The 57671-nt window shown below is 47.7% G+C and carries 46 protein-coding genes and 1 pseudogene (1 of these 47 cut by a window edge); 21 read left to right on the forward strand and 26 right to left on the reverse strand.

All coding sequences use genetic code 11. The features are described from left to right. The 4 genes from PQG83_RS09305 to PQG83_RS09320 all read left to right on the forward strand — a co-directional run. Positions 1-526 carry the 3' portion of an SH3 domain-containing protein gene (locus PQG83_RS09305; RefSeq protein WP_312748752.1) on the forward strand. The gene continues 17 nt to the left of window position 1, outside the view, so 526 of the gene's 543 nt are visible here — the last part of the coding sequence; its start codon lies off the left edge, out of view; its stop codon occupies positions 524-526. 438 nt (positions 527-964) lie between these two features. Then, the gene (hpnD, locus tag PQG83_RS09310; protein ID WP_312748754.1) at positions 965-1855 is read left to right on the forward strand and encodes a presqualene diphosphate synthase HpnD; all 891 of its coding nucleotides are present in this window, start codon (positions 965-967) and stop codon (positions 1853-1855) included. Beyond that, positions 1852-3240, forward strand: coding sequence for an FAD-dependent oxidoreductase (locus PQG83_RS09315; RefSeq protein WP_312748755.1), 1389 nt, complete (start codon positions 1852-1854; stop codon positions 3238-3240). Before hpnD ends, PQG83_RS09315 begins: the two co-directional genes overlap by 4 nt. Before the next feature lie 34 nt (positions 3241-3274). Further along, entirely contained in the window at positions 3275-3934 is a 660-nt protein-coding gene (locus PQG83_RS09320) for a uracil-DNA glycosylase (protein WP_312748756.1), read from the forward strand. A 1099-nt stretch (positions 3935-5033) separates the two neighbouring features. On the opposite strand, the gene PQG83_RS09325 is transcribed toward PQG83_RS09320, so the two are convergent. The 3 genes from PQG83_RS09325 to tldD all read right to left on the reverse strand — a co-directional run bounded on the left by PQG83_RS09325 (position 5034) and on the right by tldD (position 8467). Next, positions 5034-5531, reverse strand: coding sequence for a hypothetical protein (locus tag PQG83_RS09325; RefSeq protein ID WP_312748758.1), 498 nt, complete (start codon positions 5529-5531; stop codon positions 5034-5036). A 92-nt stretch (positions 5532-5623) separates the two neighbouring features. Beyond that, complete coding sequence (locus PQG83_RS09330) at positions 5624-6994, reverse strand: TldD/PmbA family protein (protein ID WP_312748760.1); 1371 nt, start codon at positions 6992-6994, stop codon at positions 5624-5626. A 45-nt stretch (positions 6995-7039) separates the two neighbouring features. Next, entirely contained in the window at positions 7040-8467 is a 1428-nt protein-coding gene (tldD, locus tag PQG83_RS09335) for a metalloprotease TldD (protein WP_312748762.1), read from the reverse strand. Positions 8468-8694: 227 nt separating this feature from the next. On the opposite strand from tldD, the gene uppS reads away from it, so the two are divergent. The 11 genes from uppS (at position 8695) to argJ (ending at position 19451) form a co-directional block, all read left to right on the forward strand. After that, positions 8695-9480, forward strand: a complete 786-nt coding sequence (gene uppS / locus PQG83_RS09340) for an undecaprenyl pyrophosphate synthase (RefSeq protein ID WP_312748764.1) — start codon at positions 8695-8697, stop codon at positions 9478-9480. A gap of 80 nt (positions 9481-9560) precedes the next feature. Next, positions 9561-10367 (forward strand): phosphatidate cytidylyltransferase, encoded by an 807-nt coding sequence (locus tag PQG83_RS09345; protein WP_312748766.1) that lies wholly within the window; start codon positions 9561-9563, stop codon positions 10365-10367. A 33-nt stretch (positions 10368-10400) separates the two neighbouring features. Continuing rightward, complete coding sequence (locus PQG83_RS09350; RefSeq protein WP_312748768.1) at positions 10401-11570, forward strand: 1-deoxy-D-xylulose-5-phosphate reductoisomerase; 1170 nt, start codon at positions 10401-10403, stop codon at positions 11568-11570. A gap of 17 nt (positions 11571-11587) precedes the next feature. Beyond that, entirely contained in the window at positions 11588-12979 is a 1392-nt protein-coding gene (gene rseP, locus PQG83_RS09355) for an RIP metalloprotease RseP (RefSeq protein ID WP_312748769.1), read from the forward strand. Positions 12980-13074: 95 nt separating this feature from the next. Continuing rightward, the gene (locus PQG83_RS09360) at positions 13075-14796 is read left to right on the forward strand and encodes a proline--tRNA ligase (RefSeq protein ID WP_312748770.1); all 1722 of its coding nucleotides are present in this window, start codon (positions 13075-13077) and stop codon (positions 14794-14796) included. Positions 14797-15036: 240 nt separating this feature from the next. Beyond that, positions 15037-15492 (forward strand): bifunctional nuclease family protein, encoded by a 456-nt coding sequence (locus tag PQG83_RS09365; protein WP_312642969.1) that lies wholly within the window; start codon positions 15037-15039, stop codon positions 15490-15492. A gap of 55 nt (positions 15493-15547) precedes the next feature. After that, a complete protein-coding gene (locus PQG83_RS09370) occupies positions 15548-16018 on the forward strand; it encodes a bifunctional nuclease family protein (RefSeq protein ID WP_312748772.1) in 471 nt (156 codons plus the stop codon). Between the two features lie 36 nt (positions 16019-16054). Next, positions 16055-16483 (forward strand): 50S ribosomal protein L13, encoded by a 429-nt coding sequence (rplM, locus tag PQG83_RS09375; RefSeq protein ID WP_312748774.1) that lies wholly within the window; start codon positions 16055-16057, stop codon positions 16481-16483. 46 nt (positions 16484-16529) lie between these two features. After that, the gene (rpsI, locus tag PQG83_RS09380; protein WP_312748775.1) at positions 16530-16922 is read left to right on the forward strand and encodes a 30S ribosomal protein S9; all 393 of its coding nucleotides are present in this window, start codon (positions 16530-16532) and stop codon (positions 16920-16922) included. 200 nt (positions 16923-17122) lie between these two features. Continuing rightward, entirely contained in the window at positions 17123-18199 is a 1077-nt protein-coding gene (argC, locus tag PQG83_RS09385) for an N-acetyl-gamma-glutamyl-phosphate reductase (RefSeq protein WP_312748777.1), read from the forward strand. Positions 18200-18242: 43 nt separating this feature from the next. Next, complete coding sequence (gene argJ, locus PQG83_RS09390) at positions 18243-19451, forward strand: bifunctional glutamate N-acetyltransferase/amino-acid acetyltransferase ArgJ (protein ID WP_312748779.1); 1209 nt, start codon at positions 18243-18245, stop codon at positions 19449-19451. Between the two features lie 52 nt (positions 19452-19503). On the opposite strand, the gene prsR is transcribed toward argJ, so the two are convergent. From prsR to PQG83_RS09415, 5 genes are all read right to left on the reverse strand, one after another. Continuing rightward, complete coding sequence (gene prsR / locus PQG83_RS09395) at positions 19504-20883, reverse strand: PEP-CTERM-box response regulator transcription factor (RefSeq protein WP_312748781.1); 1380 nt, start codon at positions 20881-20883, stop codon at positions 19504-19506. Between the two features lie 2 nt (positions 20884-20885). Next, on the reverse strand, positions 20886-23075 hold the full coding sequence (locus PQG83_RS09400) for an ATP-binding protein (protein WP_312748782.1): 2190 nt from the start codon (positions 23073-23075) through the stop codon (positions 20886-20888). Positions 23076-23842: 767 nt separating this feature from the next. Further along, a complete protein-coding gene (locus PQG83_RS09405) occupies positions 23843-25243 on the reverse strand; it encodes a sigma-54-dependent transcriptional regulator (RefSeq protein ID WP_312748784.1) in 1401 nt (466 codons plus the stop codon). A 10-nt stretch (positions 25244-25253) separates the two neighbouring features. After that, positions 25254-26072, reverse strand: coding sequence for a hypothetical protein (locus tag PQG83_RS09410; protein WP_312748786.1), 819 nt, complete (start codon positions 26070-26072; stop codon positions 25254-25256). Continuing rightward, positions 26069-27553 carry a sensor histidine kinase gene (locus PQG83_RS09415; RefSeq protein WP_312748787.1) on the reverse strand — a complete coding sequence of 495 codons (1485 nt, stop codon included), beginning with the start codon at positions 27551-27553 and terminating at the stop codon, positions 26069-26071. Before PQG83_RS09415 ends, PQG83_RS09410 begins: the two co-directional genes overlap by 4 nt. 1024 nt (positions 27554-28577) lie before the next feature. On the opposite strand from PQG83_RS09415, the gene PQG83_RS09420 reads away from it, so the two are divergent. The 3 genes from PQG83_RS09420 to PQG83_RS09430 all read left to right on the forward strand — a co-directional run bounded on the left by PQG83_RS09420 (position 28578) and on the right by PQG83_RS09430 (position 36171). Beyond that, the gene (locus PQG83_RS09420) at positions 28578-30752 is read left to right on the forward strand and encodes an Ig-like domain-containing protein (protein WP_312748788.1); all 2175 of its coding nucleotides are present in this window, start codon (positions 28578-28580) and stop codon (positions 30750-30752) included. A gap of 1258 nt (positions 30753-32010) precedes the next feature. After that, positions 32011-33483 carry a hypothetical protein gene (locus PQG83_RS09425; RefSeq protein ID WP_312748790.1) on the forward strand — a complete coding sequence of 491 codons (1473 nt, stop codon included), beginning with the start codon at positions 32011-32013 and terminating at the stop codon, positions 33481-33483. Positions 33484-33558: 75 nt separating this feature from the next. Next, positions 33559-36171 carry a fibronectin type III domain-containing protein gene (locus tag PQG83_RS09430; protein WP_312748792.1) on the forward strand — a complete coding sequence of 871 codons (2613 nt, stop codon included), beginning with the start codon at positions 33559-33561 and terminating at the stop codon, positions 36169-36171. A 412-nt stretch (positions 36172-36583) separates the two neighbouring features. Here PQG83_RS09430 and PQG83_RS09435 read toward each other — a convergent pair whose 3' ends face one another. After that, a complete protein-coding gene (locus PQG83_RS09435; RefSeq protein ID WP_312748794.1) occupies positions 36584-36961 on the reverse strand; it encodes an integrase core domain-containing protein in 378 nt (125 codons plus the stop codon). Between the two features lie 15 nt (positions 36962-36976). Beyond that, a complete protein-coding gene (locus PQG83_RS09440) occupies positions 36977-37258 on the reverse strand; it encodes an IS3 family transposase (protein WP_376753587.1) in 282 nt (93 codons plus the stop codon). A gap of 317 nt (positions 37259-37575) precedes the next feature. On the opposite strand from PQG83_RS09440, the gene PQG83_RS09445 reads away from it, so the two are divergent. Then, positions 37576-37926, forward strand: a complete 351-nt coding sequence (locus tag PQG83_RS09445; protein ID WP_312748798.1) for a transposase — start codon at positions 37576-37578, stop codon at positions 37924-37926. 66 nt (positions 37927-37992) lie between these two features. Continuing rightward, the gene (locus PQG83_RS09450) at positions 37993-38268 is read left to right on the forward strand and encodes an IS3 family transposase (RefSeq protein WP_312748800.1); all 276 of its coding nucleotides are present in this window, start codon (positions 37993-37995) and stop codon (positions 38266-38268) included. A 2-nt stretch (positions 38269-38270) separates the two neighbouring features. Here the strand turns inward: PQG83_RS09450 and PQG83_RS09455 are convergent, their stop codons facing one another. The 3 genes from PQG83_RS09455 to PQG83_RS09460 all read right to left on the reverse strand — a co-directional run bounded on the left by PQG83_RS09455 (position 38271) and on the right by PQG83_RS09460 (position 39416). Continuing rightward, complete coding sequence (locus PQG83_RS09455) at positions 38271-38762, reverse strand: integrase core domain-containing protein (RefSeq protein WP_312748801.1); 492 nt, start codon at positions 38760-38762, stop codon at positions 38271-38273. Next, entirely contained in the window at positions 38708-38953 is a 246-nt protein-coding gene (locus tag PQG83_RS20925; protein WP_376753559.1) for an IS3 family transposase, read from the reverse strand. Before PQG83_RS20925 ends, PQG83_RS09455 begins: the two co-directional genes overlap by 55 nt. Positions 38954-39089: 136 nt before the next feature. Beyond that, on the reverse strand, positions 39090-39416 hold the full coding sequence (locus tag PQG83_RS09460) for a DUF1153 domain-containing protein (RefSeq protein WP_312748802.1): 327 nt from the start codon (positions 39414-39416) through the stop codon (positions 39090-39092). An 85-nt stretch (positions 39417-39501) separates the two neighbouring features. On the opposite strand from PQG83_RS09460, the pseudogene PQG83_RS21165 reads away from it, so the two are divergent. Next, positions 39502-39843, forward strand: a pseudogene (locus PQG83_RS21165) (transposase); the annotation flags it as partial. An 846-nt stretch (positions 39844-40689) separates the two neighbouring features. Here the strand turns inward: PQG83_RS21165 and asnB (PQG83_RS09475) are convergent. The 13 genes from asnB (PQG83_RS09475) to PQG83_RS09535 form a co-directional block, all read right to left on the reverse strand. After that, positions 40690-42654, reverse strand: a complete 1965-nt coding sequence (gene asnB, locus PQG83_RS09475) for an asparagine synthase (glutamine-hydrolyzing) (protein WP_312748804.1) — start codon at positions 42652-42654, stop codon at positions 40690-40692. A 417-nt stretch (positions 42655-43071) separates the two neighbouring features. Continuing rightward, a complete protein-coding gene (locus tag PQG83_RS09480; protein WP_312748806.1) occupies positions 43072-43236 on the reverse strand; it encodes a hypothetical protein in 165 nt (54 codons plus the stop codon). 699 nt (positions 43237-43935) lie between these two features. Beyond that, a complete protein-coding gene (locus tag PQG83_RS09485) occupies positions 43936-44676 on the reverse strand; it encodes a class I SAM-dependent methyltransferase (protein WP_312748808.1) in 741 nt (246 codons plus the stop codon). Positions 44677-44716: 40 nt separating this feature from the next. Further along, a complete protein-coding gene (locus PQG83_RS09490; protein ID WP_312748809.1) occupies positions 44717-45427 on the reverse strand; it encodes a class I SAM-dependent methyltransferase in 711 nt (236 codons plus the stop codon). A gap of 93 nt (positions 45428-45520) precedes the next feature. Beyond that, entirely contained in the window at positions 45521-46783 is a 1263-nt protein-coding gene (locus tag PQG83_RS09495; RefSeq protein WP_312748811.1) for a putative O-glycosylation ligase, exosortase A system-associated, read from the reverse strand. Between the two features lie 382 nt (positions 46784-47165). Next, complete coding sequence (locus tag PQG83_RS09500; protein WP_312748813.1) at positions 47166-48266, reverse strand: polysaccharide deacetylase family protein; 1101 nt, start codon at positions 48264-48266, stop codon at positions 47166-47168. Next, complete coding sequence (locus tag PQG83_RS09505; RefSeq protein WP_312748815.1) at positions 48247-49374, reverse strand: GNAT family N-acetyltransferase; 1128 nt, start codon at positions 49372-49374, stop codon at positions 48247-48249. Before PQG83_RS09505 ends, PQG83_RS09500 begins: the two co-directional genes overlap by 20 nt. Positions 49375-49386: 12 nt before the next feature. After that, positions 49387-51264: an asparagine synthase (glutamine-hydrolyzing) gene (asnB, locus tag PQG83_RS09510; RefSeq protein WP_312748817.1), complete on the reverse strand. Its 1878-nt coding sequence runs from the start codon at positions 51262-51264 to the stop codon at positions 49387-49389. Next, entirely contained in the window at positions 51264-51842 is a 579-nt protein-coding gene (locus tag PQG83_RS09515) for a tetratricopeptide repeat protein (RefSeq protein WP_312748818.1), read from the reverse strand. Before PQG83_RS09515 ends, asnB (PQG83_RS09510) begins: the two co-directional genes overlap by 1 nt. 111 nt (positions 51843-51953) lie before the next feature. Next, positions 51954-53789: an asparagine synthetase B family protein gene (locus PQG83_RS09520; protein ID WP_312748819.1), complete on the reverse strand. Its 1836-nt coding sequence runs from the start codon at positions 53787-53789 to the stop codon at positions 51954-51956. A gap of 16 nt (positions 53790-53805) precedes the next feature. Continuing rightward, positions 53806-55008, reverse strand: a complete 1203-nt coding sequence (locus PQG83_RS09525) for a TIGR03087 family PEP-CTERM/XrtA system glycosyltransferase (protein ID WP_312748820.1) — start codon at positions 55006-55008, stop codon at positions 53806-53808. A gap of 31 nt (positions 55009-55039) precedes the next feature. Continuing rightward, complete coding sequence (locus PQG83_RS09530; protein WP_312748822.1) at positions 55040-56275, reverse strand: glycosyltransferase; 1236 nt, start codon at positions 56273-56275, stop codon at positions 55040-55042. 18 nt (positions 56276-56293) lie between these two features. Beyond that, positions 56294-57610, reverse strand: coding sequence for a nucleotide sugar dehydrogenase (locus PQG83_RS09535; protein WP_312748824.1), 1317 nt, complete (start codon positions 57608-57610; stop codon positions 56294-56296). Positions 57611-57671 lie beyond the last annotated feature (61 nt).

A 57671-nucleotide genomic window follows, 5' to 3' on the forward strand; every position in this document is an offset into this window, starting at 1 on the left:
CGGTGCGGTGTTCTCCCCAGAACAACCTTCTCGATGGAACGTGCTCTTTGCCCAGGAGCCTGACAAAGATTTGGAATTTGACGAAGGATTGGAAGAGGACGATCTCAATCAATCCAAGCCTCCTTCAAGGAAACCGCTTCTCTGGATTGTACTTTTATTGTTGATTGTTGGAGCAGCCTATTGGGCTCTCAACTCAAATACATTTATGCCTCAAGGGACCACCACCGATACGGCTGCCAGCACCAGGAATCAAGACCAGACTGGCATCACACCTCCAATGTTTCACGAGAATCAGGAAGTGTCGCTGAGAGATACTCTTGGAAGGTCCCTGCTGATGGGTGATCCTGCTAACACCACGCCTGGGCCCATCGTGAAACCAGGAGAAACACTCACGATTCTGGATGGAGCCTATCAGGCAACCGGATGGGTCTACCAGGTTCAAACCCCAATGGGAAAAACAGGTTGGATCTCTGCCGAAAAACTCAAGTCACAGACCCAAAATACAGGAAAGGGTTCCACCCAATAAGAAGGACTCCTCCAAATTTACAATGCGTCGGTCGCCCTTGCGTCACATTTAGGATCAGAAGTTTGTTTATCGAGAACCATCCGGTGTTCTGTTGAATCAACTGCAACACATTCCACACCATCCTGGATATTACCCGCTCAACATGCATTGAAGAGCTTCGCAATCCTTGCTACCCTGGACTCTTGCTCAGGGTGGTGTCTTCGCTAATGAAAACGTTGTCCTAATGGAACCCAGTGCCCCACATATGAGCCACCAAGCGCTATGCGAAAAAATAAAGGAGTCTTCACCATAACCGTCCAACGCGGATGAGCGGGGACCCCGTTGGGGGCTCAATCCCACACTCCTTGCTTGGGAATAGACAAATAGCCGTCATCCAGTTATACATTTGTCCCCTCTGTTCATGATCATTGCCTGGCCACCGCCTTTGGGAAGCACTCCATGAAGCCCATGACCCCTATTGAAGCCCAGACGTTCTGCACCAAATATACCAAAGAAAGTGGCAGCAACTTCTACTACTCTTTTTTGTTCCTGCCACAGCAACGGCGGGAAGCCATGTACACCATTTATGCCTTTTGCAAAATGGTGGATAGCGCCGTTGATGAACCAGCCCCGGGGAGCCATCCCATCGAAGAAGTTCGCAAATGGCGACAAGAGGTGACGGCCACCTATCAAGGCCATCCGACCCAACCGGTCACGACGAGCCTGGCCGCCCACCTACAGACCTTTGACATCCCGGAAACGCTCCTTCAAGAATTAATTTCTGGTGTAGAAATGGATCTGACTTCCAATCGGTTTTCGACGTTTGCCGATCTGTACCAATACTGCTACAGGGTCGCTTCAGTGGTTGGCCTGATTTGCCTCAAGATTTTCCAAACCCAATCCCCTGCGGCGGAGGACTATGCGATTAACTTGGGATTGGCATTTCAATTAACGAATATTCTTCGTGATCTCAAGGGGGATGCCGAGCAGAACCGCATCTATCTTCCGCTCGAAGACTTACAGCGTTTTGGTTATTCGGAAAAGGCTCTCCTGAACCAACAACGGTCGCCGGCGCTGGTTGAACTGCTGAAATTTGAATGCGAAAGAGCTCGCACCTATTACCGCCAAGCTCAAGAAATTCTCCAAACCCTTCCCCTCTCCGATCAAAAATCGCTGGTGGTTTCAGAAATCATGCGTGGAGTCTACAGCCGCATCCTCAAACAACTCGAAGACCCGCACTACCAGGTATTCGGCCCACGAGTTCGAGTCGCCCCCCTCCAACGACTCGGGATTGCCGCTCATATTTGGATTCGGTCTGTTCTTTCCCATAACATTGCTCCAACAGTGTGACACACCACATTCTGATACTGAGCGGAAATCTGCCAGGATTACTCGCGGCCTATCGGCTCATTCCCTACGGATTCCGGATCACCATTCTTGAGGACGACAACCCTGTCTCTTCGGCACCATCATCTCCTCATTTTGCAAAATCGATAGAACCGGATCATCCACCATCCCTTCAACGCCTCACGACGCAGCCCTTCCCACTTATTCTCCCACGGTATTACCATGCCACATGGGAACTTTTTCAGGAACTGGCTTTGGAACACGCAGCCCAATGCATTCAACCGGTCAACCTGGAGTTTGGGACATCCGAATGTCAAACACTCACCCTCTCCAACGCGAAGGGCATTGCGACTCTTCACCCCATGATCCGACTCGCCGGCTTTCGCGCGCTTCCCTGGTCAGATCGCTGGCACTTGATTAATTTTTTAGAAAAAAAATGGGAAGAACCCCGTTCACCAGATCACCACCCTGATATGCTCACGGTTGAATCCTGGCTGATTTCCGCTCAACAATCGGCTCTTGCACGACAACGTATCTGGAATCCCTTCTGTCGATTATTTTTAGGTTGTGATGTGACTCAGGCATCACTCGGGTATTTCCTGGAGATACTTTCTCGATTCTGGTTATCCAAACCGAATGGACCAGAAACATTCTTAGCTTCACCTGACATGCAGAGCCATCTTCAACAAAAACTCAGACATGTCCTAATAGAAAAAGGGGTCACGTTTTATCCCTCACACGCCATCACCGGCATCCATGCCGACACCGAACGGATTCAAGCCATCGGCCTGGCTAAAGGCGAACGACTCAACGCCGACATCTACGTCTCGCCCCTTTCCCCTCCAGAGCTTCTTCGACTCTTGCCGGAACGAGCCCCGGCTCGCTTTTCATGTTTTTCCCATTTGGCTCAACTGCAGGAATCCTTAGGAACAGTTGTCCAATTGACCCTTAACGACACACTTCTTCCTCCTCGGCTTATCCTTAATTCCAGTTTATTTGATTGGGTCACCAGCCAGGCCGTTCCATTCACGGATAGACCAACGACGTTGGTTACGGGCATCAACCTCTCATCTTCACCATTATCGGTACGCTCCGGCGACTGGTTGAAAGAAACCGCCTGGCCCCATCTCAAAAAGATATTGAATATTTGCCCTGAGCAATCAATGCCGGCTTGTGCGCCACCGATCACCCAATCAGCCTATCGATATATTCCTTGCATGACTGGTTTCCGCACCTTTCGTCCTCTGGCCAACACACCCATTCCCAATCTCTTTCTTACCGGGCCCTGGACGGCCAGCCCACTCCCTCCTTCTCTGGAAAGCACAATCCTGAGTGCCTTTGGCTGCGCCAGAGCTGTGACGGAATGGGTCCAGACCTCATCGCATTGACATCCTAAACCGTCAAACCTAAGATCCCCTCTCAATGGATCTTCATGAACTCAAATCATCCCTTCACGACTGCCAACGATGCGGATTGTCTTCAGGACGCACCCAGGTGGTGTTTGGGACAGGACATCCTCAGGCCGACATCATGTTTGTCGGAGAAGCCCCGGGCTTTTATGAAGACCGGCAGGGAGAGCCTTTTGTCGGGGCGGCAGGGAAATTTCTCAACGAATTACTGCAATCTATCGGGCTCAGTCGGGCGGATATTTTTATCGCTAACGTCATTAAGTGCCGGCCACCCAACAATCGAGATCCTCTTCCAGAGGAAATCGAGACATGCAAACCGTTTTTGCTTCAACAAATCGAACTCATCAAACCTAAATTGGTTTGCACTTTAGGAAACTTTGCCACACAAACGTTATTAGAAAGAAAAGTCGGTATCACCAAAGTACGTGGGCAGGTCATCCGAATGCCCAACTTCATCGTGTTCCCACTGCTTCATCCGGCAGCCGCACTCCACCAGGGCAATCTTCGGGTTCCCCTCAAGGAAGATTTTCAAAAACTCAAGACGGTTCTGGAAGATATGAGCAAAACTCCCACGCTTCCGCAAACCGCGTCACCACCAACCCTTCCCTCCTCCAAAGCCCCATCCAAAGAGGAAACTCCAGCCGACCCCCCTACCCAAATGAGCTTATTCTGAAAGGTCGTCTCTGAAATTCTCTCCGGGGTAAACCCTTCAACTTAGATCTCCATAGACAAGCTATCCCAAGTTCCCGGCCTCTTGAAATAACCATGCGGCCCTTTTGCCTTCGCAACATAGGTTCTACCCTTCGGGACGCGCTGGATAACAGCTCGGATGCCAAACCGAAACTCAGAAAAATTTCAATTGGCTATATAAATTGTGGCGGGCCTTGTCTGAGCCCTTCGAAAACTCAGGGGGCTCCGCGATTGGTCCTCTATAATTAAAGAAAGCCTAGTTTCAGCATACTCCCCTGGCCTTTTGATGTGGCCGAGCAGTGCAGCCGACCCCGGAGAAAAGGCGCGCATTGTTTGAGCCTTGCGAGTTTGCGCGACGCCGGGGTCGGCGAACCGCGCAGGGAACCCGGAGGGCCACAGCATGGCCAAGATGGTTTTGGCTACTTTTGCCGAAACAAAAGTAGCTCGGCTGCCGAGCCGAAAGCCGGCAAACTGTAATGGGGATTCCCTATCCTTTATTAGCGAGGATCTATCTTGGGAGAAAATGGGATACTCGCCCTACCAAGAGCCATGGGGGCAAGCTCTACTCCACGGGTATAACGGAAGCGAAATTGTATAACTCCCCTATTTAGGAAGTCAGACAAGCTCAGCTCAGGATACATCCGACTGTAAAGTCCCTCAATACTTTAATTGGTTTCATGATTTCCCCCATTACCCAATTGAAGGGATTCCTTACTCGGACGAACCTCTTGGGGAAATTGCAGTGGGTTCCCAAATTGAATCCTCGCCTTACTCGGAACCAATACCGTTTTGACCATCGACGTCACCGAATGAGGACCCCACACGATGGGCGACCTACTGACGGGGCGCCGGTCCCTGAGCTGGAACCGGGCATGGCCACGCCATCGTCACACCATGCATGAGTCAACAGACCCAGGAGCTTATTTGAAATAACGAAGTATGAACGAAGCCCTGCAAGGTGCTTGGAACTGGCAACGGTAAAGACGAGAAAGGCAGATGAGTTTCGTTCCCACTGTGGTCCCCGATGCCATAACGCTAAAAATTAGGCTCAAGGGATCTGGAGGAACCGTACGGAAGGGAATTTAGTTAATGGTTTTTTGGGGATGACCGGCGTCTGTAGGACCTGAGGCCTCCTCGCCCTCAGCCAACGATTCCGAATCTTCAGACGACTCGTCGTCTGTGGCGTCTTCGACCTCTTCTTCTGGTTCTTCAAACCAATTGACGAGCATGTCATCCCACCAGGCCTCATTGACTTCCGAACCGGGATCTTCTCCAAAAAATTCTGTCACCTGGTCTTTGGTAAAACCCGGATCAATGACCGTGGGTTTAAACAATGCCCGGTCAATCACTTCCTTGGTGGCAAAGCCGCCCACAATCCAAGAAGGTGGATCGGCCCGGCGGGATTTGTAGGCTTGTAGCCCGACCTTAAGATAAAGAAACGCTTTACGTTGATCTTCGTCTTTCAACCCTGATGGGGGCAAACTTAAAGTCTTTTCAATTTTTTTTCTCCATTCCCGTGCATTGTACCGGGAAGTGATCAACTGGAGAACTTTTGCCCCATCCTCTTTTTCCAGTGGCATCCTGACTCCTTATGGCCCTCGGGCCGCTCTTTGAATTCATGAAATAGATCGGCAATCGATAAACTCTGAATGAGTGCTTGTCCTGTATACCTCTAATGACCGGCCACCATCATCTTGCGAATTTTAACCGTAGGACTGGCCACCCGGCCCCGAAATGCTAAATCATTCCCGATCATTTCAATATCCTTCAGGATCTGTTGTAAATTCCCGGCAATGGTGACCTCTTCCACCGGATGGGTCAACTCTCCGTTTTCAACCCAAAACCCCACCGCTCCCCTTGAATAGTCCCCGGTGACAAGGTTGACACCAAATCCAATCAGATCCGTGACGTACAACCCCCGCTTCATTGACTTGAGAATGTCATCAGGCGAATAGGAGCCCGGCGAGAGAAATAAATTCGTAGTGCCCACTGTCGGATTTTCGCCCACCGATCTTGATGCATTGCCGGTGGATGCCATCCCCAATTTTCGCCCTGAATACGTGTCTAACAGGTAACTCGACAGCACGCCTCTATCGACCACCAGGGTTTTCCTCGTGGGCAACCCTTCACCATCAAATGGTCGAGACCCCAGCCCTCCGGCTAATCGACCATCATCAACCACTGTCACCAAATCCGAAGCAATAGATTTTCCGAGTTGCCCCAAAAGAAACGAGGCCCCCTTATACAAGGAGTACCCGGATACCGCTGAGGAAATATGCCCTAGGAGGCTTTTGGCCGTTTCCGGATCGAAGATCACGGGAACTTCTTGTGTCGTAATGGCCCGACTGCCTAGCCGCCTCACAGTTCGGCGAGCGGCCTCCTGGCCGATCGATTCCGGGCTGTCCAATTCATGGAATTTACGCTTCACGGAGTACCAGTAGTCCCGCTGCATACCGCCATTTTGGCTGTCCATCGCAATGGGCGACACAGAGAGTGAGTAGGAAGAACTGGCGTACGATCCAACAAACCCATGGGAATTCGCTAATAAAATCGATCCATACCCAGCCGAACACTCAGCCCCTTCAGAATTGGTGATGCGGGGATCTGCGGAAAACGCGGATTGTTCAGTTCGCTTGGCCAGGTCTATTTCCTCATCAACTGCCAATTGCCGATCATCTTTCATATCCATGTCGGGGATATCCACCACCATTTGATCCGGCGCGGGTAGTCCTGAAGTTTCATCTTCAACCACAGCTCTGGCCAAACTACATGTGTCAGTGACTAAACGATCCAACGAGGAGTTGGAAAAATCCGATGTAGAGGAACTGGCTGAACGCTTGCCAAAAAACACCCGAATCCCCAAGACCTTCTCACGGGCCTTGGAGAGCCGATCCACCTCCGACATCCGCACCTGCACCGAGACTGAATCGCCTTCCGCCACAAGTAGATCCGCCTCCGTCGCCCCTAAAGCCTTGGCTCGCTTGAGAACCGTGGCGGCCAACTCCGGGAAACGGTCACCATGTGTGGTGGGCAGATTTGACATTATTAAATGATTAAATGGAAAGAAACAAAACGGGAGGGTTATCCATCAGCCCATCGCCGTGCCACCGACGATCATTTCATCAATTTTAATGGTAGGAAGTCCCACGCCGACCGGAACCGATTGACCATCTTTTCCACAGGTCCCAATTCCTTCATCTAATTTCATATCATGTCCAACCATCGAAACTTTTTTGAGCACATCCGGACCGTTCCCAATCAACGTCGCGCCCTTGACCGGTTTGGTCACCTGCCCATCTTCGATGAGATAGGCTTCGCTGGCTGAAAAGACAAATTTCCCACTGGTGATATCAACCTGCCCTCCACCAAACGACACGGCATACAACCCGTTTTTCACCGACCGAATGATATCCTGTGGATCTGATTCTCCGGCTAACATAAAGGTATTGGTCATACGTGGAAGAATGATGCTCCGGAAATCTTCACGTCTTCCATTTCCTGTTAACGGGATACCCATCAAACGGGCATTGAGCCGATCCGTGATATAGCCGCGCAACACACCTTTTTCAATGAGCATGGTTCTTGACGTCGGCGTCCCCTCATCATCGATATTCATCGAACCACGCCGAAATGGGAGGGTCCCGTCATCCACAATTGTGCATAGTTCGGACGCGACGGTTTTTCCCACTAAATCACTAAAGGCTGACGTTTTACGACGATTAAAATCCGCTTCCAACCCATGTCCGATCGCTTCGTGAAGCAGAATGCCCGGCCATCCCCCACCTAAAACAACCGGCATGGTGCCGGCCGGAGCTTCGACCGCGCCTAGATTCACAATTGCCTGACGTGCAGCTTCTCGGGCAAACTCCATCGCGCGATTCTGCTCCAGGTAGAAAGCAAATCCGACTCGTCCCCCTCCTCCAAAGGACCCAACCTGGCGATTGGACCCATCTTCAGCAATACAGGAAATTTGGAGACGAGAGAGAGGTTGCACATCTCCCACCAGCTGCCCTTGGGAGTTAATGACTAAGAATATTTTCTGTTCCGTATTAAAAGAGGCCATGACCTTGGTAATTCGGGGGTCATATCGTCTGGCTTCCACATCAATTTCATTCAGTAAGGCAACCCGAGCTTCTGTCGTAATATCGGTGAGCGGCTGGGACAACGGGTAGAGATTCTGGGAGGGCTGAGAACGATGAGTGACGGCTATGGGATTGTCCCCTTGAGGAGAATCGGCGATATACCGTGCCGTATCAGCGGCAATTTCCAGGTCTCGTACAGATAGATCATCTGAATATGCAAACCCGGTTCGTTCTCCAGCCACCGCTCGAACACCCGCCCCCTGGAAAATACTTTTGACTGCGCGCTTGACGAGGCTTTCCTCCATAGAAACGGAATCGGTCACGCAGGACTCGACATACATGTCCACGTAATCCACTCCCCGAGCGGTGGCCTTATTTAAGGCCTGGAGGACATCCTTTTCTTGAAGGGCAAAGTCTGAAAGGCTGGGTACCATAGGATATCACTGACAACGAAGTACGTAATGAGAACGAAACAAAAAAGGAGTATAGCCCATCTCCCAGGTGGGCGCAATTTTCAGTGAAGATCGTCTCGTCGCGAATTTGACAAGAATCGCTTTCATTATTAGACTGAAATTGTTGTGAAATTTTGCCTAGCTCCTATAATCTTTCGATAGAATTCCAACGCGGTTCTTACCCTTACGATCGGGTTCAGCACAATTCCATGGATGAATTTCAGGCGGTGGAAGCAAGACAAGTTGCTGAAGGCGAATTGCTGGATCAACTTGACCTCACATCCCTTCCACGACATATCGCAATCATCATGGATGGCAATGGCCGATGGGCCGCTCAACGCGGGTTGCCTAGAATTGCCGGTCACAAAGAAGGGCTCCGGGCACTTCAAGATGTTCTGGAAATCGGGCATGAGCTCACCATTCCTTATATCACCATCTATGCATTTTCTCAGGAAAATTGGAAACGGCCTCATTCAGAAATTCGACTGCTTATGGGGTTACTTGAGCAGTACCTGCATCAAGAACGCCAACGGTTTCAGGAGCGCCAGGTACGGTTTCTGCCAATTGGACGACTGGAACAACTGCCCCCCTCCGTCCGTTCGCTGGCCTTAGAGGTGGCAGAGGAAACCCGCCATTTGACTCAGCGCACGCTGGCAGTCGCCCTCAGCTATGGGGGAAGAGCCGAAATTGTCGATGCCGTACGGAAAGTCGCGATCGAGGTTCAGATGGGATCGCTCACACCAGACCAAATTGATGAGAACTTGTTCGAACAATATCTCAGCACATGGGGTTTACCGGATCCAGATTTGCTCATCCGTACCTCTGGAGAGGCGCGAATCAGCAATTTCCTTCCCTGGCAAATTGCCTACACCGAACTCTATTTCACCAAAACCCTGTGGCCTGATTTCCGTCGCGTTGAGACTCTTCTCGCCTTACTCGATTATCAAAAACGGGAGCGTCGTTTTGGCCGAATCACTCAAACTGTTTCGCCATAAAACCGTCTGTGGCGCTCCTGCATACCAGGCACCCTTCTTCCAGTTTATCTGACGCACTGCCCCTTTTACTCCTATAATCCATGGATCCCCGTCGACTGTACTCAGCCATCGTATTTATTCCTTTGCTCTATGCGGGAATACGCTATTCTCCACCTTGGCTCCTTTCTCTTCTGATTGGCACAGCTTCTCTCTTCGCATTATGGGAATTTCTCACCCTCTACTTCGGACCAACCGCCAGTCTTGGCACCAAGATTATCTCCTGTCTCGGTGCCGTCATACTCCTTGTTGCCATGGACACTGGCTACTCCCAAGCCGTGAACATCTGGCTCTTGGGAATCGTTATGGTTGTTTTAACGGGGTTTTTTATATCCCCGACTGCCATGAGGCAACGGCTCCCTGTATGGGCAGCCTATCCCTTTGGAATACTTTATGTCGTGGTTCTGCTCGGACATTTCATACTCCTCCGGCAACTGCCACATGGAATCGCCTTAATCTTTTTCGTCTTAGCGATCACATGGTTAGCTGATACTGGTGGATTTGTCGTAGGCTTATCTCTTGGACGACATGCCCTGGCGCCAACCCTGAGTCCTAAAAAAACGGTTGAAGGTTTGATGGGGGGGGTCCTTTTTTCTGTCCTGGGAGGCCTTATCAGCCACTTTTGGTTTCTCCCCTTTTTCTCGTTGGGGGAATGCGCTATTCTCGGCATGGGTATGGCCATAATCGGAGCGCTTGGTGATCTTGCAGAATCAGCGATCAAACGTAGCGTGAGTATCAAGGATTCAGGCACAATCATTCCAGGACATGGAGGAGTGCTGGATCGTGTGGACAGTCTGCTCTTTACCGGCCCGGCGTTTTACTACTATGCCCTATTCGCGGGCTCATCCTAAAAACCAGACCATGCACAACCATAGGAGAATCTGGTGAAACACATCGTCATCTTAGGATCTACCGGATCGATTGGGAACAGTACATTAGATGTGATCTCCAGATTCCCTGAAGAGTTTCAAGTAGTCGGCTTGGCCGCCGGATCAAATGATCAGGCCCTTGAGGAACAGATCCGCATCTTCAAGCCAGAAGTGGTTGCGCTGTCCTGCCGGGATGCTGCCAATCGATTGCGAGCACGGATAGGACACACGTCCACGGAAATTTTGGACGGAGAGCAGGGGCTCTGCGCCGTCGCCAGTGCATCGAAAAGTGATTTAGTGATTTCTGCGATCGTCGGTGGAGCAGGACTCAAGCCAACCTTGACAGCCATTCAAGCAGGCCGGCAGGTTGCACTGGCCAATAAAGAGCCGATGGTCATGGCAGGCCGTTTGATGCAATTGGAAGCCCACAAACATGGCGTCACCATTTTTCCCATCGATAGTGAACATAGCGCCATTTTCCAATCGATGGAAGGCCACCGAAAAATAGATATTCGCCGGATCGTCTTAACCGCCTCCGGCGGGCCATTTTGGGATTGGCCTATCAATGACCTGGAACACGTGACCCCCGAACAAGCGATGCAACATCCAAATTGGAAAATGGGTGCTAAAATCACCACCGACTCCGCCACCTTGATGAATAAGGGCCTGGAGGTGATCGAAGCCCGATGGCTCTTTGATATCCCTCACGATCAAATTGATGTCGTCATCCATCGAGAAAGTATAATCCACTCTTTGGTAGAATATTGTGATGGGTCAGTCATCGCGCAGTTAGGGCACCCGGACATGCGAACACCAATTTCCTATGCTCTCAAATACCCGGAACGCATTCCTTTGAATCCTCCACTCTTGGATTTAGGAAAAATTGGGAAATTTACGTTTTACCCAACTGATTCGAAAAAATTCCCCTGTCTCCAGTTAGCCTATGACGCACTGGCAGGAGCGGACGGGCTTCCACCCACATTAAACGCGGCAAATGAAATCGCCGTTGATGCTTTCCTTAAAGAACAAATTGCCTTTTTGGATATTCCCAGAGTGATTCAGGAAACGATGAATGCCTATACCGCGACTCCCGTCACATCCATTGAAGATGCCCTGGAGATAGACCAATGGGCCCGACGTACAGCCACGGAAATGATGAAAGCCTGTTCCTCTTCACCAATATGAATCCGCGATAAACACCCATGAATAACCTCCTGTCATTTTCTCCAGATTCCATCTTTCTATTTGGGCAAAAGTTATGGTGGTTCCTGGTCGTACTGGGAGTCCTTGTAACCTTTCACGAATATGGCCATTATCTGGCCGCTCGATGGGTGGGCGTCAGGGTCCTCAAATTTTCCATCGGTTTCGGACCAAAACTCATTGGTCGCAAGATCGGCGATACAGAATATCTTTTGGCAGCGATTCCTCTTGGAGGATATGTCAAATTATACGGTGAGGAAGTGTCAGAGGCTGTTTCGCCTGCTGAACAACGTGAATCCTTTATTCACCAGTCACTTCCCCACAAAACGTTGATTGTGGCGGCTGGCCCCGGATTCAATTTTATTCTCAGTTACCTGATCTTTACGGGTATGCTGGCTTTGGGGTCACCCCTATTTGTGCCCAGCATCGACAACATCACACCGGTGATTGAAGCGATCATCCCCGACTCCCCAGCCGAAACTGCCGGATTACATATCGGTGATCGGGTAATCCGGGCCAATGAAGAAGACATCTCGACGCTGGGTGAACTATATCAACAAGTTGGTAAGGCCCATGGGCGTCCCGTCACCCTGGATGTCATTCGTGGGGATACCGTTAAAACGCTGATCATCACTCCAACGGTTCAAATGGTGCCAGATCGCCCGGACGAACCTCAATACACTTTAGGCATTGAGGATCATGCTCCGCTTGTCGGGGGAGTCATGCCGGACACCCCTGCCATGGCCGCGGGGCTTCAACAAGATGACCGAATTATCCAAATTGATGACACACCGATTGTCACCTGGTCTCAGATGACCGAGATCGTTCGCCAACACCCTGGAACCCCTTTAGATGTTCAGGTCGATCGCGGAGGACAGATTGTCTCTCTTCGCATCACCCCTGAAGGCCAAACCGTTACCTCTTCCGATGGGGAAACCAAGTCTGTTGGCCGCATTGGGATTAAACTAGCCGGTGCGGGTACGGTGCTCAAAAGCACCTCTCTATTTCTTGCCCCATGGGATGGACTCAAGGCTACATGGAAATGGTGTGAACTCACCGTGATTGGTTTATACAAACTCTTGACGGGAGAAATTTCTTCAAAGCATCTCGGTGGCCCGCTGATGATTGCCAGTGTGTCAGGCGAACAAGCCCAACAGGGTCTTGCCAGCGTCGTATGGCTTATTGCGATCTTAAGTATTAATTTGGGAATTTTGAATTTATTACCCATTCCCATTCTTGATGGAGGGCATCTCTTCTTTTTTGCCTGTGAAGGCATTTTAGGTCGCCCGTTAGGAGACCGGTCGAGAGAAATGGCCCAACAAATTGGACTGGTCTTGTTGGTCTTCCTGATGGCCTATGCGACCTGGAATGACATTAGTCGCCTACTCCAATAAATTCCACCCAGTTGAACGTCTCGTTGCCCTATTGCTATCCATGTGAGTTCTCCCTGCGACTCAGTCTGTCCTCAACCATTTAACCAGGTGTCTTCATGCGTGTATCACAAACATTAATTCCCACGATGCGACAGGATCCCGGGGAAGCCGAAGTGGTCAGCCACCGCCTCATGCTTCGCGCGGGCATGATCCGAAAAGTCGCCGCCGGAATTTATTCCTACCTTCCACTAGGATTGAGGGTCATCCGGAAAATTGAGACTATTGTTCGCGAAGAGATGAACCGGATAGGAGCGCAAGAGCTGTTACTCCCGATTCTATCCTCGGCCGAGCTTTGGAAAGAAACAGATCGCTGGGATTTCTATGGAAAAGAGCTATTCCGATTACATGATCGCCATGATCGGGACTTTTGCCTGGGTCCCACTCACGAAGAAGTCGTCACTGATTTGTTCCGTCGAGAGGTCAGTTCATATCGTCAATTGCCCGTCACTCTGTATCAAATCCAAACGAAATTTCGCGATGAAATCCGCCCACGGTTTGGCATCATGCGAGGGCGCGAATTCATCATGAAAGATGCGTATAGCTTTGATCAGGATGTGGAAGGAGCCAAACATACGTACCAAAACATGTACGACGCCTATTGCCGCATTTTTTCTCGTATGGGCCTCGAATATCGTCCAGTGGAGGCCGATACCGGCTTAATCGGTGGCATCTCTTCTCACGAATTCATGGTCCTAGCCAATACCGGCGAAGAACTCATCGTTTTTGATCCTGACACACAATATGCAGCCAATGTCGAACGGGCCGAAATTGCCCCACCCACCATGGGGGAGCCTGAGGCCGCACTACCACTGGAAAAGGTCTCTACACCCAATGCTAAATCGGTTGAAGAAGTGTGCGCCTTACTCAACGTGCCTCCTTCCCGCCTGGTGAAAACCCTTCTGTATCAGACTGGCATGAATGAGATAACCGCAGTCCTGATCCGAGGGGACCATCAAGCGAACGAAATTAAAATTCAACGACATCTTGGTATTCATGAATTATCTTTGGCGACCCCAGAGATGGTCCTCCGCTTCACAACGGCCCCAGTCGGCTTTGTCGGCCCGATCGGTCTTCAGAAAATTCGAATTCTGGCTGACCAGGCCGTAGCTGTTTTGACCAATTTCATTGTGGGTGGAAACGAACCGGACGTCCACCTCATTCATGTCAATATTGACCGGGATTTTGCCATTGAGAGCATAGGAGATTTTCGCCAAGCCCAGGCCGGTGACCCTTCCCCACGTGGAGGCAGCTCGCTCCAAACAGCCAGAGGAATCGAAGTGGGGCATATCTTTATGCTAGGAACAAAATATAGTGAAAAAATGGGGGCAACCTACCTGGATGCTCAAGGCGAGACCCTTCCCGCTGTCATGGGATGCTATGGCATAGGTGTCAGCAGAGCAGCGGCAGCAGCCATTGAACAAAACCATGACGACAAAGGCATCTGTTGGCCCATGCCCATTGCCCCATTTCAGGTCCACATCCTTTCGGTCACCGCATCAGAAAATGTACGTCAAGCTTCCGAGCAGCTCTATCAGGACCTTTCCCAAAACGGGATAGAGGTATTACTTGACGACCGTGAGGAACGGGGTGGAGTGAAGTTTAACGATGCAGATTTGCTCGGCATTCCTTTCCATATTATTCTTGGGGATAAGGGACTGGCACAGAACACCATTGAAATTAAAGACCGTATGACCGGCGAAAAGCATCACATTATCCGTGAGGAGGCATGTGAGTGGATCACTTCCACAGTCAGAGCAAAACTCGTATTTCAGACATGATAAAATAAGGAAAACGGATCCAATGCAGGCTGGTTACCGATGCCCACTCATGCATGGTATAATTTTTCTAAACCAAAATGCTCTTTATCTTAAGGACGATCAAGGCCATGATCTCAATCCAAAGCATAGGAAGATGGACAAGCCCTTATTTTCATTGACAATACATATTATCGAATGCTATTTTTCAAGGTTTGATTTTCAAGTAAAACACACGTCCTTTATTTATGACTGGCAGATCGTATGTTGAATCAAATGAACGTGAGGGGTCTTTTATTTGACCCCTACAACAATGCCTATATTGTCATCCTGAGAGATGAACAAAATTCTGATATGCTCCCAATCTGGGTTGGGAAGGCCGAAGCCAGCGCGATTAGTTTTGCCTTAGAGCGGATAGCTCCTCCAAGGCCGATGACCCATGATCTCATGAAAACGGTACTTGATAATATGGATGCTAAGGTCATTAGTACGGTCATTACAGATTTGAAAGACAATACGTACTTCGCCAAAATCCATCTCCTTTTTGGAGATTCCGAGTTCACCGTTGACTCTCGGCCAAGTGACGCGATTGCCGTGGCCCTTCGCACGGATGCTCCTATTTTTGCTTCAGGGGAAGTGCTCCATAAACAAAACTCAGAAGAATTGGAACGATGGCTGGAAAACCTCAAGCCTGAGGATTTTGGGAAATCGGACGTCTAGCTGATGCTCATGTGGCCATCTGAAATATTTACGATTGATAGTGAGTGTGCGGGTGATGACTGAAATAAACACATTAATTCCGTTAAAGGTCCATGGGGTCCTGGTCGATCCGAATACCGACACGCAAATCGTGGTCCTACGGGATGAAAAAAATTCAGAGGTTCTTCCCATATGGGTTGGAACCGCCGAAGGAACATCGATTCGGTTGGCCTTGGAGAACGTCATTCCACCCCGCCCCATGAGCCATGACCTTATTTGCAGTTTTGCCTCGCACCTTGGATTTACCCTCAACAAAGTTGTAATCACAGAAGTTAAAAATAATACGTATTTTTCAACGCTGTTTTTGTCCAAAGATGAGTTGGAAAAATCGATCGATTCCAGGCCGAGTGATGCGATTGCCCTAGCTCTCCGATGTCAATGTCCCATCTACGTTACTCCAGAGGTGCTGGAACGTCGCGGGGGGGAAGATCTGGATACCTGGCTTTCCAAGCTCGATCAAAAAGGATTAGAACAAACCGATATTTAGATTGTAATCAAGTAGAGGAAAGGAACTCAGACACTCATGCGATCTTATCAAGCTAAACCGTTGGAAGTTGAACGACAATGGTTCTTAGTCGATGCTAAAGGAAAAACCGTTGGACGCTTGGCCGCCAAGGTTGCCTCAATCCTTCGTGGAAAGCATAAGCCGACGTTCACGCCTAATGTCGATACGGGCGACCATGTCGTCATCATCAATTCCAGTAAAATCCAATTCACCAGCGATAAATTTCGTAGAAAGATCTATTATCATCACACCGGTTACCCTGGAGGAATCAAAGCCATTACGGCAGAGCATCTTCATGCAAAGAAACCAACCGAAGTCCTTACTAAAGCCATTCGTGGGATGCTTCCAAAATGTACGTTGGGGAAACAAATGGCCAAAAAGCTCAAAATTTACCCTGGTGCCGAGCATCTGCATCGAGCGCAAAGCCCAACGCCTTTGAATCTCTAAATTCATCAGTAACTGTTCCAACGAAACAAAGGAGACTTATCCTCACATGGTCGATACCATTCAATACGCAACCGGAAAAAGGAAAAACGCGATTGCCCGAGCGTGGGTAGAACCAGGGCAAGGCGACATTCTCATCAACGCACGATCAGTCGATTCATATTTTCCACGATTGACACATCAAATCCAGATACAAACGCCATTCGATGTCACCAAAACAAGCGGGCAATTTAATGTCAAAGCCACGCTGACAGGGGGAGGCGTTTCAGGTCAGGCGGGAGCCCTTCGCCATGCGATTGCCAAGGCATTGGCCTTATATAATCCTTCGCTACGGGATCCCCTGAAAAAAAATGGATTGCTCACCAGAGATAGCAGAGTGAAAGAACGGAAAAAATACGGGCAAAAAGGCGCCAGAGCCAGGTTCCAATACTCCAAACGATAATTGGCCGGTTCACCATTCACGCAAAATTATGGGGGAGGCCTTCCAGCCTCCCCTTTTTTTTATTCCAACTTTTGTCTGATGCCGTCGCCACTCCAATCTTACTGTTTACAAATAATCAATTGTCACGAAGGAAAATCATTTCCCAATAAATATCCTGCTCAACCTTTCGCCCCTTACTTAACTTTCTAGAAAAAAAGACCATGGATAGAAAAATTCGCGTTGCTGTCATTGGAGCTAGTGGCTATACAGGTGGGGAATTACTTCGATTACTCACCCTCCACCCTCAGGTCACACTGTCCCGTGTGGTGGCGTCTGAAAAATCTGAGGGCCGCGCTGTCGCTTCGCTGCTTCCTCATCTTACGAAAATTTATGACTGTGCATTGTCTTCGTTGAATATCGACTCGATCGCCAAGGAAGTCGATGTGGTTTTTCTCGCGCTTCCTCATACGCAATCCTTGCAACCAGTAGCCGATTTTCTCTCACAGGGGAAACGTGTCATTGACTTGAGTGCCGATTATCGTCTTCAGGATCCGATGGTGTATGAGCAATGGTATCAAACCCCCCATACGTTCCCTGGCCTGCTCAAAAATGCGGTGTATGGACTACCAGAACTCAATCGTGCGGCTATCGCCAAAACCAACCTTGTCGCCGTTGCCGGGTGTTATCCCACCGTCGCCATCTTGCAACTTGCGCCCTTTGTGGCCCAAAACCTTATTGAGCACAACTCGATTATCATTGACGCAAAGTCGGGAATTTCAGGAGCCGGTCGCACACCTGCACTGGGCACTCACTTTCCTGAATCGCATGAAGCCATTCATGCTTATAAAATCGGCAAGCATCGCCATGTGCCTGAAATCGAACAGGAGTTGGCACGACAGATTCCTGCTTCATCTTCAAAAACAGCTTTCCCCAATCCATCTATAATTTTCACACCTCACTTGATACCGATTAACCGAGGCATTCTGAGCACCGCCTATGCCAAATTGAAACCCGGCATTGAACAATCCCATCTGGATGCAGCTTATAACAGTCGGTATCGAGACGAATATTTCATTCGACTCTTTCCCAGTTCCGAAGGGGTCAATCCGAAAAATCTGCGAGGATCAAATTTTTGTGACCTCAGTTGTACCTATGATTCTCGAACGGGCTATCTCATCACCACAGGTTCGCTGGACAATCTCGTAAAAGGCGCAGCCGGACAAGCGATTCAATGTATGAATCTGATGTTAGGACTTCCCGAAACACTCGGATTGACCGCGCCAGGCCTCTTTCCCTAGACCACCGTTCACCAGTTTCTCCTGACGAGAAGGGGATGTTCTCATGTCTAAACGCATAAAAGGCGGGATCACTGCCCCAAAGGGATTCCTTGCCGCAGGGATTCATTCAGGAATTAAAAAGACCAAGCAGCTTGATCTGACCTTGATCGTGTCAGAGAAGCCTGGACCTGTTGCCGGAGTGTTCACCTCCAACAGGCTCCCGGCCGCTCCCGTGATTGTCGACCGGCTTAATCTCAAGAAGGGCAAAGGGCAAGCATTCATTGTTAATAGCGGGAATGCTAACGCATTTACCGGACCGGAAGGGTTAATCCATGCCAGGGAGATGGGTCGGAGAGTTGCCGACCAACTCACAATTCCCCTTCACCATGTGTTTGTCGGATCCACTGGTGTCATTGGGGTACCGCTGCCGATGCCGGCAGTACGAAACGGCATTCCCATTTTAATTTCACGACTACGCAAGGCTGGTCACCAGGAAGCTGCTAAGGCGATCATGACGACAGACACCTGTCCTAAAGAAATCGCGTTTCAAGACCGAATTGGCGGAAAAATAGTAACCATAGGGGGAATCGCCAAAGGTTCGGGAATGATCCACCCTGACATGGCGACCATGTTGGCCTATGTCACAACAGACGCAGCCATTGACCAACAAACGCTACAAACGACCTTTCGCGCTGTCACTAACCAAACATTTAACTGTATTTCTGTTGATGGGGAAACCAGCACCAATGACACGGCCTTATGTCTGGCCAACGGGGAAGCCGGAAACTTACCCATCAAAACCGGAACGACGGCACATGTCAAATTTGAAGCCCTCTTATTTCAGGTCTGTCACCATCTGGCCATGGAAATTATTCGGGATGGCGAAGGTGCTACCAAAATCATTGAATTCCAGATCACTCAGGCTTCCAGTGGCCGGGCAGCCAAACAATTTGCCAATACTCTGGCCACCTCCCCTTTAGTTAAAACCGCTATATTTGGTACGGATCCCAACTGGGGAAGAATTGTGGCCGCATTAGGACGGGCCGGTTTCCCTGTTAAAGCAGAGAAACTTCTCATTGGATTCAATAAGATTCCCATCGTCAAAAATGGAAAAGGGCTGGGGCCTCAGGTGGAGCGCCGCATTAAACAGGAAATGAAGAAGCCCTTCCTGACAATCTTTATTTCACTCGGAATGGGGCAAGGGTCATCCACGATCTGGACCACGGATCTGACCTACGATTACGTAAAAATCAACGCATCCTATCGATCCTAACTTTTCTTCTCTGGTCAATCGGGAAATTGGAAATGGCCTTGCGGAGGGATCGTTATTTTTTTATGTGGTGGCGGGAAATCAAATCATGGAGAGTCGGTCGGCTCACACCAAGGATGGTCGCCGCCTTGGTAATATTTCCACCTGTCTTGGCCAGAGTTTGCTCAATCACTCGCTTTTCTACCGTGTCTCTGGCTACTTTCAGGGTAAGGCCAACTTGACTCTCATCGGGAGGGGCTAAATCTAAATCTTCCGGAGCAATCCTTGGATTGTCGGTTAGCGTCACGGCGCGACGAATCCTGTTTTCTAATTCTCGAATGTTCCCCGGCCAATGATATTGTTCGAGAGACATCAGGGCTTCCCTCGTAAATCCGGAAATCTTCTTTTTCGCTTCTTCTGAATAACGCTGAAGCAGCGATTTGCCCAACATCACGATATCGCCACCCCGCTCCCGTAAGGGAGGAGCCGTAATGGTCACGGTATTCAATCGATAATACAGATCTTCCCTGAAGCGGCCATCTTTCATTGCTAGTTGAAGATCCATATTGGTGGCTGCCAGAACCCTTGTGTCTACTGGAATTTCTACGCGTCCGCCTACCCGCTCGATACTTCGTTCTTGTAACACCCGAAGTAGCTTAACTTGCAATGCAGGAGAAATCTCACCAATCTCATCTAGAAAAAGTGTCCCGCCCTGGGCCGACTCAATTCGACCTGGACGCTGGAGATGGGCTCCGGTAAACGCCCCTTTCTCATGCCCAAACAACTCACTTTCCAGCAAGGTTTCGGGAATAGCCCCACAATTAATTGCGATAAACGGGCCATCCTTTCTGTGACTTTGCTGATGAATCGCCCGAGCCACCAACTCCTTTCCTGTCCCGCTTTCTCCGACGATTAAAATAGAAATATCCGAACCGGCCACTCGCCGGATGGTATCGAATACTTTAACCATGACCGGGCTGCTCCCGATAATTTCAGGAAATCCTCGTTTCGCCTCACGATCCAGAAGTTTTTGGTTTTCTTTTTCCAGGCCGGCCAAATACCCGGCCCGCTGCAGAACAACTTTTAACACTTCCAGGTCCACCGGCTTTTCCATAAAATCATAGGCGCCAATTTGAATAGCCTTGAGCGCATTCGCTCGATCTTGATTGCCCGTGATGACGACCACCTTCACCAAAGGATTCACCGCAAGCAATTGTTCCAAGGCAGACAATCCCTCCGTCACTCCACCGGTATCAGGTGGCAAACCTAAATCTAAGGTGACCAGTGAGATCTTTTCCCGTTGAAGAATATCGACAGCTGCGGTGCGATGATCTGCCTCATAGATCAGATAGGAGGACTTTAATCCCCACTTCATCTGTTCAAGAATTTCCTGCCGGTCATCAACCAGAAGAAGTGAAGGAAGATGTGAATGCTCAGCAGGCGGATCAGACTTCATGGTTACTTATTTTTTCTTGAGTCATATTCTACCCCGACTTGAGATACACCAAACTCCATTGTACTTGGGTTATCGGCACTTTGAACGGGAAATGTAATCATCACCGTTGTGCCTCGCCCTTCCTGGCTTTCAATATGAATAACGCCATGATGGTCCTCTACAATTCGCTTACATTGAAACAGACCTACACCCAACCCATTCTTTTTGGAGCTTTTGAATGGCTGAAAAATATTTTCAAGCTGGGCCACGGACATGCCACCCCCTGTATCAACCAATTCAACGATCACCTGCTTGCCATCACAGGCGGTGGATATATCAATCGTACCTTGCCCCTCGATCGCCTGGCGCGCATTCAGAATGAGATTTAACAACACTTGCTTGATTGCTTCCCTTTTGAGCTGAAGGACCGGAACCTCTGGCCCCGGGGAAAAATTCGGTTGGCATCCAGGGCGATTGACGGTCGCCAGAATATCCTTGATCAATAGGTTCACATCCACCGACTCTGTCGGGACTCCCTCACTCAAATTCGGTTCGTTCGCCTGACGTGATAATTCTCCCATTAAATCGATAATTCGCTGAGACGTATTTTTAACGGTCTGCATGGCCGATGCCTGAAATTCACTATTACTCCCGTATTGCGCCGCATTCTGAGCCACCATAGATAAACTCGACGCCAAATTTTTTAAATCATGTAAATAAAAAGCCGAGAACCGATGCACAGCCTCCCATTTAGCGGATGAACTACGCTCTTGAACTAACTCAAATTGAATGAGCAGCATCGTCACATGGTGCGCAATGGCTCGCAGTAAATCCAAATCGTCTTGATCGTACTCGTCACGAACCGATTCCTGACTAAGCGTACAAAAACCAAGCAGTCTGCCTTGCTCCGTCACCAGGGGTACACACACATGGGCGTGAGTAATGTCAAGAAATTCCCTCCAATCCTCAGCCACCCGGTGACCCACTTGCACCAACAAGGGTTCTTGCTGTTCTTTCAATTGATGAATAAGAGGGTGAGTTTCAGGAATCGGAAACGGCTCTGACACATTCGGTGACCGATCATTTTCCGTTAATTTCCTTCGACGCCGCTCCTTCCGTATTTGATGATACCGTCCATCAACATCAAAAAGTTTCCAAATTGTCACCCGAGACGTTCCAAATGTTCGACTGAGCCACTCAAGGTATCGGTTTAGAAGTTCGGAGACATCCTGACAGGCCGAAAACATCTCAGTGACCTCTAACCATTTCTCTCGATAATCATATTTCGCCTTAAAAAAATGACGAGAAACGACTTGCAGAAATTCGACACGAACACGCCTGGAAAGCATGGCGACAATCAAACCCATAACGGCAAGAAACATGAGAACCATTCCCAGTGATTCCTTGACCTCCCAATCCGTTTGTTGCACCACGAGGGTCACCATAGCGACAAGAACGAAATACCCACTCACACACACTACGACCAGGGAGGCGTATAAAGCATGGTGACTGACTTGAATCTTCTGAATCACCTGCGGTCCTCGCCATCGCCTCAATCCCAGTGCCATGATCACCAGAGAACTGAACGATGCGAGTCCCCCCGCCCACACATCTTCCGGTCGCCACACCGAGACCACGACCAAATGAAAGGCCTGCGCGATGGAAATGCATGCCAAACCTCCCAATCCAATCAACACGTATTTCAATCGATATCGTAGAGGATCGGGAAAAGACTGAAGGATACGTTCCAGCTGAAATATTCCCACACAGGAGGCCAATACGATAAACCCCCAGATCAACAATCCCTCTGGTCGTCTGAACACAATTTCCCCCTCAGGATTGACCTGCATGAATCCATCTGGAGTACCCACGATCACCATGGCTAAGAGAGCAGCTCCACACCCGATGATTTTCCACCACCCTCTGCCCAATGCCACAGAATTGGCAGAAAATTCATGCAATAATGAAAAACCGACAAAGCCGATCAACACCGGCAGAATGACCTCACCCACTAGAATTAGTTTTTTGAAGGTAATGGGATGGGCTGGAAACACTTCTTGTATCCCATTCAGTCCATGGATCCAAATCATAACCGCCATCAGCAAGAATAAAGGGAAAAAATGTGCCCCATCTTTTCTCTTCACAAATATGATCGTCGCCAAAAACAGGGAAACTCCTGCCGTGAGAATAGATGGAATAACCCACACACTCATACTGACCCTTAATACCTATTGAGAGTTAGAGACAGACACACGTTTATTTCTCGGTGCTAACAAAGGACATAGCCTTTTCGTTGTTCTGATTGATGGAGACATGTCGAATAACACATGTTTTAATCACTCGGGCACCTGGTTTTATGGAAGTGGCACCCGACTATCCACGCTGGCCATCGATCCCTTTGCGCATCAAGGCGGTATTATTTCTTCTTGCCAGGCTCATGAGGATTCAGTCACCAAGCTACTAAAGTTTGGGTTAATAGATGAGGGAATTTCTCCCAACAGGTTTCTTTGACACCCTTATCATGGAGAAAGAGCTCAAGATAGAGCACCACCCTAGCCTGCCCCACAGGACATTAATCAGCATGAAACTGTAGTAGTTTTTTCGGAAGATGAGGAGGGGGACTGTAGGGTTCGGCCTCTCAAATCGACCTTGCCTCCCGCCGGACAAGGAAAGCTAGAGTTCGATTCTGATGAAGAGGAGTATTTTTTGCTTCTCTATCTATAGGAAAGAGCCGGCCCCATTCAACCTATAAATTTAATCATGCCGAAATGGGAACATGAGGCTATCCCACAGGAGTGACGTGTCAGAATTGCTGGGATGACCTACGAGGTATCTATGGGCCTTTCCAGCCCCTTCCTGCCGAGAATTTCGAAGCATGAACCAGCGTAAAACTACGTAACTGCCGTTTTTAAAGTGAAACGAATCGAGCACCTTCCCGACCCCATGCTGAGAAAGAAGCCTCTTGCCCGCTGTACCAAAATTACTGGAGTCCTGGTTGGCCGTTTGAAGAAGACGCATCTTCCTGCCTATCGGAGGGATGCAGTCCGTATTTTTTGAGCAGTTTATAAAAGTCTGCCCGATAGCGCCCGGCAATTTGTGCCGCCTTAGAGATGTTTCCTTGTGTGGCTTTCAGCAAATCTTGAAGGTACTCCTTTTCAAATGCCTCTTTCGCATCGGTTAATGGCTGAAGACCACCTGGCTTGCTTTGTTCTTGTGGAGAAAGTGCAAGGAATTCTGCCGTGATAATTTCTTGAGGAGACATGACAACCGCACGTTCAATCATATTCTCAAGTTCTCGAACATTCCCTGGCCAAGGATACGTAATTAAGGCCTGCATGGCTTCCGGGGAAAATCCTTTGACGATTTTACCATGATGCTCTATGCTCCGTTTGAGAAAAAACTGGGCGAGAGAAGGAATATCCTCTCGTCTTTGCCGAAGCGGAGGAATCCACAAAGGCACAACATGAATCCGATAATACAGATCTTCTCGAAATCGTCCTTCTCGAACGGCTAACTCCAGATCCTTATTGGTTGCAGCCAGAATTCTCACATCCACTTTCACGGGCACTTGCCCTCCGACGGGCACCACCTCTCGATTTTGAATGGCCCGCAAGAGTTTGCCCTGTAATGACAAAGGCATTTCACCGATTTCATCTAAAAATAAGGTTCCCTTATCAGCACTTTGGATTAATCCTCTTTTATTTTGATGGGCCCCGGTAAAGGAACCCTTCATATGCCCGAACAACTCACTTTCGAACAACGTTTCTGGAATAGCTGCACAATTGACGGCCATAAAGGGTTTCGAAGCTCGAGGGCTATTACAATGGAGCACGCGCGCAATAACTTCTTTCCCTGTTCCGGTTTCTCCGGAAATACAGACGGTGGTATCGGTCTTCGCCACTTGCGCCACCTGCTTCAACACTGTATGCATTTCTGCACTCCGGGCCACGACATTTTCAAGCCCATATAATTCGTTCACAAGCAGTTGTAGTCGATGAATTTCCTGACTCATTCGTTTGGTCGTGAGGGCTTTATCAATACTCTCCAGCAACTCTTTGTCATCAAACGGTTTGGTTAAATACCCATACGCACCCTTTTTCATGGCTTCCACCGCATTAGGAATACAGCCATGCGCCGTTAAAATCAGGATTGGAAGATTCGTTTGATGCTGATGCAATTCTTCCATCAGATCCAAGCCGTCAGCATCCGGCAATCGAAGATCCAGAATGGCAAAATCATAGGGATCTTCCTGAACCCGGCTCAAGGCATCCCCCCCGGAGCCACACGCCGTCACCACAAATCCCATGGAATGCAAGCGCATTTTCAGGAGGGTCAGTAAACTCGGATCGTCATCAACAACAAGAATTCGTTCATCAGCCATCACAATTCCTCTATTTTTTTCCTTCACCTTCATTTGGGAATTCTTTCTCCTCGGCTCTTTCGAGTTTGGGGGTTGGGGCCATTTTTTCAGATGGGCGGGTCGGTGGGGCCTTCTCGCGGATTTCCTGATCGATACGTCGTAACGCCTCTAATTGATTCGTCAGTTCTTGAACTTTTCTCTCACTGGACTTCAGTTCCTGCTGCACATCCTGGCGGAGCGCCTGCTCCTTTTTTAATTGTTCTGTTTGTTTGGACAGATTCGCGAGAGCCTGATTCAATTCATCGACAGCCTTTTCCCGGTTCGTCAGCTCTTGCTTCAGTGCGTCAACTGAATCTGTTTCCAACTGACGACTTAATTCATGGACCAATAATTCCTTATTCACTATTTCACGAACCAATCGTTTAGTTAAGCCCTCGGAAGCGATCCCTCCTCCTGGAGTATTCAATACATCCAACAACCATAACCAAAATCGGCTCTCACCCGCCAATGCGCTGTTGGGGTTGGAGGCCACCACTTTTCGAAAATGCAGCGCCGCTAATTCCCTATTTTCATACAACGCGACGACTCCACGAAGAAAATGAACCGCACGACATTCATCTTCACTTTTACAAGTACTCAGCTTCTTTTCCTGATCATCTGCAATGGCCCGAAAAAATGGAACATCTTCAGGGTCAGGAGTTAACACCGAGGACACCGCAGAGTAGCCGGTTGACCCCGATTGAGCCATGGCAGACCGCTTCCCATCGGTGAGGGTAGACCCACTCCATTCAAAGAGCATTACGGACCCTAAAACCACCAGGAGCAACGACTCAAATTTTTTGCGTGTCAATGGACACTCCCCGTATGTTTTCGCTTGGGAATGGTAAAATGCAATGCAGTCCCGGTTCCCAGAATACTCTCAGCCCAAATTTTACCACCATGGGCTTCGACCACCCGCTTCGCCAAAGCCAAACCGATTCCACTCCCCACATACACACGGCCTTCTTGGGTTTTCCCCTGGTAAAATCGTTCAAAAATATGAGGCAAATCGGCTTCGGGAATTCCCGGTCCCGTATCAGACACAGAAAATTGCAACCCTTCTCCGACATTATCCGGCCTTGATCGAATCAACACCGTCGTTCCTTCGGGGCTAAATTTAATCGCATTCGATAAAATATTTTCCAACACTTGTTCCATCCTCGGCCCATCCAGATCATAGAACCTCACCTTGTTCTGAAACAAATCGAGGGTCAGATGAATATTTTTTCGTTCTGCGAGAAATTTGACTTTTTCTGTCGACCGGACGACCAAACGATTTAAGTCGGTGGGACTAAAATTGTAGGAGACCATGTCGGCCTCCATCCGGGATAAATCCAAGAGATTCCCGATTAAGTGATTGAGCCGTTGACTACTCTCAGAAATGATGGTGAGGGTTTCTCGTTGGTCTTTCGTCAGCGTTCCAGGAATCCCATCCAGCAGAAGCTGTGAGCCCTCACGAATAGACGTTAACGGCGTCCGTAACTCATGGGAAATATTTGCCAGGAATTCCGACTTCATCTCATCTAACTTTTGTAGTTTTTCGCCCATCCAATTTACCTGGCCAACCAATTCACGTAACTCCTGTGGAACAGAAAGGGAGATCGTCCCTCCAAATTGTCCTTGTCCAATTCTGCGGATTTGAGCTTTGACTCGTCGAAGGGGCCGAAGGATACTATAGCTGGCGATCCCGGCCAAGCCAAGACCTAGAACCAACGCCATCACCAGAAGCTGTTTCGTAATTTCCTGGGCCTGCACCGAACGAAGGTGGGAATCCTTGAGAATCGCACCGACACTGGCTTCCTGAGCAGTGATATAGGCGTTGATGGATTGGGTTATAGCGGTAATTAATGTATCCCGATTTTGCTCATAGCTGGCGATAGCGTGAGGAGAACGGTCGGCTTGTTCAACGCCAACACTCAAAAATAAGGTATGAAATTCTTCATGAAGTTCTTTTGTTTTCGCAAGTGCTTCCAGCGTACTGCCAGGGTTTTCCTGATCTTGAAGCGCCTTTAAGGTTTTGCGAAAGTTTTCAGCCTCCTGAAGAAAATCTTTCAGAAGGGTGGTATCCCGAAGTACCAAATATTGCTTGTCACTTTTTAATTGCGCATACAGACTGGTAATGAGTCGCTTAGCCGTTTCCACAGCTGGAAAGTGATGGGTCGCTAACTCAGCGCCTAATTCCGTTAAGGCACGAAATTGATGGAGAATATATAAATTCACGCCAACCACCAACGCAAGGATTGTCAGGTACCCAAGGGTTAATCGCCAAAATATAGATAGACGTGTCAACATTTTTAAAACACCAAAACGATTACGAACGTTTCAACAAAAGCATTGGTATCTGTTGACTCTAGACCTGAGTGAAAAAATTTCCAAACACTCTCTTTTGTTCTTTCTATGGACAATTCAAAGATCCCTCTTCCTCAGAAACACCCAAGAACTTTCACATAAAAGTCGGCTACGTAGCAATGCTGAATTGTATTTCCTACATAAGATTGAGTAATCCTACACCAGAATTCCAATGTTTTATAACGTTTCTGTTAAACCACCTGCCAATTTTTCTTTTTGGAAACAATCAAATATTTAGACCAAGGATTCACTGGTCTCCATTTTGCATATGTCCCCGTAACTAACTTAATTATTGGAAAGAATTCAAATTCTATCAAAATCCCACTTCTTGAATTTTTTCATCTGTCGGATGGGAAAATTTAACCTGGGCATGTTTATTATCGTGACAATTACTTTATCTACTCATTTCGTGTCGCTCTACGTCTCCCCCCAGAATTTATCTATCTTCATAATTTTTCATCATCCTCCCCCTGATTTAAAAAGATCTTAAAATTTTTCTTAGGTAGTACTTGGAAGTCTTGGTTAAATTGTAGGATTAATTAAATAAATCCGCTTGTCTTTCTCCTCCTGGGAGAAATTTAAGCGCAAGGATAGCCATGTTTTCCCCTCAGATTGAACTCCCATTAAAAGAGGGCAAATTGAAAATACACACGTATAGAGAAATACCGTTCGAGAAAACTATTAATGAAATGGTAAAAAGTCTACCAAAACTGGGAGATGAATAATGAAATTCCAAAGCACTATCCTTTTATTTAAAGAAACTCGTCCCGCTAAAAATCCTAGGGTCTGGATGCCTCAACTTAGGCAAATCGCTCGGAGGTTTTTCAAAAACGTCGTACAGCTTTCTACAAGGACAATCAGTAGCTTGGCGTTTTTCAATTCTCCCACCAAATTTTCGTTTCCCATTCTTTTTGTAGCATTGATATCTGTAATACCTTGCGCCCCTGTTTTTTCAGCTAACGTTTCAGTGACCTGGGACAAAAATTCCGAATCGGATTTGGCCGGATATAAAATTTATAAACGGACGTTACCTTCTCAAGATTTTGGACAGCCCATATTTTCAGGAATGCCCAGCAATCCATCCTCGCCCGCAACAACCGTTTCTGGGCTCAATGGCGGCACAACCTATGGATTTATTGCGACAGCATTTGACACGGCCGGAAATGAAAGTGCACCTTCGACAGAAAAACAAATTACTTTGACCACGACAGCCCCTCCCCCACCTTCCTCAACACTCAGTATTTCCAATCTGACGGTGGCCAGCGGGAAAGCGTATGTCGTGCCCACTTCCGGCCTCCAAGCCGGAGGGACCGTGTATATCGACCGCGCCTATACCTTTACGACCGTCCCTGCTCTCGTGCAGGGAGCGTCATATATCCGAACGGCGAATGATGACAAAGCAGCGACCAATGCGTCGTTCCTCAGCTTTACAGTCAATCAACCCGTATCCGTGTATGTTGCCCATGGCGATCGTATTACCTCGAAACCCTCGTGGTTGAACACGTTTACCGATACCGGCACAAATCTGGTGACCTCGGATGCGACCCTCAGCCTATTTGTGCGGTCCTTCCCCGCCGGCACCATTACCCTCGGAGGCAATGCTAGCGGCGGATGTTGCAGCATGTATTCCGTTATCGTCAAACCAGAAGCCGGGAGCGGCACCTCCGCGGACACCACTCCTCCTACGGTCACGCTGACGACCCCCAGTGCGGGCACCGTCTCCGGCACGGTGACGGTCAGTGCCAGTGCCAGCGATAATACGGGCGTGGCCGGCGTGCAATTCCGTCTCCAGGGCGCCAATCTCGGCGCCGAAGATACGACCAATCCCTACAGCACCAGCTGGAATACGACCACTGTGCCGAATGGCTCCTATACCCTTACGGCGGTCGCCCGCGATGCGGCGGGCAATACGACCACCTCTGCATCCCGCACCGTCACGGTGAGCAATTCCACCACGCCACCTCCGCCTCCACCCACCTCAACACTCAACATTTCGAATCTGACGGTGGCCAGCGGGAAAGCGTATGTCGTGCCCACTTCCGGCCTCCAAGCCGGAGGGACCGTGTATATCGACCGCGCCTATACCTTTACGACCGTCCCTGCTCTCGTGCAGGGAGCGTCATATATCCGAACGGCGAATGATGACAAAGCAGCGACCAATGCGTCGTTCCTCAGCTTTACAGTCAATCAACCCGTATCCGTGTATGTTGCCCATGGCGATCGTATTACCTCGAAACCCTCGTGGTTGAACACGTTTACCGATACCGGCACAAATCTGGTGACCTCGGATGCGACCCTCAGCCTATTTGTGCGGTCCTTCCCCGCCGGCACCATTACCCTCGGAGGCAATGCTAGCGGCGGATGTTGCAGCATGTATTCCGTTATCGTCAAACCAGAAGCCGGGAGCGGCACCTCCGCGGACACCACTCCTCCTACGGTCACGCTGACGACCCCCAGTGCGGGCACCGTCTCCGGCACGGTGACGGTCAGTGCCAGTGCCAGCGATAATACGGGCGTGGCCGGCGTGCAATTCCGTCTCCAGGGCGCCAATCTCGGCGCCGAAGATACGACCAATCCCTACAGCACCAGCTGGAATACGACCACCGTGCCGAATGGCTCCTACACCCTTTCGGCGATCGCCCGCGATGCCGCGGGCAATACAACCACCGCCGCCCCCCGCACCGTCACCGTGAGCAATACCAGCACACCACCACCCTCCTCAGAACTCAGTATTTCCAATCTGACGGTGGCCAGTGGAAAAACGTACGTCGTGCCCACCTCTGGCCTTCAAGCCGGAGGCACCGTGTATATTGACCGCGCCTATACCTTTACCACGGTCCCTACCAGCGTACAGGGAGCCAGATATATCCGAACGGCGAATGATGACAAAACGGCAACTTCGACCTCCTTTTTCAGCTTTACGGTCAATCAACCCGTGTCCGTGTTCGTCGGCTATGACGTGCGTATCACCATGAAACCATCGTGGCTGAGCACTTTTTCTGATACCGGCACGAATCTGGTGACATCGGATACGACCCTCCGCCTGTTTGTGCGGTCCTTCCCCGCCGGCACCATTACCCTTGGGGGCAATGCCAAGGGTAGTGGTTCAGGTAGTATGTATTCGGTCATCGTCAAACCCTAGGGCGGGATCCTCTAATGAAACATCAGTGGCGCAGCAAAGAATCAAATACACGGAAGGAGATAAGTGAAAAATATAAATAATAAATTTCATAACTATCGGACCAGAAAACAAATCCAGTTTTACGTAGTGAGAAGCAATGCGATAGGAAACGTGACCAGCACCCCATCCATCCGACAACCTCCTCTACATGAGGAGAAGCACCGTTGGAGCCTGGAGGGCTACCGACCAATATCCTAGTGAAAGTTCAACTCATTCATTTTGGACAATCGGATTGTTCCGATAATGTTCCAGGATCCTTCTCGTGGAAAGAGGGACGGTGCAACTACATTTGCGGTGAATGACCTCAGACGATTACACCCTGTAAGATTTCTCCTAGATGCTGCGGGAAGGAATACCCTCAAAAACTTGAACCCCATCAATCGCCAAATCATCTTCGGAGAGGGGAGCACAGGTGTAATTGAGCCGTCAGGGGCTGCAGGCATTAGGTAACCTGAGCCAATTGACCCTCTCGCAGGAAAAGGTGTGTCAGAGACGAACTGGGTCCCATCGGAAAAAAATCCGTCGGTTCTTTAGACTTGGGGAACCGAGACATTGGCTTGGACGGTTTGGGGAACGGGCTAGACATCGGCCATTGATGGGTGAAGTCATTCGTTCACAGGAACTCGGCTTTTTAATTAAATTGCTGAACGATCAGGGAGTGATTAACAACCGGATGAGAAAACATTTTCTATTGAAAGCTGGGGCTCTGACTCTGCCAGAGAAGTCTTCGAATTTTTTACTTTTGCTTCCAGCAAGAAACCATGTGTCCTACCAGAGAATATCTCCATTGCGAGCAAATAAATGGGTAGCAAATATTGAAAATCCCATTAGCCTACACAAGGTTTTTAATTTCTAAAGAATTTCTAAATTTAACCGAAGGATTCCCAGTCACGGACTAATGACAGGAAATGTAAAAGTGGAAAAAATATTACCATCCATGGTTTCATCAAAATACTCTGGTTGCTTGCTGTAGTTTGAGTTAATTAAGTAAGCCTTGAAGTTATATTATTAAATTATATGGTGACAAAGTAAAATTTTAAAATGAAACTCATGTCTATTTTTCACGATGGCAAGCTTATGGGAAGGGGGCCATACAAGCAGGGCTCGACCAAAATACCCCAAAACCACGAAAAAAAAGCCAGGAGAAAAAGACATTCTCCTCTAAAAAGGGTTGCACTTCAAAAACAGAACTTTAGGTTTAATTTATAAGGGGGCAGCCATGCGTCAATGGACATCTCTTGGCAAGATAATCATCTCTTTCTCCGCTATCATTTTAATTTCCCCGATAAGCTCAAGCCTCGTCTTATGGCAAGAAACGGTATCCAGCGCATGGGCATCCAACACCTCTGCATTTCCTAACCAAAATATCATACGTGCAAATCCCTCAAATTATCTTTCACTGCTTTCCACACTTACTTCAGGAGATACCTTATTACTAGATCCAGGAATTTATGACCAGAACGGTTTACCGGTGTTTAATCTCAACGGGACCCAAGATAAGCCCATTATTATTTCGGGACAGGACGGGGGCACAAGGCCACAAATACTCGGGCATTCCAATCAAAACACGGTACGAATTGATGGATCAAGTTATGTCATCATTTGTAACTTGGAAGTCAATCCTCGAAACCTTGGCGGTGACGGGGTGAATGCACAAGGCATTTCGCACCATATCACCCTGGAAAACCTGTATATTCATGGGTTCAGCGACGATCAGGGAACGGTCGGCATCTCAACAAACCGTTCCCCGGTGTGGAATTGGACAATTCGCAACAATATCATCACTGATGGTGGCACCGGCATGTATTTAGGTAACTCTCCAGGCACCGAGCCATTCGTGAATGGAGTCATCGAAAACAACCTCATTACGGACACCATTGGGTACAACATAGAAATCAAACATCAAAATCCTAGACCAAATGTTCCTGGGATGCCCACAGGAAAAAGTAAAACCATTATCAGGAATAACGTATTTAGCAAGGCCAACAATGCGTCAAGCGGCGGCCGAGCACGCCCTAATCTCCTGGTTGGACACTTCCCCTTATCAGGACCAGGACAGGATGATGTGTATGAAATTTATGGCAATTTTTTCTATCAAAATCCCAATGAAGCTCTTTTCCAAGGAGAGGGTAATGTAGCTGTTTTTAGCAACATCTTCGTCAACACCTTGGATAGTCCCTACCCGGCAATGAATATAAGGCCCCACAATGACCGGCCACGCATGGTTCGGGTTTTCAACAACACTATGATCTCAAAAAACACGGGAATTACTGTTTCTGGCGGATACCCAGAATTCCAACAAAAAGTTCTTGGTAATGTTGTTTTTGCTGGCACGCCAATTCAGGCCAGTGATGTCCTTGACAATATCACAGACGTCTTTGCAGCAGCCGGAAATTATTTGGTCAATCCTTTTGCTTCTCCAGGACAACTAGATTTATATCCGCGACCCGGAAAGGTCACCGGCGTGCCTATAACGACCGACTCCTTCAACGGACAATTCACCGACTGGAATCTTGACTTTAATGGGACTCTTCGGGATTTCCGATTCCGAGGATCCTATGCTGGCGAGGGCCAAAATCCAGGATGGCTGCCAAAATTAGAACGAAAGCCATTCAAGCAACAAACCCCGGGTCCCGACACTAGTCCTCCTGCGGCACCCACTAACCTGAACCTTACAATCCTATCCACGTAAAGCATAGATACAACTATCATTAATACTTAGATTCAGCCTGTATCTGAAAAATACAAGAAAAGGGAGTTCTAAACCATGGAAATATTCTCGAGAAACATGGGTCACAAAAGGTATTTAAGAGGAATATCCCCTTTAATACACGCTTTCTCTCTTCTGCTCTGTTCGCTCCTTCTCTTTGGCATTGTCTTTCCACAGGAGACAAATGCGGGGATTCTTGACAACCTTAAAGCCGGTGAATGGTATGAAGTGCCAAATTCTAAAATTAGAGCCCTAGTTCCAAGTCCAATAGCGCCAGGAAATGGGCCTGAAAACATTATCCTTGCCTGGAATAGTGGAGCCTATGACACCAAACGTGACAGATATCTCGTCACCGGTGGTGGGCATAATGATTACGGCGGTAATGAGATTTATGCATTTAATATGAATACATTGGCATGGTCCATTGCTCACCCACAATCACCAAATATTCCAGCAATAAATGGTCCCTGCAGTGAAATCTATCCGGATGGGAAACCCGCCCAGCGACATACCTATGATGGGCTGGAATATCTCCCGAATGTCGATAAATTCTGGATGCATGGTGGTTCTCTTCATTGTGGAACCGGTAGTTCTAGTCAAGCCACATGGATGCTTGATTTCAACACATTACAATGGCAACAAAAGGCTAAACTGCCGTATGATTCTCGACTTGAAATGGTCACGGCCTTTGATCCCTCCTCTGGTCATGTTTTTATGGCTGGACAAAATAGTTGGCAAAATCTATTAGAATACGACCCGATTTCTGATAAATGGACGGTGAGAAGTAATGCTTCTTTAGGCGGGCCCCAAACAGCAACTATTGATTCTAAACGAAGGCTGTTTGTTTCTATCGGTGGGGGTAATGTTTTTGCCTATAATCTAAATAATTCAGGAATTATTCAACGCCAAACTCTTTCTACCTCAGGTGCCACCAATATGGTCTCGGCCAATTACCCGGGCGTCGATTATGATCCCGTGAGTGACAGGATTGTTGCATGGCATGGCGGAGCAAATGTCTATACCCTAAACATGGATACTCTCGTCTGGACAAAGCATATAACAACAAATTCTGTGATACCCACATCAGCCCCACATCAAGGTACGTTCAATCGCTGGCGCTATGTTCCCTCCAAGAATGTCTTTATTGTAGTGAACAGCATTGATGAAAATGTCTATATTTATAAATTGAGTACCTCAGGCAATACCCCCACCCCTCCCCCTCCTTCGTCGGACACCACACCTCCTTCCATACCAAGTGCGCTTTCCGGTTCGGCGATTTCGTCAACACAGATAAATCTCTCGTGGACTGCCTCAACAGACAATGTAGGAGTTGCAGGCTACAAGGTATTTAGAAACGGCACACAAGTTAATACACCATCATCCAGTACAACCTACCTTGATACTGGACTTACTCCATCAACTTCATATAGCTACATGGTCTCCGCCTTTGACCTAGCAGGAAATAACTCTGTTAAGTCGACGGCGATAAGCGTAGCAACAAACAATAGCACCTCAACGGTACCTCCTCCAACAGGACAGATTAATATCCCAACAGGTGTATTCGTGGCACTGGACTATCCAGATGCTGCTCCGATTGGAATTCAAAACTCCAAACATGTGACGTGGGCCCATAACCCTATTGATGGGCGACTCTATTCCATGGGAGGAGATTTTGGACCCGGTGATTATCCGAGCTCCTATAGACAAGATATGTATTCATTATCAATCTCAGACCGTTGGGCAAATAAACAAAATCGAAATGCGGGATGGCGGCAGGAATATCCCTATTGTGGCCCGGACGGAGGCATTCAACCAAAATCACCAGATTTTGTTGGTTGGACGTGGGATTCAACACGAAAAGTGTTTTGGATGGTGCCAGGCACAATGGTCACTCCTGTCCAGCCTTCCTGTCCTGGGCGAACCACTAACCCTGCAACTGATGAGCCAAAATTCAAATTTAATCATATTATGACCTTTAACCCCGCTGAGCCCAATCTCACTAAGCGGTGGCTCGATTGGGGAGAAGACACTACTCCGCACCGTGGAGAGAAATGGATGAGTATCTATGATGCCAAGACAGACACCATTATCCGCTTTGGGGTCAATCAATTTGTTGACATTTATGATGTAAAAACTCGAACTTGGTCAAGCTTCTCTCATGGAAACAATGCCGTTGGTGATACCGTCCGGATTTTTAACGCCGCACTTTCTGTAGATTTTAAGAAACGTGTAATTTTCGCTGTTGACGAAATTGCAGGTCGTCTAATGCGTTGGAATATGGATGCTAAAACCATGACCGACCTTGGGCCGGTGCCAGATGGCCCTATTGAGTTATCGCTAAATTCGTCTTACTCAGCCTGGGACAGCATAAATAATGTGCTCTTTTTTCTTCATCCCGGTACACTAGGATTCCATGTGTATCATCCGGAAACCAAATCATGGGAAACACCTGCCATGGTTACTGATCCTCCTGGACTCCATCCTGATGTAAAGCATGCAATAGTATTTGACCCATATCAGAATGTCCTAGCTTTTCTGGGAAACCGGGATGATGCAAATCCCTATATATACCTTTATCGTTATGCAGCGGGAGGAAGTAACCCCGGTCCTGGGGATACCATCCCTCCGAGTCCCCCAACACAACTAAAACTTACAATTATCCAAAACTGAGACTCACGGATTTAGGAAACAAGGCCTGCATTTTTTCCTACGAAGGAGAACTGAGTGTATAGCCACAAAAGATTAGAGTAGTATGTGCCCAGAAGCTGAATAACGACAAGATGCCCAGGCGCCTTATTGTCAAACCTGGCGTCTGGGCGATTGCTTATTCGGCGGCCAAATCGGTACTTTGCTCAGCAAGGCCATCCACATTCTTAATCTTCTCGATCATCGTAAGCAGCTGAGGGAAACCACACAAGCGTGCCCAATCCTCTGCGTATGTACCCAATATGAATATCATGGAGAACAGCCAATCACGGGTATGACAAATCTTCCCAAAACAAGCTGTAGTGTTCCCCAGAAATCAAGCCACCTGTGAGCGTTGTTCTTGCTGAAATTGTCGAGGGCTCCGGTACCGTAATGCTTAATGCGGACACTCCGCGTTGCACCAGCGGATCCATCGTGTGATCGTCGGCCGGGCCTCCTCAAATCCCTCAAAGTGGTGTTGCCACACACATTCCTCTTTGAGACTCTGAAAAAAGCGTTCAATGAGACCATTCTTTTCCGGCGTATAAGACGTGATAAATTTTTGTTGTAGTCGATAGCCTCGAAAGGCTTGGCGGAACCGCCGACGCTGAAAGATCAAACCATTATCTCTGCGGAGTACCGGAGTCATTCCCCCAGGACGCACGGTACCACAACGTGCGAGACAGGCTGATTCAATCACGCGTTCGGCTTCCTTGGCTCTCCCTCGCAAGGCAAACTCATACCCGATCATCTCTCGATCATGACCATCAATCACCGCGGTGAGATGGCCTCAGCCATCCTGTCCACACGGAATATGCGTCATATCCATGGCCCACCGCTGATCACTCTGAGGAGTGCGACTCCTCAATCGGTGGGCCCGAGGGCGAGGCGTGCGGGTTCGTTGATGCACCAGCCATTGTAGTATCAGTAAGACGCGATACACCGCTTTCCTATTGATCGCCAGTCCCTCTCGATACCGCAACAACGCCCACAGCCGGAGGTAGCCATAGGTCGGATGCTCCTGAATGAGTGCGTGCAGTTGCATGATTAAACGCTTGGCGAGTTTGGAGATGGAGCGTTGATCGTGCGACCCGTAAGATCCGACAGGCCTGCCGCTCTAAGATGTCCGGAAAGGTTGCTTTCACACGTCGGACATTTCCCGACCCAAAGGGTACGGCTTCACATCATGTTCTACCACCAGATCTCCAATCTTCTGCTTGAGTTTCTTCATCTGTTCCACCTTCAGCGCCCTTCGTCTTTGAGCTGCTGCCGCAGACCGTTTTCTCCCGCCCGAAGAAACTGATCTTGCTACCCCTCGTCCCATAGTGGACCCCAAAATTCAGACCATAAGCTTCGTAAAATTGGGCCGTGGTTTGAAAGGGGGACGCGATGGGGAACAAACGGGTCAGGCACAGTGCTGAATTTAAAGCCAAGGTGGCTCTTGAAGCCTTGAAGGGGCTGACGACCGTCAACGAGTTGGCCGGGCAGTATCAGGTGCATCCGAGGCAGATCAGCCAATGGAAGCGGCAAGTGCAAGGGGGAGCACGCGAACTTTTTACCGGCGCTCGTGGGAAAAGCGCCCAAGACTCCGAAGCCGTTCATGCGAAACTGTACAAAGAAATCGGTCGCTTGAAGATGGAGTTGGATTGGATAAAAAAACTGCCGGGCTCGGTTGACGTCAAACGGCAGTGGATTGTGCCAGGCCATCCGCAGCTGAGTATTCGACGGCAATGTGAGTGACTGAACCTTGGACGAGCCAATTGGTACTACCCCCCTATGGAGGAAACCGCAGACACCCTGGAGCTCATGCGACACCTTGATCAGCAATATACTCGGACGCCCTTTTACGGCAGCCGACGGATGGCTATCTATCTGAATGGCGTCGACTATGAGGTGAATCGCATGCGTGTGCAGCGCCTCATGCGACTGATGGGCTTGGAAGGGGTGGCTCCTGGTCCACACACGAGCCGCCCGCATCCGGCTCACACCATCTATCCCTATTTGCTGCGGGGCCTGGTGATTGATCGGCCGAACCAGGTGTGGTGCACGGATGTGACGTATATTCCTGTAGTGCTCCCCTGAAATCAAGCCACCTGTGAACATTGTTCTTGGCGAAATTGCCGCGGACTTCGGTACTGCAAGGCTTGATGCAGGCGCTCCTCGTTATACCACCGCAGCCATTGATTAATAATCTGCCTTGCCTCTTCAAAATTCTCAAAGGGGTGTTGCCAGGCACATTCTTCTTTCACACTCCGAAAGATCCCTTCAATGAGTCCATTATTTTGTTGGGGCGTGTAGGGAGTGATAAACTCCTGCGCCAGGCGATAGTCTCCACGGGCTTGGCGAAAGCGGCGGCTTTGAAAAATTAAGCCGTTGTCACTTCGGAGGACTGGGGTGGGCCCAACAGGCCGGAGGGTCCCGAAGCGAGCTATACAACCGGCTTCCAGAGCTTGTTCAGCCTCTTTGGCTCTCCCCCGCAAGGCAAACTCATAGCCGATTAGCTCTCGATCATGACCATCAATCACGTCCCCCAGCCACCCTGGCCACACGGAATAGGCGTGACATCCATCGCCCATCGACAATTACTCTCCGTCGTCCGACTCCGCCGACTTTGCACGCGGGGCCGTGGGGTCCTGATCCGTTGATGGACGAGCCATTGCCTAATGCGTAGCACGCGATAGACCGCTTTCCGATTCACGTGCAGCCCTCCCCCGTGTAACAGTGCCAAGAGTCGTCGATAGCCATACGTAGGATGCTGCTTAAACAACTGCTGCAGCGGAGTGGCGAAGACTTCGGAAACGCGCGTCGTTGCTCGCTGCCCCCTGAGCGTCTGCGCATGCGAGCCCGAGCGACCTGTAACACTGAACAGACCCGGCGTTCCGAGACATCCGTGTGGGCCACTCTCACGCGTCGGACATCCCTCGGGCCAAAGGGTACGGTTTCAAGGCTTCCCGTAAGACATCATTGTCGACCACCAGGTCCCCAATTTTCTGTTTGAGTTTCCTGATCTGCTCATCTTTGAGGGCCTCTTCGTCCTTGGGCCAACTTCGTAACGCATTTTCCGCTCCCACCAGAAATCGTTCGCGCCAGGCCTCCACCTCGGCGACGGTTAGTCCATGGACTCGAGCCGCTTCGACTACCGAAGTTTCTCCCTTCTCAATACTCAACACTAGGGTCACTCGCCGTTTTGCGGTCCAACGTTGAATGGGTTCGTCTGGTTCCTCTGCCATGATCCACCTCCTGAATAAAAGCATTATGTCTTATGGGTGGACTCACTTTCGAGGGGAGCAGGATATTCCCATGCACCGGGGCTGTATGTTTCTGGTGGCCATTCTCGATTGGTATAGCCGCTATGTTTTAGCGTGGATGGTGTCGAACGCCCAGGACACGACCTTCTGTCTGGATGCGCTCGAGCAGGCATTCACCCAAGGTTGTCGGGCGATTTTCAATAGTGATCAGGGCTGTCAGTTCACGAGTGCCGCCTTCACGAGTCGGCTCGACGCGGCTGAGGTCCAGATCAGTATGGATGGACGAGGCCGCGTTTTTGACAACATCTTTATCGAACGACTGTGGCGCACGGTCAAGTACGAAGACATCTATCTGCACGACTATCGCAACGGGGTAGATCTGGAGCGGGGCTTACCCACCTATTTTCAATTTTACAACGCCGACGGCTCCATCAGGCTTTGGATTATCACACGCCAGAACAAGTTCATTTCGAGAAGTCGGCCACGCACGGAAATACGGATAAACTATTATTCGAAGCTGACTTGTTTTCCTATTTCAGTGGTCTTGACAATGTGGTCCACTATAGCCTCCAAGAAGCTTTGGTTCACTCTGGCGCTCCGGACATCTTCAACACCGATCAGGGGGCACAATTCACTAATGAGGCGTTCACGGCGGTGCTCCGGACCCAACACATCACGATCAGCATGGACGAAAAAGGCGTTGGATTGACAATGTCTTCGTCAAACGCCTATAGCGCAGTGTGAAGTACGAGGATATCTACCTGCGGGCCTATGACACTCCCGCAGTCTTGCAGAGGGGGTGAACGCATTATTTTTGTTCTATAAGAGTGAACGCCGGCATCAAGCAATAACCCGCCTGATGCCGCGTTTTTTGCAGATCCAGAAGTAAAGGAAGCCGCATAATAGCAAGCAGAAATTTCACTGATCGAGCGATCCAAAAATCGGGGTCTATTTCTGCCGACCGATTTAGGGCTGTTAGATTATCCGAGCTCTCTAAATTTTTTAGTTCCGAATTGCCGCGCGCTGGCATCCTGAGATCTCTCCTTTGTTGGTTGAATGGGTATGTTAAGCCACAACCATTTCGACCGGAGACACCCGCCGTTTAAACTCACCGTAGTCACTACTCTCATACATAACTCTTCAATTGTCAGCCCCTTTATTTCGCTTGAGTGTGAACTACTCTTCTTCAATGTTTTCCCCACATTTTTTCAACTTCCAAACGCTTCGTATAATTTGCTTGCCTGTTAGCGCACCATTAACCTCGCAAAATTGATTTTACAGCATCACTTTCTGGATCAGCTTGATAGCCATTTCCATCAATGAAAATTCTGAGCCAGAGTTCAAGGTTTATTAATGTCAACAAGTGGTCTGTATGATCTTGTTGCCGATTGCGGTGGCTCGCGATGGTGGCCTTTACCTGGTCCCACCGGAAAAGGCCCCTTTTCCTTACCTGGGATTCTGAAAGAGTCTCATTCATGATGACCTCTAGATCTTTTCGTAACCAGGCTCCCAATGGTGCACCAAACCCACGTTTGGGGCGCTTCAAAATCCCTTCCGGCAACCAGGGGGACACAGCTTTTTTCAACAATCGTTTGGTTGTAAACCCATGAATTTTGAGATGTGAAGGAATCCTGTTGGCGAGTTCTACCAATTTATGATCAATAAATGGGGCCCGGCATTCTATTGAGGCAGCCATGGTCATCTTATCAGTAAGAGCCAACAAATCATCAGGCAGCGAAGTTTTTAAATCCACATAAATCACTTGCCCTAAATCGTCACAAGTCATGGCTTGATCAAAATACCTTTCCATGGCTTTGCTATATGGAATATTTCCCAAGGGCTGTACAGAATGATCGTGAACGGGGAGACATTCCAAAATTTCTGGCGAAAAAACTCCAACATAAGACATATACCGAAGGGATGGTGTCAATTCACCAGTTTTAAGAAACCCATTAACATAGCGAGCCATATTGGATAAATAAGAATGTCGGTCCTTGGGCAATCTATCAAATACAGCAGGCAGCCATCGATTCCGTATGGCTTTGGGAAGCATTTTATAGTATTGGATAAACTCGCCTCCCAAATATCTCCTATACCCCCCGAATAATTCGTCCCCTCCCACTCCTGACAAAATCACTTTTACCGATTTCCTTGCAAGCTCAGACACCAAATAGGTCGTAATAAATGCTGAATCGGCTATGGGTTCTTCCAAATACCAGAGCAGCTTGGGCAATAAGCTCGCCACATCAGGGGTCACCATAATTTCATGGTGGTCCGTCCCCATGGCATCAGCGACAATCCTGGCGTAGGGCAATTCATTATAATACTGGTCTTCTCCTCCAAAACCGATGGCAAAAGTTTTAACAGGCTGATCGGTTGAACGGGCCATGGCGGCCACAATTGCACTCGAATCAATCCCTCCACTCAGAAATGCTCCCAAGGGAACATCACTCACCAACTGAGTTTTGACCGAATCCATGAATGCGTTACGAACCTGCTCTATCCACTCTTCTTCCGAATAGTCTTCAGAAGGCTGGATTTGAACATCCCAATACTTTTCTTCATGGATCTTCCCATTCTGAATCATGAGAAAGTGCCCAGGAAGGATTTTTTCTATGCCTTCTAACAGAGTCCATGGAGCCGGGACATATCCCAGAGCTAGGTACTCTTGGAGAGCTTGAAAATTCAAGCGACGAGGCACACTTCCATCTTGGAGAATAGATTTTAATTCTGAACTGAACAAGACTCGATGAGGCTCCTTCCTTATATAGAGAGGCTTTTCGCCAAGCCGATCCCTCCCAAGGATAAACCGTGATCGAGGCCCATCCCAGATTGCCACAGCAAACATGCCGCGGAGTTGACCAAATACCTCCAATCCGATTTCTTCATAAAGATGAACGATGACTTCCGTATCACTAAATGTACGGAAACGATGGCCCTGCTCCTCTAATGTGATCCTCAATTCTCTGAAATTGTAAATTTCACCATTACAGACAACCCAGATCGATTCATCTTCATTTGGGATGGGTTGGTGACCGCCCTCGATGTCAAGGATACTGAGCCGACGCATTCCAAACCCCATGGCTTCCCCAAGGAAGAATCCTTCATCATCCGGCCCTCGATGCACCATAATTTGTCCCATTTTTTTTAGAAGTTCCCCGCGAGCAGATTTAGAAATACTTTTCTGATCAACATCAACCACACCAAAAATTCCACACATTAAACTGCTCCTTAGAATCTCAGAACAATGACCGGTGGCTATGTCGGATAGACCAACACCAGGCTGCCTGAAGTTAGGGGTTTTTGGTAAATACCTTATTCTCCGTCAGTATAGAAGAAATGGATTTACGCCAGTGGGTGCTATCATTTTGTTATTGATCGTCCCAAGGGTAGTTACTGCTAGGAGACGGCGTACTTAGTCATCTCTTAATGAATGAACCAGAGCAGTGGTGCGTTGGATGAATTGCAACACATTGTTCGCCGAATGTTTCATGTGAGCTTGTGACTCCCAAAAAGGTGTTTCTCAGGTCCATTTTGGCATGACTCCAGACACCGTTTCATCCGTTCAACTCTGAGGCATATCTGGAGAAATAGCCCAACGGGATGGCCCCATAGGCCTGTTCTACTAAATGTCGTGTTACATGGGAGACATGGTAGATGCTCGATCAGCAACCATAAAAATAGGCCGATTAATATCCCAATGAGATTTCTTGAGGAAATCGACAAACATCGTCGAATGCATCAGGGCCTCAATCACTGCAAGACCCCAAGCGGACTCACCGCCGGGAGAAGCTTGATCCAAAATCGGTCCCCATGGTCTTTCACCACATAAATTTGCCAATGGACACCCAGGGTGGGGCCCAAAAAATGAGCCGCGCGGACGGCCTATTCGTCCACAAAATTGTTTTCGAGGCCCCGTCTTTGCGCGGGCCATTGGAGTTAGGGAAAATTTCGGCCAAATTGGCCAGCGGTTCTTCCGAACGCTGATTCTATGATCGGTAAAGGTTCTCTGAGGGTTGTGGCCCATTTGGTGGAGTGGGCGGGAACTCGAGTTCTTACTCAGGAGCATTTCACGATACCGTTTAACCACCTGACGGACCAGCCTCAAGGCCCCAGGATAAAAAGGGAACTGATACTGCTGCGGATTGCCTTTGGTGGTGTCCTCATCCATCCAGAACATTAGCTCGTGCGTCACCTTTCGCAGCCATCCGCTTCGCATGCCCTCATACACCAAGGGTCAGCTGGGCCCCCGCCGGCACCCGCCCAACTATGCAAAAGCCGCCTGTGGGAGAATCTGGAATATTCGCGCAAGAAGGATCGGCGGCCTCCCACTCTTGCCCTCGACCACTTTTTTTAGACCATGAGACCGTTGGGCAGCTCGCGTCCTCATCTCCTTCGAATCAGATGGTTACTTAACAGCCAATATGCCTAAAATTTTGGGACAATCAAAAGCGACATTTATTTAGGACGCTTTAAGTCAGGTAGTGAAAATCCGAACGCATTAATCATTGCTTTCTTTTATGCTAAGGTAGAGAAATGCATGCGCCAAAACAACGGAGAGTCCGGGCACGAGTCCGATCAAGCGTATGGTTCTCTCGGATAAAAGTGGAGCCAGCCAAGGCACCCCCCTAGGGGGAAGATAAATTCCTGTCTTCTTAATTAGCCTCACCCCTCGAGCCAAAAGTAACGCGGTGATCATAGAAGAAGAGTGGGTATGCAAACGAGGCGACCTTCCTATAGCCCAATCATAGAGACGTTTCCCCAATGCCAATAGTTCAAGTGAATTAAGGGCTTCTACAATAAGAAAACCATTGGGGCGTAAAACCCGTACCATTTCATCCAAGGCCCGCTCTGGACTTCCAAGTGCTTGAATGACACCTACAGAGGTCACCAGATCAAAACTTTCATCTTTAAAAGGCAAATGATAGGCTTCACCACACAAATAGGGACTGTTTTTTTCTGAATCCGCGGTCAGTGCCCGGTGAAGAGTGGGGATTGAATAATCGAGACCAACTACCTTGTGCCCTCCATTCGCTAAATACCGCACATAAGTCCCTGCTCCACACCCCAGATCTAAGGCTCTCAACGGACAGAGAAGTGGCTGGGTCTGGAGGAGATCAGCAAATCTTTCGAATCGAGTCCAGAGTCCTTTTTCTGACCATCCTGAGACTAGATCATCCCTCTCATATGTACGCCCAAAGCGTTCAAATCGAGCCCGCCATTCTTCCTCAAAGGTTTTCATATTTGAAATGGCTTTCGTCGAGGCAACACACACTAAAATCTTAAGCCTTGATTTTTTTTAACTCAACAAGCAACCACCCTCTTAAAAAACCAAGACATTCATACTTACTAATGATTTTCTCATAAAGTGTTGCAATCATGAAAAGGACGGAACTAAACATAAAGCTCGCAGGGTATTGCCCTAGCCACTGAAATTCTACAATTTCAAACCCATGGCTTTTACATAATTTCTGTATGGATGAATACGTATTTGCTTTATAATAAGCAGGAAAAACATCTTCCATAGCTCTCCCTTCGGTTTTGGATACGATATATTTATGGAATTTATTTGGTATAAGAAGAGATAATATGGCTACATAATCACCAAGATTTGGAACTAAAAAAATGAAGCGACCGCTTGGCTTTAAGATTCTATTTATTTCCTCAAATACAGCATTAGGATCAATGACGTGTTCAAGTACTGCTCTAGAAATAACAACATCTATCGAATTATCCGGAACCTTTATGGATGAAATATCCCCTTTGCAGTATCTAATTCCTGGCAAAGGTTCGGTACTGTCTTCTAAATCGACACCAATAAGAATTTTTGCTTTACCAACAAACTTTCTCAATATGGGAGCCGTGCGACCACATCCGGCGTCTAAAATCGTATCGTCAGAACGGAGAACAGATACGATTTTATTTTCATATTTTCTATAAGGATGATCTTCGGAGTTAAAATATTTCTTTCGTAAATCGTCAGTTGTTAACACAATAATCCCCTTTCATTATTACTATAAACGCCTTGTTCTCTTTTGGGGGTGTTTTGTCATTACCTGCAAGAAACTATTGGGCTCAATTGATTCCTATCTTGCCATTTGAAGCGTTTCTTGCGTCTTACGAACGGTCAGAGCCTTCAAAATTATCACAATTGCCACAAGATGATAGAATAGATCAAAATACGATCTGCTGAGGAACAATCCAGATACAACATACCCGACCAGACTTGCTTCCAACATCTGAGCATAATTCAATACCCATTGCTGTTCAGGATCATCTTTGGCTATCCGAATCATTTTTCTTACGCTTAATATCGAAGAGACAATTAACCCCGCAAAAAGAGCCAATCCAGTAAATCCATGTTCAGCCAAAACCTGAAAGAAAATACTATGGGCATCCACTCTATGGTTGGGAGCCTCAGGGAAATATCGAGCATACATTTCCGGGGTAAAAGCCCGAAATCCCGCACCAAGCAATGGTCGATCCAGGCCCACTCGGGTCGCCATTGTCCATGCATTGATTCTTTCCATTGAAGAACCATCTTCTTCATAAGTTTGGATAGTATCCATCCGGGAAAACCATTTTTCCGGCAAAGCTTCAAGAGCTACAGGGATTGCTAACGCTAACAGAAAAAGCGTTAAAAATTTAGAGCGGCTTTTCAGAAAGATAACCGCGAGCACTGCCCCAAGCCCCAATAAAGCCCCTCGCGAATATGTAACTAATATGGCAACGATGGAAAAGACAAAGAAAGCCAAAAGTGTGCGACGCAACCAGACTCGAGTCTCATCGCGTCTTAGAAATAACAGAATGGGCAAAATCATAACTAAGGCGAGCCCGATTTCGGTATTTCCTTCCATGAAACTTCCTTCGGGACCAAGAACACGATATTGTCCCCCCGTCATTACAGCCCAGATTCCCCCTTTGAAACCATAGTACCCAATTGACAGGGCCATAACGTACAATAACCAGCGAATCTTCTCACGATCCTGAATGACCAGAATGGTTACAAAGGTCATAAGCAAAACCTTTGATACTTTTCCCAGTGCATTCCACGCATCTTCTTGGTATTCGGCAAACATCGTAGAACAGAAAAAAACGAGCCATAAGAGAATGAGCAAAACAAATTCCCTGTTCCAGGGAATGCGATAGCGCTCCTTGGAGAAAAACAACCCACCCAGGGTGGCGACAGCCACCATTTGCGCAAATGGAAAGATACTTGCTATCCCCCAGGTCAACCGATGAGGGTTCATGTAGCCAAGCCACGACCACATTAATACACCAACCCATGGCTTTAAAAAACAGAAAGGGAGAGACCCTATGACAATCAGTATGACTAGTGCATCACGCATGGATTTACAAACTTGAAGACCACAGACAAACTTCCCTGCTTTTACAAACTGGGGCAATCATTGTCGTACTAACTGTTTATATTGGACATGGTGACTTTACGTTGATTACAGCAAACAAATTCATTAAATATTGCTGATATTTTTTTGTCAGTTGAGCGCGTTCAAGGCGTTCAATCGACAGAGCAATGGTGTTGTACCTCTGACACGTCTACTCATCCCCATTCATTTTAATCAACAATTCACGTAAAGTTATGAATGCCATGGAGGCCACAAGATTGGATTCATTTCGGTCTCCCAAAAAACTGACTTCTGTCACCCGTGTCGATTTAAGTGAAAATTTGAGGACGAAACATAATTTATGTACAGGTTACACACCACCACTCTACGACCCCGATAAACGAAACTTGTTCCACCCTAACCTCAATGGCGCAATGTTGTGGTGGTCTGAAGACAGACCTAGGCGTCTGAGCTCAAACCGATCTGTGTGAACACAATTTGTCCCATGAATAGTTGTAACTCCACAGAGAAAACCTTCATCTCGAAGCACTTCTTTAATGGTTTCATTAAAATCCTTGCGATTTCCATTGGGATAGGCAAACAAATCGGCTGCGAGTCCTAGGTTTTTTTCGATTGCGGCTTTGGATATCTTGATTTCCTGTATCGCCTCCCCGATAGGTAAGCAGGTAAGTAGCGGATGGCTAACCGTATGGACACCAATAGAAATCTGTTGTTGAGCCATTTCTTTAATATGCCACCACTCCAATTTTTCAAATCCAGGGCAACTCCAATCCTTTGCAAACCCCAAATCAACTCGTAGCCTTGCAATAAGGCCCTTCCAATCACAAAACTCGAAGCCACGAAGAAATTGTCTAAATACCCACAAAGCCTGCCGTCGTTCTTGAAGGGTCTTGAGAGAATAGGTCGTATCGCCAATAGCAACAGTTGGAGCTTCAGTACGTCGAAAAGCATCAAAAACCAAATCATGCCAAAGAGGTTCTTGTTCAGATTCCAGGGGACCCGTTGACAAAAAAATAGTTGCAGGCACACCTAATGCTCTCAATATAGGATAGGCATGCTCGTAATTATCCCGATAACCATCATCAAAGGTAATTGCCAGTGCATTAGGTGGTAAATCAGATTGTTGAGCCCGAAGAAGGACTTCTTTAAGGGGCAAGATCTGAAAGGATTTGGACAACGTTTCAAGTTGCCGCTTAAAGACGCTTGGGTGAATTCCGCCGATAAAAGGGTCCGGGGAATCATTCACTCGATGCCCAACAAGGATGAGAAAATGAAAATCCTTTCGCTTTCGGATATAGGGAAAAATGACTTTTTCATCTCCACAATCCAGTCGTTTCACTTCGCAATAATCGGCGATAAACAACAAAAAAGATAATAACCCAAACTTTTCCAGACACTGAAAAGTCCACAACAATACAAGATGTTTAAATTCCCTACCCATAGACTTATTTTTGTTGGAGGCCAAGAGGCGCTTTCCACCAATCCCTGATTCGCTTACACATCGGCACTATCCTACCTTCCAATTCCCACGTCAGCCTTCCGGTCAGGGTACGGTTGAATACATCAATTCTGACATTAGTTCGAAAGTCATCCGCCCAATGAAGCTTATAGGCATTAAGACCTGGCCCGTAGTTGTATTCTTGATATCCGTTGACAAATAACCATTGTAGAATTTGGGCTTCTAAGTAGGCGCCTGGAGAACATTCTTTATAGGCTTCGTCAAAATCGGACCTAAGGGCAAAGACCTTTCCTTTACTTTCCAGGTCATATTCCATCGCAATAGGTACTCCATTCGTTTTCAGAAGCCAGACCATCAGCCAACCTCGGGAATCTCCCACCATAGTCAGGATTGAAAAAAAGCGTCTTAGATCCTCCGTATTTGCCAGCGATTTTCCTTCTTGGTATTTCCACCCCTGCCGAGAAACCTGAAGGACCTCTTGCATTACGGAACCATTGAAATTTTGCCGAAAGCACTGAACTTCAACCTTCGGAAGCTTCGAAACGCGATTGGCAATATTTCGCTGAGTTTTCCGAAGCCGGGGACCATGACCTTGAAGGAATGAATCCCACTGCCCTTGAATAGCGAGAAATGGAGTTACCGAGGCTGTTTGCAAAAGATGTTTATTTCCCCCCTCCACAAAGCGGTTTAACACCTCTTTAAAATTCGGCGACTGGTTTGGCCACTGCGTTAGCATCAACACATCCCAGCAATGCCCCAATGTTCCATCAAAATATTCAAGAATTGCTGAAAGGACTTGTCGCTGATTTTCTTTTTCCACAATAAAGTCAACAAGTGGGGTATCCTGATTGGTGATAAATTCCATTTGTTTGACAGGAATCCCTCGAACATATCTCTCAGTACGCCATAGGGGGGCAATTCCAAGAAGTTTCGGACCATCACGAACTGTGAGAATATATAATGGTGGAGGATTCTCATATTGCTCCAACAAACACTGAAACCATTCATGAGTCAAAAAAGGGGAATACTGCTCACTCCTTTCAAGTAAATGTTCCCACTCATCATGTAAAGTCAGAAAATCGCATTTGGTGGAAATTGGTTCAACTTGTATCACCTTACCTCTCCATCAGTTCCAGTATCGACGATGCCATAATTCCAACATCATCAGATTCCAAAGGATGGTTCCGTAAAATGAGGTGGAATCAGTTTGATGGTCTTTAACTATCTTCTCTAACATCTTTTTTTTGAAATACCCCCGCTGCACACTTCTTGGACTTAGCACTAAATCCCGCATCATCTCATTGAGACCTTGGTGAGTGCGAAGCCAAATATGAATGGGCAGGCCAAATCCGTGTTTGGATTTATTCCGAATCTCTTGGGGGAGCACATCAGAATAGGCATCCTTAAAAAATGTTCGTAGTGTTAGTCCCCGCATCTTCAAGGCAGCAGGCACCGAGGCGGCAAATTCCACAAAATTATGATCCATAAAGGGAAAACGTACAGTGACCCCGGCAGCCTCTGTCGTCTTCATGACTTTAATAAGGTCATTGTCGGTCATCACAAGCTTTAAGTCGACATACAGTTGCCGATCGAGTTCGGTATTAGCCTGAGCTTGGGCATAATGTTCATGCACTGCACAATAGGGATTGAAATCAAATCCAATCGCTTCCAGGATTGAATCGTCAAAAAGCTCAGGCAAAGGAATAATTTCATAAAGTCCATGTGCGCAAAGACGGGAGGGATAAGGGACCTTGGCACGCTGAATATATCGTTTACTTTTGCCAAGTATAGGCACGGGCAGCAAGGGCTCAAGACCAAAGATCGAAGGTTCTATGAAGAATCGCCTCAGCCATACCGGCATACGAAAATAGTAATCAAAAAGTTTCTGCGTTGCATAACGCTTGTTTCCAGCAAACAACTCATCTCCCCCATCTCCGGCGTAAAGAAACTTAATTCCGTGATCTCGGGCAAGCTTAGCGCAAAAGTAGGCAGGTATGGCGGAAGAATTCCCATAGGGCTCATCGAAAGCCTCCGTAAGAATGGGAAGAGCAGACATCGTATCCTCCGCGGAAACATAATATTCATGATGACCGGAACCAAAAGCCTTAGCTGCAATTCTGGCATATTCCATCTCGTTAAAACTCTGTTCTAGAAATCCAATAGAAAAACTGTCGATCTGACGTTGTAAAAGTCTGGTAATCACTCCAGTTACAGTAGTGCTATCAATTCCTCCACTAAGAAATGTACCAATCTGAGAACGCAACCCATCGCAGGCAAGCCGAATTGATAGAGCCTCATCAAATTGGTCCCGTAGGGCATTCGTTAATTCTCTTCGAGGCATTCGGGAAGGGGCAGAAAATTGAACATCCCAATAGGTTTTTACCGTTAGCTGTCCATGTTTCATCATGAGGTAAGAACCCGGAGGAATTTTTTTTATTTCCTTGAAAATGGTCTGGGGAGTGGGAATCGAATAGGACGCAGCCATAATGACAAGCGCACAAGGATTGATCGACCGCTTGATATCGAGAGGACAGGCGGACAATGCCTTTATTGATGAAGCAAAAACAAGTTTTTCCTGATCCAGATAATAAAAAAGCGGATGAACTCGAAAACGATCGGTCACAAGATACAGTATTTCTTGTAATCCATCCCACAGAGCTATGACGAATTCACCGCGAATACGTTCGACAAAACCTATACCCTCTTTCTGATAAATCGTCAGCAAGGCTTTAATTTGGCTACAACGGTCGACATCATCACTAAAGAGTTCCTGTTGATTAAAGATGCAGCCGTGAAGAACTAACCCCATAGGTTGGCCATTCCGCTCCTCATGATGTGCCACAGAAATTCGCCCAGGAAAAGGAGCAGATCCTAAACCAACATTCCGACAGATGAAAGTTTGACCATTTTGGCGGGAAGCAAGGCCCTCCAACATCGGAGACAAATGCGGAGAGTCCACATTCCGTTGTCCATCATGAAAGACCACCCCGCAAATCCCGCTCATTACTTTTCTCCCTGGTTCTTACGCAAATGGTTAGCTTTCGCGATGGCTTCCTTTGCACGTTTGGAGTCACCCTGAAGATTGTAGGCCTCTCCTAGCCACTCATATGCCACCATCAATTGCTCATTCATTTGAATAGCCTCATGCAGGTGGTTGATGCCTTCTTCGATCCGTCCAACCTCGACCAGAAAATGCCCATATTGGCCATGCGTGATTGCATGCTGGGGAAATAAATGAAGAGCCTTCCTAAAATACTGATCCGCCAAATTAGGATCGTTTTTCATCTTGGCTATAGAAGCTATAAAAAGTAAGGCATTTGGATGGTTGGGCCAATAACGAAGGATAAACTCCAACTCCGCGATAGCCAACTGCAAGTTCCCTGAAGCAGATCCTTCTCGAAAGTGCTTATAGAATGTGCCCTTGCTCAGATGATATTGCTCATTGGTATTAAGCAGTTTTTGGTCTCGTAAAGGGTCAAAATAGTCATTATTAAAGGTTTGGGCAGAGAGAGAAAAAACGCCTCCCCCCAACGTAAAATAGAGTAAAAGGATTCTAAAAATCAGAAACGGCGATGAGGTCATCCGAACACCTTTCCACCAACCTGCTTGGTGAAAGCATTTACTTTTCTGTCACATAAAAGACAAGGTCTCTCAAGATATAAATATGCGAGAGGAATTCTTTATTTTTCAATGTTATGAATCTGCATTTTGTTCCGCTTCTAGGCTTCGAAGAGTATATTCAATACTAAAAATTCTCATCAACTGTTCGTTCCATAAAAAATCAGAATCTTGTGAAGCGCTCAGGAATCTCTTTAATGGAGCTTTCTCCAGAATCTGCAAGGTACGCATGCTAGATGGATTCAACAAATCTCGCACTGCATCTTCCTTCAACAGAGTGTTTAGTCTTGAATCGGGGTTACAGATAAATTGAGAACCAAACACATTCAGATTCGCCATTTGTGAGAGTTTATGAATTCCCTTTTTTCCAAAATGGACAACCAGTGGAAAAAACCGGTGCATATTATTCCAGGTCAAGGGTTCGGCAGGATGACCCAGTGCAAGAGGATATCTTGCAAAGGTAGGATCGTACCTGTGCAGCATGTGTCTGATGAGTAAACTCCTGACCCGAAACTGGGTTTTAGTCTGCAAAACAACTTCCAGGACGGAGCGAAGTCCAAATGGCGAGAGGCATGGACGAAGACGATTGGTGCTACTTGCGATCCGTCCTTGCCAACGATGAATTCTCATTGACAGATTTACAAAATCCATCTGAAAGGTGTTGGGAAAATGAGCAAGCCCCTCTGTCAAGCGGTCTATGACACCGGAAAGATGATCCACGATATCGACTTGAATTTCATGGGGAAAGATGGTGCGATCATAAGCTCCAAAGGCGTATCGGCGTTTGACAAGCAAATTTCCATCCAACTTCCCAGATGCACCCAGGTAGGGGAACAATAATTCCCACCAGAGCCCACGAGCCAATCCTCCAAAAGATCCATTGACACTAAGATCGAACTTTCCAATCAAGCGCTCCTGAGTTTGCAAAATGCCCGCGTATTCAAAAAGGTTACACTCCCCATCGGTCATTTGAAACGCCCGCATAATTGCCTCCAGAGAAACTTGCGGTGTGCGTGGTAGATGAATGTGGTCAAGCCCAGCTACCCTAGCAAGCCCTTTGGACACGATTACATCGGGATTTTGCGGTTGACCTGATACCGTACATGTAACTGGGACACCGGCCCCAAGGAACGCCGCCACAAGAGCACGGGAATCATACCCCCCCGTCAAATCACAAATAGGAGTGGGATACCGTCCTCCCAAAAAACGGGCGGAACGTGTTAGTGCTTCCCAAAGAGAATCCGTAGAATATCTTCCCTCAAAGGCCTCTGGCGTCAGATGTTTTATATCCCAATAATGCTGTTCCCTTTGTACCCGACCAGCAGAAAATGTAAAGATGGTTGCGCCTGGAAGTTTATGAACGTTCTTAAACAATGTCCTTTCCTCAAATATGGTACCGACACTAAGAAACTCCTGGCATCCAAGGGGATCAAGCTCAACCATCCCTAACCTTCCCAACACTAAGGAAGAACTCGACAATGCGATTCCGCAGCTAAATTCTCGGGCAAAACAATGACAGCTTCCGGTAATATCTGTGATCAGAGTCACCTCACCAGTTCGTCCATCTCCGATTAAGATAGTAAAAAACCCTTCTAGGGCTCCAGCTAATTTAAGAGAACCAATCTCCAGATACTGAGTGAGAAGACATTGTTCTGTTTGGCACTCAAAAGATTGACGATGGATCCATGTACCAATAGCAAGAAGCCAACTCCCCGTCTTTGGGTCGCCAACCACTGCCCCCCCAGATCCATCTGTTCGGGCAAAGGAAACCGCAAACGCCTCTTTTGACTGCGCAGCACCTTGGGGTTTCAAGGCAAGGAGTCGACTTGCAGCCTGACGTCCCTTTTCATAGGTCTGGGAGGCTTCATTCCGTAATTCCTCCGGATAGAGGAAAGCCAAAAATGCACCCAAACTGTCTTCTCCTCAATTAAAAAGATGTATCCAATTTCTTCGTCTCTATGAGCTTATCAAGAGATTTCATAGAAGAGTCCCAAGAATGGGTTTTTTGAATCTGCTTTTTCGCCGCGTTTGCCAAGCGAACACGGAGGGAAGGATTTTTTAAAAGTTGGATTACTCGATGGGCAAAATCTTCTGGGGTAGCTGATACGAAAAGATGCTCATCTTCCTTAGCTTGAATTCCTCTTGCGGCCTGAGGAGTTGCCACAACAGGAAGACCCATCGCTATGGACTCCAAAATTTTATTTTGAGTCCCCCTGGCAATTCGTAAAGGAGCTACGGTTAGAGTGGCGTTTCGAAGAAAGGGCCTCACATCCGGCACCGTACCCGTAACAGTAACATTGGGTAGCTCCCCTAGTTTCCGGATACTTTTTGCAGGATCGGCTCCAACAACCAAAAATTGAGCATGGGGCAATTCCTTCTGAATAATTGGAAAAACCTCTTCTGCAAAAAAGAGAGCCCCATCAACATTCGGGAAATAATCCATCCTACCTAAAAAAACAATGGTGGCATCCCGCGCTATTGGCTCATTTCCATTTTTCATAGAAAAGTAAGAGGTGTCCACTCCATTAGGAATCACCCCACAAGGGGTTGGTACCTTCAAATTGTCATATTCCTTCCATTCGCCAGTGGTCGTGACCAAACAATGATCGAATCTTTTCGCCATTTCCTGTTCAAAGCTTCGAAGTTTTTTAGCTTCAAGCGCATATCCAAGATTTAATGGAAATGCTCGCCATGTGGCATAATCTGTCCATTTCATCGAATCGATATCGCCGAAATCAAGCACTTTGAAACAACCTGGCAATTCGGAAACATAAGGAGCAACAAAGGCACAGTGAACAAGAACCATATCAAACTTTATCGATTCCGAAACCTCCCGGATTCGCTGAAACAGTCGAGGAGACCAGAAATACGCAGCAGATGATGGCGTCCGGGTTGGCAAAGCTCCAAATGCCTGCACCCAGCGAAGAGAAGGAGGGACCACCTCGGCAATCACTTCGGCACAGTATTGGCGAATTTCGCTTCCTTGCTCCAACTCCTGATGCGTTTCTGCCAGCGTGGCGACCACAACTCGGTGCTTATCACTCAAATGTTTTATCATATGAAATGGACGAATTTTTCCTCCACGGTTTGGCGGATAGGGAAAACGGTGGCAGACAAAAAGAATATTCATGGGCAAAACCAATTAAGGAGAAAGATTGGATCTAATGCATCTCATCATAAACCCGCAAACAAATCTCGGAAAACCTTTTGACCGCCTCGTTCCATCCACAACGTGTCTCAACGAACTCCCTAGCAGACCTGCCAATTTCGTTTCGTACAATGGGATCCTGTAAAAGACGGATAACGCACTTAGCAAATTCTTGCGGTTGGTCAGCCAAAAGGACATGCTTCCCGTGTTCTACGGGCAACCCCTCGGTCCCCACTCGAGTGGAAACAATGGCCTTTCCCATTGCCATCGCCTCATAGACTTTGATCCGTGTACCCCCACCTATTCGGAGGGGAATGATGTAAACGCTTTTTTGACGAATATAGGGGCGAACATCTTCAACTCTTCCGACAATTCTTATCTCTGGATATTCCTCCACGGTTCGCCGCAGGTAGGCCGATGGGTTTCTCCCCACAACAGTTAGGGTGACATCAGGAATGGCAACCCTAATGCGGGGTAAAATGTTTCGCGCAAAAAAAACAATTGCGTCCTCATTAGGAAGCCAATCCATTGCCCCCACAAATACCAAACTGTTCCCTTGAGGGTTCTTTTCATCTGCAGAAAAGTAAATCAAATCGACCCCTGTTGGAATCGCATGGACATTAGGCACTCCAAAATCCTTCTGTAAGATCAACTTATCTTGTTCCGACACAGCCACAACCGCATTAAATTGTTGACACATCTTCTTTTCAAACCGCTCCATTTTCTTCCATTGTGCCCACCAGAACATTTTCATGAAGGCATTTCTGGCGGTCTGAAAATGTCGTTTGACAATCATAGATTCGACATTATGTTGAAATAACAGAGTGGGAAATCCCATAACATTACGAAAATTTAAGGTCGGTTGCAGGAAATCACAGATCAAGAGATCAAACTCTCTATTTTGCACAAGTTCTGCAATCTTCCCCTCAATGGCTCTAGAGTAATCATTCTTCACAGAAATGGGATACCGAGAAAAATTCCACGCCAACACTCTTGCATAGAAGGAGAATGAGTATTTGAACACCTCTTTCCATAAGACATACTGAAAATCATCACATAATTTTTTTACCTGACCTAAGTAAGGTTCATCTTTGGGACTTTCAAAATGGCACAATAGGGTGATGTCAAAATGTTTCTTGAGTCCCTCTAGCATTTTTCCGGTCCGAATCTTTCCTCCTGTATCCATAGGAAGCGGGAATCGTTGAGAGAAGAACAGGACCCTTAGTCTTTTCGCACCATCTGTATTCATGACTTTTCTCTTGAACTCTTACCAACAAATCCCTTCGTTCCCGGGATTCATTTCCTTCAGATCCGAACTCACCCGTACAAGATCCAGTATCACTTTATCTTTCAGATACGGCTGGATGTCTGTAGAAAATTTCCCAAAAGATTTTGCAATGACCAGCACCTCGGATTCTTGGATCACGTCACCAAGGTTGTCTGACACCAGCCCAGAAATATGGGGAATCTCCCTCTCAATATACTCTTTGTTCGCGCCAAATATTTTCGAGAGAAACACCTCTGGATCATAAATTTTGACCTGATAACCTTTACCCAGCAAATTTTCGACAAGCGCCACTGTGGGAGATTCGCGCAAGTCATCCGTCCCTTCTTTAAAGCTCAACCCAAGAACTCCGACATTTTTCTTGCCCTTGCCGATGACGAGATTTACAGCTCGCTGAACATGCAACCGGTTGCTTTCCATCAAAGAGGAAAGTAGAGGGGAGACAAGATCCAACGCTTTACATTGATAAAGTATGGCCCTCAGGTCTTTGGGCAAGCATGATCCTCCAAATGCAAAGCCTGGCTTGAGGTAGGCCGGAGATATATTCAACTTTGTATCTTGGCAAACCAGCTTCATGATCTGATGGCTATCCATATCAAGCGCCTTGCAAAGAATACCAATCTCATTGGCAAAAGTGACTTTGAGCGCATGGAAGACATTGCACACGTACTTGACCATCTCGGCCACTTCGAATGTCGTGCGTTCCATTGGCGCATCAATCGCTTCGTTCAGACTCGCGACAATATCTCCTCCACGTGAGGTGGTTTCTCCAATAATGGTAAAAGGTGGATTATAAAAATCATGAATCGAGCTTCCTTCACGTAGGAATTCTGGGTTAAAACACACATCAAAATCTTTATGGGCCTTTTTCCCTGCACCCTCTTCTAAAAGGGGAATCAATGTTTGGCGAATAGTCCCGGGTAAGACCGTGCTTCGAAAAACGAAACAATGATATTCCCTTTTTTTCCTCAATGCACTTCCAAGCTCACGGCTGATAGTCTTGACAGTATGAAGATCTAATGATCCGTTGCTGCAAGAAGGAGTACCGACACAGACCAGACTGACATCCGACTCCATTACAGCTCTGGATAAGTCCGTTGTTGCCTGAAGGGTTCCCTTTTTACGACCCGAAAGGATCAAATCCTCAAGACCTTTTTCAACAATAGGACTTTTGCCCTCGTTGATCATAGAAACTTTCATTTCATTGATATCTACGCCGATGACCTGGTGTCCGTCCTGACTCAAACATGCTGCGGTCACACATCCAACATAGCCTAAGCCAAAAATACTGACCTTCATATTTCCAACCTCCTCCGAAAGGAACAGCCAAACCTGCTAATGACAATCAAAATCTTGCTCA

The organism is Candidatus Nitrospira neomarina, from assembly GCF_032051675.1.
Taxonomy (GTDB): domain Bacteria; phylum Nitrospirota; class Nitrospiria; order Nitrospirales; family UBA8639; genus Nitrospira_E; species Nitrospira_E neomarina.

Bases quoted from the DNA above. Each gene is read 5' to 3' on its own strand.
- hpnD (WP_312748754.1), top strand. From the start codon at position 965: ATGAAGCCCATGACCCCTATTGAAGCCCAGACGTTCTGCACCAAATAT.
- PQG83_RS09320 (WP_312748756.1), top strand. From the start codon at position 3,275: ATGGATCTTCATGAACTCAAATCATCCCTTCACGACTGCCAACGATGC.
- PQG83_RS09325 (WP_312748758.1), bottom strand. From the start codon at position 5,531: ATGCCACTGGAAAAAGAGGATGGGGCAAAAGTTCTCCAGTTGATCACT.
- PQG83_RS09330 (WP_312748760.1), bottom strand. From the start codon at position 6,994: ATGTCAAATCTGCCCACCACACATGGTGACCGTTTCCCGGAGTTGGCC.
- tldD (WP_312748762.1), bottom strand. From the start codon at position 8,467: ATGGTACCCAGCCTTTCAGACTTTGCCCTTCAAGAAAAGGATGTCCTC.
- uppS (WP_312748764.1), top strand. From the start codon at position 8,695: ATGGATGAATTTCAGGCGGTGGAAGCAAGACAAGTTGCTGAAGGCGAA.
- PQG83_RS09345 (WP_312748766.1), top strand. From the start codon at position 9,561: ATGGATCCCCGTCGACTGTACTCAGCCATCGTATTTATTCCTTTGCTC.
- rseP (WP_312748769.1), top strand. From the start codon at position 11,588: ATGAATAACCTCCTGTCATTTTCTCCAGATTCCATCTTTCTATTTGGG.
- PQG83_RS09360 (WP_312748770.1), top strand. From the start codon at position 13,075: ATGCGTGTATCACAAACATTAATTCCCACGATGCGACAGGATCCCGGG.
- PQG83_RS09365 (WP_312642969.1), top strand. From the start codon at position 15,037: ATGTTGAATCAAATGAACGTGAGGGGTCTTTTATTTGACCCCTACAAC.
- PQG83_RS09370 (WP_312748772.1), top strand. From the start codon at position 15,548: ATGACTGAAATAAACACATTAATTCCGTTAAAGGTCCATGGGGTCCTG.
- rplM (WP_312748774.1), top strand. From the start codon at position 16,055: ATGCGATCTTATCAAGCTAAACCGTTGGAAGTTGAACGACAATGGTTC.
- rpsI (WP_312748775.1), top strand. From the start codon at position 16,530: ATGGTCGATACCATTCAATACGCAACCGGAAAAAGGAAAAACGCGATT.
- argC (WP_312748777.1), top strand. From the start codon at position 17,123: ATGGATAGAAAAATTCGCGTTGCTGTCATTGGAGCTAGTGGCTATACA.
- argJ (WP_312748779.1), top strand. From the start codon at position 18,243: ATGTCTAAACGCATAAAAGGCGGGATCACTGCCCCAAAGGGATTCCTT.
- prsR (WP_312748781.1), bottom strand. From the start codon at position 20,883: ATGAAGTCTGATCCGCCTGCTGAGCATTCACATCTTCCTTCACTTCTT.
- PQG83_RS09400 (WP_312748782.1), bottom strand. From the start codon at position 23,075: ATGAGTGTGTGGGTTATTCCATCTATTCTCACGGCAGGAGTTTCCCTG.
- PQG83_RS09405 (WP_312748784.1), bottom strand. From the start codon at position 25,243: ATGGCTGATGAACGAATTCTTGTTGTTGATGACGATCCGAGTTTACTG.
- PQG83_RS09415 (WP_312748787.1), bottom strand. From the start codon at position 27,553: ATGTTGACACGTCTATCTATATTTTGGCGATTAACCCTTGGGTACCTG.
- PQG83_RS09425 (WP_312748790.1), top strand. From the start codon at position 32,011: ATGCGTCAATGGACATCTCTTGGCAAGATAATCATCTCTTTCTCCGCT.
- PQG83_RS09430 (WP_312748792.1), top strand. From the start codon at position 33,559: ATGGAAATATTCTCGAGAAACATGGGTCACAAAAGGTATTTAAGAGGA.
- PQG83_RS09445 (WP_312748798.1), top strand. From the start codon at position 37,576: ATGGGGAACAAACGGGTCAGGCACAGTGCTGAATTTAAAGCCAAGGTG.
- PQG83_RS09450 (WP_312748800.1), top strand. From the start codon at position 37,993: ATGCGACACCTTGATCAGCAATATACTCGGACGCCCTTTTACGGCAGC.
- PQG83_RS09455 (WP_312748801.1), bottom strand. From the start codon at position 38,762: ATGGGCGATGGATGTCACGCCTATTCCGTGTGGCCAGGGTGGCTGGGG.
- PQG83_RS09460 (WP_312748802.1), bottom strand. From the start codon at position 39,416: ATGGCAGAGGAACCAGACGAACCCATTCAACGTTGGACCGCAAAACGG.
- asnB (WP_312748804.1), bottom strand. From the start codon at position 42,654: ATGTGTGGAATTTTTGGTGTGGTTGATGTTGATCAGAAAAGTATTTCT.
- PQG83_RS09485 (WP_312748808.1), bottom strand. From the start codon at position 44,676: ATGAAAACCTTTGAGGAAGAATGGCGGGCTCGATTTGAACGCTTTGGG.
- PQG83_RS09495 (WP_312748811.1), bottom strand. From the start codon at position 46,783: ATGCGTGATGCACTAGTCATACTGATTGTCATAGGGTCTCTCCCTTTC.
- asnB (WP_312748817.1), bottom strand. From the start codon at position 51,264: ATGAGCGGGATTTGCGGGGTGGTCTTTCATGATGGACAACGGAATGTG.
- PQG83_RS09515 (WP_312748818.1), bottom strand. From the start codon at position 51,842: ATGACCTCATCGCCGTTTCTGATTTTTAGAATCCTTTTACTCTATTTT.
- PQG83_RS09525 (WP_312748820.1), bottom strand. From the start codon at position 55,008: ATGAATATTCTTTTTGTCTGCCACCGTTTTCCCTATCCGCCAAACCGT.
- PQG83_RS09530 (WP_312748822.1), bottom strand. From the start codon at position 56,275: ATGAATACAGATGGTGCGAAAAGACTAAGGGTCCTGTTCTTCTCTCAA.
- PQG83_RS09535 (WP_312748824.1), bottom strand. From the start codon at position 57,610: ATGAAGGTCAGTATTTTTGGCTTAGGCTATGTTGGATGTGTGACCGCA.